This is a genomic window from Acidobacteriota bacterium, from assembly GCA_016716905.1.
In the GTDB taxonomy this organism is placed as follows: domain Bacteria; phylum Acidobacteriota; class Vicinamibacteria; order Vicinamibacterales; family SCN-69-37; genus SYFT01.
Window position 1 is genome coordinate 287,500 of sequence record JADJUS010000022.1, and the last position, 56,710, is coordinate 344,209.

A 56,710-nucleotide genomic window follows, 5' to 3' on the forward strand; every position below is an offset into this window, starting at 1 on the left:
CAGCCGCTCGCGCCACTCCGGCCTGATGGTGTAGACATGCAGCATGAACGGCGACGGGTGCTCCTGCTCGAACAGCTCTGATTGGCGCTCCTGCAGCACCGACGGGGCGAAGGGACGAAACGCTTCGCGATATTTGATGCGCGCGTTCAGAATGTCCTTCATATTCGGGAAGCCAGGATGCGCCAGGATTGAGCGATTTCCCAGGGCTCGCGGTCCCCATTCCATCCGGCCCTGGAACCAGCCGACCACGTTCCCGTTCTGGATCTCATCCGCCGTGGCGTCCAGGAGCTCCGCACGGTCCAACTGGCGGTATGGCACGTCATACCTCTCAAGTTCGCGCTTCACGACCGCGTCAGCGAATTCGTTGCCGAGCGCGGCGTTCTTCATCACCCAGCGCTTGCCCTCCTTCAGGATGGCGTTGCTGACATACAAGGCCGCCCCCAGCGCCAGGCCATCGTCACCGGCAGCGGGCTGGATACATGTTTCGCGAAACGGCGTTTCACGCAGGAGCTTTCCGTTCGCCACGCTGTTCAGCGTGCAGCCGCCGGCCATCGCCACCCTATCGGACGGGACCCGCTTGTGAAGGGCGCCGAGCAGATGCATGTAGTAACGCTCAAACACCCGCTGCAGGCCGTACGCCACGTCCATGTCCCGCTGAGAGATCGCCGCATTCATCTCGCGCGGGTCGCCCAGTTCCTTGACTAACCGATCCGAATAGAGGCGATGCACGACCATCTCCCCGGTCTCGTCTATTTCCACTCCCTGGTTCGCGCCAAAGGGCAAAAAATAGTCGGGATTCAACTCAAATCCGTCGCGCGTCGTCACCAGCATTCGCTCGAACACGTCGTGGTGCCGGTCCGTGCCGAGCGGCGCCAGTCCCATCACCTTTCCTTCGTCTCCGTATTTCGGATATCCGATGAACTGGCACACGGCGGTATAAAGCGTGCCTAGCGAGTGCGGCACAAAGACCTTGTGCAGCGGCCGGATCTCATGCCCGACACATTCCGACAGCAGGCATGACACAAAGTCGCCGGAACCGTCGATCGTAATGCCGGCACATCGGTCCCATTCGGACATGAAATACGCGCTGGCCGTGTGTGCCAGGTGATGCTCAACGTTGTAGGTGTGGAACCTCAGCGTCTTTGGATCGGCATCACATTCCGACGCGATCATCGACTTCATGTCGTCGAACGCCTTGCTCTTGCTCCGCATACGCGACAGGTTCAGGAGTTTCGTGGGATGCCGAAGCGCGAACTCGAGCTTCTTGTGCAGGTTGGCCGATGAGTCGCGCCCGACGGCCACCGCATCGATGTCGGCGAACGTCAGGCCTGCCATCTCCAGACACTTCGCGATGGAGAGGCTGGGAAATCCCGCGTAGTACTTGACGCGGTTCAGCCGCTCTTCAGCCAGTGCCGCGACCGGCACACCATCGATCACAATCGAGGCGGCCGATCCCGCGTGATTGGTATTGAGGCCCAGGATGACGCTCATCGGGCCGTCGTCTTCTGATTCACGGACGAGAGATAGACGCTGTCGGCCACCTTCGTCAGCGGTGTCACCACGTGGCTGAGCGTTCGCAGCAGCTCCGACGCCCGGACCACCATCCGATAGTGCACCGGGAGGAGGTCGGCATCGCTGGCCTGGATCCCAAGGCCAAAATAGCAGTCGGTTGTCATCGTCGTCCGACCGAAGGTTTTTTCGAAGGTGTCCATCAGTTCGGAAGGGGTCCAGTACCTGACTTCAAAACCTTCGCCTTCGGTGAAGCCACGCCGCCGATGTTGCTGGTATTGCCTGATGCCGTACTTGTTCGGCATCTGGATCAAGGCCGTCCCGTCCGGCCTCAGGACCCTGACGATTTCATCCAACGAGGTGCGCACGTTTGGCTTGCTGAAGTGCTGAAAGACGCCGTACGAGAACACGGTGTCAAAGGCATCGTCTGAAAACGGCAGGAACCGCGCGTCACCCACCACAAAGTCGGCCGCAACACCCAACTGCCGGGCCACTCGTCGCGCGGCCAGCACCGCATCAAGGCTGGGGTCGAGCCCGACGGGGCGGTATCCTTTGTTCGCAGCCGCGATCGACCATCGCCCCCAGTTGCACCCGATGTCCAGCAACCGTTCGCCGTGGCCCTGCGGAAGACGGGTCGACGGGATCGGGTATCGCGTCAATTTGTGTTGAACCGGGAAATAGAGATTTCCCGATGTGTACGGCACCTCGCTCTGGACAAATGCGTCGATGTGATCGCGGTTCGCCGCTCCGTCCTGTTCGGGCTCGTAGACCAGCCGGTGGCCGGCCACCTGTTCCAGGGTCCGGGGGATGTAGTGATGCGTCACGTCGCTGTCGGCCAGCAACATGACAGGCACACCATCGAACACCGGATAGCGATGGCCGTCAGGGCAGGTCAACTCCGTCGCAGTCGATTCGAGTGCCCGTTTGTCCCGCGGACAGACGAGGTGATTCGCGAGCCATTCATTCATGGGAGTGCTGTCGCGGACGCGCTATTTCTTCTGTTCAAAGATGTCTTTCCTGCTGAACCCACGCTTTTTGATGATGCGGGCGAGGGTTCGGAGGCGACTGTCCGCCTCAGTCCAGATGCGCTGAAATGTTTGCTCGGGCCGGGCCTTGAAGTACGTCACGTGTGTGGTTTCGTAGCCGTTCGGCGAATGGGGCGAGAAGTAGTAGTTGGAAACACAACAGCGTTTGGCGTCCCGCTTCACCGGATTGACCGAATGCCACGACTTGTCGTTGGTGGACATGAGGACCAGCCGGTTGAACAGACTCGGTATCTCGACGGCCTCGGTCACCGCCTCATTCCAAAGTTCAAAATTGCCCCCGTCTTCGGTTTTCCAGTCGGGTGAACAGTAATACAGCAGATTCAACACTCGATAGTGTTTCTGCTCAAAATCATGGGAATTGTCCAGGTGCGGATTCAGGAAGTGCCCCTGCGTCATGACGCTGATTCCGCCGGCATACAGTTTGGGATCGGCGTGCGGCTCCCTGATGCCCGTCAGGTCAGCCACGGCCTGAACGACTCGAGGATCCTGAAAGGCAAACGTAATGTCTGCGATTACCGGATCGTGCGTATCAAGGGCTTTGGAGGTGAACTTCTTCTCGCGAAAACTATCCAGCAGACGCATGCGGTCCACCGGCGGGAACGCGGCAAAGATCCTGTGGGCCAGGTCGTCGGGCAGCAGCCGGTCTACAATGGCGAAGCGGGTGCTGAGGACGCCCGGTGCGAAGAACTCCTGGCGAATCCTCTCAGCATCCTGATGGAGCCTTTCCACAATGGCAGTGACGATCGCTTCGCGCACGTTCATGCCTCCATTATGAAGTCTGTGCTGCTGACCGGGGCGTCCGGGTTTCTCGGGAGTCACCTGGCCCGGTCGTTCATTGAAGGCGGTTGGCGCGTTCGCGCGGCCAGCCGTCGCCCGGCCGACGGCCAGGCCACCAATCCAGACCTTGAGTGGGTCGGCGTTGGCGAGATCGGCCGCCACACCGAATGGGGGCCGCTGCTCGAAGGCGTGGATGTCGTGGTCCATGCCGCTGCGGTCGCGCACCGGATCTCAAAGAAAGACCAGGTGCCGGCGTCGGTGTATGACGAGGTGAATCACCGCGGCACCGAACGCCTGGCAGAGTGTGCCCGGCGGGCGGGTGTGGGACGGTTCGTGCTGATCAGCTCCATCGGGGCGGTGGCCGACGCCTGTGACGTGGTCATTGACGAATCGACCCCGTGTGCGCCGACGACGGCGTATGGGCGCAGCAAGCTCGCGGCCGAGATCGCGCTGGCCGACCGGCTGACCGGCAGCGCGTGCGAGTGGTGCGTGCTCCGTCCTCCCCTCCTCTATGGTCCCGGGCATTCGGGGAACATGGGACGTCTCTTGCGGTTGATCCAGCTGCCACTTCCCCTGCCTTTCGGGGCGATTCACAATCGGCGCAGTTTTATGTATGTCGGGAATCTGGTCAGCGCCGTTCAACTGGTAACGACTCACCCGGCGGCCGGTGGACAGGTATTCTGCGTGGCGGATGCGGAAACCCTGTCCACACGGCAGCTGATCGAGGCGCTGGGCCGCGCGTCGGGACGACGGATCTGGATGATTGACGCTTCGCTGCCGGCCCTGCAGCGCATCGGCAGGCTTGGGGATGCGATCGGCGCCTGGACGGGCCAGTCGCCCGGATTTGACTCGGAGTCGGTGCGCAAGCTCTGCGGCTCTCTCTCGCTCTCGTCGGCCCACATTCGCGAACGCTGCGGGTGGGAACCACCGGTCCGGCTCGCGGATGGCCTGTCGGCCACGATGGTCCGTCACGCGTGAAGCCTTGATATCCTCAAGCGTCATGAAAGTCCTCTTTCCAGTCGAGGTGTTTTATCCGTCGCAGGCCGGCGGCGCCGCGAATTCGGTGTACTGGATGGCGAAATACCTCGCGGCCCGCGGGTTTGAGCCGACGGTGATTGCGTCGAACAAGGGCCTTGGACCGGACGTCCCGCTGAACCGCTGGAACCAGAACGAAGCCGGCCGGGTGATGCACGTCAGGACAGCCTCTTTGACCGCTCCAATCGGGCAGACGCTCCGATCGCTGCTGCAGGTCTATCAGGCCGACGTTGTCCATCTCTCGTCCCTGTTCTACCCAGCCGCATTCGTCACCGCCTTCGCCGCGCGGGTGCTAAAAAAAAAACTGTCTGGTCGGTACGCGGCGAGCTTGATCCCTTCACGCTGACGAACCACTCGAACGGCCGCAAGTCCTGGGTGCTCTGGGCGATTAAGCGTGTCGTCGGCGCTCATCCGTTGTTTCATTCGACCTGCGAGGAAGAAACCGGCTACATCCGCGCCACCTTTGGCCCCGATGCCCGGATCGTTCAGATCCCAAACTTCATCGACGTGCCGGCGGTGGTCGAACGATTGCCGGAGAAGTACATCCTCTATCTCGGCCGCGTCCACCCCAAAAAGGGCATCGACAATCTCCTGACGGCACTTTCGCTGACGACCGACTTTTTGCAGTCAGGTTATGTGCTGAAGATCGCCGGGACAGGGGCGCCGGGTTACATGCAGGAGTTGCGCGGCATGGTGTCGGCGCTGAATCTGGAAAAGCATGTCGAGTTTGTTGGCCAGATCGAAGGCACAGAGAAGCAACAACTTCTTGCCAACGCGTTCTGGACGTTCATGCCGTCACACACCGAAAACTTCGGCCTCGTGGTGCTCGAATCACTCGCGCAACACACGCCGGTGGCCGCCTCCACCGGCTCGCCCTGGCAGGTGCTGGAACATGAGCGGCTTGGTGTGTGGTCGGGCAATTCTCCGCAGGAGTTGTCCATCGTGCTGAAAAGAGTCCTGTCGATGGAACCGCAGGAGTATGAAGCGATGCGCACGCGCGGCCGCGCGTTCGTCGAGGAGCACTTCGACATGCGCAGGAATATTGACCGGTGGATCGACACCTACCGGGCGATTTAAGCGTGGCCGGCCGTGAGGACAGCCCGATAGACGTCTTCGTACATCTTTGCCACGCGTCGAGGTTCGAATCGCCCGACATTGATCTGGCCGATGCGGACGATTTCACGCCGTAGTGCCTCATCTTCGATCACCCGCATGACGGCGGAACGGATGCTCGCCACGTCGTGCGGATTGACAAGGACCGCACCGCCGCCGGCGATCTCCCGCATCGGACTCAGGTCGCTCGTGATGAGCGGCTTGCGCATCGCCTGCGCTTCAATGATCGGAAGCCCAAATCCCTCGTATGTCGTGCAGAAGGTCACGAGGTCGCACGCCTCGTACTCAGCGGCCAGTTCACGATCGTCCAGATCCGCCTTCGCCTCAACATCGATGTGATGTCTGACGAGGAGGTCGGCGATCTCCTTGTCATACGGGCCGACGATCACGAGGCGGCAGCGCAGGCCGTCAAGGGCGCGTATCAGGTTCGGGATGTTCTTGTTCCCGGTCGTGCCAATCTGCAGAATTCTGGGGCAGTCACGGTCGAACGGATTCTCCCGGGTGAAGACAAACGCGTCTCTGAGTGGATTGGGGATCACGCGAATGTCGGCGAGAGCGCGGCCCGTGTGCTCCACGATCTCGTCTCGCGTCGCGTCGGAGATGGCAGTCACATACTTGACTCGCCGGATCGGGAGATCCAGAAACAGCTTCTTCAGAACATAGCGCCTGATTCCGCCGCGGTTGTGCAGGAAGTGCAGGTCGTGGATCGTGAGAACGGTGCGCGCCCGCGGCAGCAGGAGCGTGATGAAATTCACGTGGCCGGTGACGTGATACAGATCGGCTGGACGCTTTCGGAAGGTGATCAGGTTCTTCAACACGCCGGCCAGATCGCTGCCGTACGAAAGCGTGTGAAACTCGGGCTGGAATTCACCAGACAGATCACCGGCGATCTGCCGAAAGACCTTCTCGATACTGAACCATCGAGTGCGCCGCTCGACGTAAACCAACCTGTGCATCGGGTTACGCCCCTCGTTTCCTCAGTGTCGAGACAAGGAACGTCCCCATCCCGCACCGATTCGTCAGGAAGCGGCCCACGCGATGCGGGATAACGGTTTTCAGGGCCGACTTCACCCTTCCGCTCGGCAGAGGCAGCAGTTCCGTCTTGCTCCCGTAGATGGACACGGCTTCAACAGAAAACAGATCCGACACGAGCGCGCGCCATTCGGGGATCGTGTAGTAACGCGCCAGGGCGCCGTCGATCACGCCCTGCCGTGTTTTGTGGAGCGAGCGGGTCTTCCACAACGTGCCCTGGATGATGCCCCGGACGAGGCCGGCCACGACGTAGTAGTTCCAGAAGTTGCGATGGTAGACCATGGTGATCGCCACGCCGCCGGGTCTCAGCACGCGATGGATCTCTTCCAGGATCGTGCGGGTATTCGCGGAGTGATGGATCACGCCCCAGCTCCAGACCACGTCGAACGAGTGGTCAGCGAACTCCATCTTCTCGGCATCCATACGCAGGATGCGCACCTGCGAGCCTGCCCGGCCAAGAAGCGCCAGACGCCTTGTGGTGCTTGTGACGGCATAGTCGGTGAGATCGATTCCGGTGTAAGAACCGGCGGCCGCTGAAATGAGCTGCGCGTGACTTCCGTTGCCGACGCCGATTTCCAGCACATCCTTGTGGCCCAGCGCAGCGAAGTCAATCAGGGGATCAAACGGCACCTTGTTCCACGGCATGTAGGTCCACACGTCGGCAAAGAACCGTTCATCAATGTGCTCGTAGAACTCCTTGCTGAATTCGCTGACGCTCAGCGCTTCACTGAAGTCGTAACGCATGGGGTGGCGCTCCCACCACGAACGATTCGCCCGCTGCCAGGCATCGTGCTGCGTCGACGTGAGCGGCAGGGCCGTCGGACTATCGAAGCCTTCGGGAATGTCGTCTTTCAGATCTGAAGTGGACATTTAACGGCGCTCAGCGAGCGGCCCCAGGGGAGGGTCAGGCCATTCCGGCCAGGTGCCGATCCGCAACCCCCGCTGGGCGAGCCGCGCAACGTAAATGGCGCACATCACCAGTCCCTGCGTGCGACTGGGCGCCACGGCCCGAAGCATGCGCCATCGCCTGCCCACATTCAGTGCATGCGTTGTGTCCACGAACAGGGCCTTGAATGCGGCACGGACTGACCCGGCCGACAATGGCGGCGGATAGGTATTGGGCTCGCAGAACATCCGCGCCCTGGGCGCCACGAGGAGACGCCATCCCCCACGCCGCACCCGTACTGAAAACTCGACATCCGCCCACAGGTGCGGAAAGCGGACGTCGTCGAGAAGCCCGAATAGCCGCAGTGCCTCTGCAGGGATGAGGATGCAGTTTCCCGCCAGCACCTCGACCTCCCATGGCTCCTGCGGCACGGTGAACGCCGTCAAGTGCTGCGGAATGCGCCATCCGCCGTACCACATATCCCAGGCCTGACCGACCTGGAAGACCTTGTGTGGCGTGTCCCACAACAACAACAGGGCCCCCACCACCGATTGGGGAAACTGCCGGGCGCATTTGACCAGCTCAACGAACACCTGCCGATTGAAGATGGCATCGTCGTTGGCAATCACAGCGTAGTCAACTCCTGCCGCCAGCAAACGCCGCAGACCGGCATTCGTGCCGCCGCCGAAGAATAAAGTTCCGTCGCCCGCCACGATCTCCACAGCGGGGTAGGCGCGGCGAATCGCCTCCGAGGTCCCGTCGGTGGATCCGTCGTCCACCACCACGACGTGAAGAGTCATCCCTGTCGTGTCGGCCTCGTACACGGTTCTGAGAGCCCGCAGCGTGGTGTCGCGTCGGTTGTGGACGGCCATCACGAGACCGACCCTGGTCGTACCGGTCGTCATGTCCGCACCAGCGGGTCGCCCGTGCGGCATTCCGCGATGACGCCGTCAGCGAGCTGAGGCGATAAACGGGTCAGCACGGCGTTGGTCCACCGTACCGGCCACGTCGTGTAAGGAAGATGTTCGGTGCCGAGGTCGTAAAACCACTGGCCCGTGACGACGAAGCCGGCAGTGGTGAGCAGGCGCGCCAGCGTGGCCTGCGAGTAGTACGCCACGTGATCGGGATGAACAGGCTCGGCATGGCCTCCTCGTCCGCGAAGGGCATACTGCGCGAGCCGGAATCCGCAGTAGGCATTCACCGTGCTGACAAGGAGACGTGTCTCGGGGGTCATGACCTTCTGCACGTTTCTCAGAAACGTGCCCGGGTCCGTGAGGTGCTCCACGATTTCTCCGGCAATCACGATGTCGAACGGACCGGCTGCCGCCAGCTCTGCGGCGAGATCACCGACATCGCCCGTGTGCAGATGTGGGACACCACGCGAGGCCAGCACGTCGATGCCGGCCCGGTCGATATCGACGCCGTGGAGTTCACCGGCCACCTCACCCAATCGCAGATGGAGCAGGGAGCCATCAGCCAGGCTCTGCGCGGTATACGGTGCGTTGGTGCAGCCAAGATGCAGGACGCGTTGACCTTTCGCTCGCGCAAGGAGGTATTCCACCCTCTGCACGAGGGGAATGGACGCACCGCTCACAGACATGCGACGACATGGTACCACCGCGTCCAGACCCGCCCCTTCGGGTATTCTGTGGCCCATGGCCGATGACCACGCCGCGATGGCAGACGACGTGTTTTCGGCGCGCGTGAATCGTCTGGACACCACACTCTTCGACGCGATCCCTTCCGAGTCAACGCCCTGGGATCGCCGATCGCTGCTCGCGTGTCAGAGCGCGGTGCGCATGCGTTGGTCACCGTACGTCTACCTTGAGATCGGGTCTCACCTGGGCGGCAGTCTGCAGCCGCATGTGTTGGATCCCAGGTGCGCCACCGCACACTCGATCGATCCTCGGCCTTCAGTGCAGCCCGACGCACGGGGCCAGCGATTCGGGTACCCGGGGAATTCGACGGCCCGAATGCTGGCGAACCTCGCGGCGGCAGGCGGTGACGCACACCGCGTCGTCTGCCACGAGGAAACGGCCGCAGGCCTGAATCCCGACGCCTTCGTGCCGAAGCCACACCTCTGTTTCGTCGATGGCGAACACACCGATGCTGCCGTTCTTGCAGACTTTGCCTTCTGCCAGCGTGTGGTCGCACCCGGTGGGCTGATCCTGTTTCACGACGCGCACGTCATCTACAACGCACTCGACACGATCGTGGCGTCACTCGATCGCGCCGGCACCGGGTATCGGGCCTGTCATCTGCCTGATTCGCTGTTTGCGATCGAGTTGGGTGACGGCGCGCTGCTTGAGGGGCCCGCGCTCGCGCCCGTGCGCCGCGAGAGCCATCGGGGATATGTGGCGTCGCTCCAGCAGACGGACGACTATCGCCGCTTTTCAAACCGATGGTTGTTCCGGGCGCTCCGAAAGATCCGCGCTGTGGCATCCCGGGCCATCGGGAAGCCCTGATCAGGACGCCGACAGGGCAGATCGCACACAGGACTCGTACACCGCGAGCGTCACGGCGGCCATCTCGTCCGCGTCAAATATTCGTGCGTGGGCCTTGCCGGCGGCGGCCAGCCGCACTGCCAACTCGGGGTCTTGACGGAGCCGCAGGATTGCAGCCGCCAGGCCACCCGCGTCGCCGGGTGGTACCAGGAGTCCGGTCACACCGTGTTCCACCGCTTCCGGAATGGCGTTGACGGGCGTCGACACCACCGGCACGCCGAGCGCCATGGCTTCCACCAACGCAAGCGGCAGCCCCTCCTCGAGACTGGGCAGCACGAACGCGTCGGCCGCCGCCACAACCTCCAGGTACGAACGTCGCCCGTCCGCCAATTCCGCCTGAGGCAGGTATCGGACCACTCCCCCGAGCGCGCGCAGTTCGTCGAGCGCGCGCCCTGTGACCGGCGCGGGGCCGATCCAGACAAAGTCCACGTCGTCCGCCTGCGCGCGCACGCGACGAGCGGCGTCGAGCCAGACCCAGCACCCCTTGCGCTCAATGAACTGGGCGCCGGTCACGACCAAAAAACGGTGGCCGGCGATCCCCAGGTGCCGGCGTGTCTCAGCGCGTGATGTCCCTGCGCTCGCAGCCACAACTTCCGCGCGTTCCACCGGTGAGTACGCCAGCGGCACCTTCGCGATGTCGTCCGCAGACAGGAACGGCCGCAGGCTCTCTCTCACGTGGCGATTCGCCGCCACGAGGCGAAAGCCCGGCCGGCGCGTCAGCGATCGCATCCGGCGCCGCCATGAGTGCGCTCGCATCCCGCTGATGGGCGGCAGCGATGTGTGGAGTGTCACCACCACGCCATGGCGGCCGGCCAGCGCCCACAAGGCGCCGGTGAACAACGTCAGCGAGACGTCGCAATGAAACACCGTGCCGGGGCCGGCGATACGCCTGCAGGCCCGCCACAACTCGAAGTGCGCGTGCCAGGCACGCACGTGCGCGCCAACGCGGTGTGCAATCGTCGTCTGCGGCGTCACGTCCAGGCGGCCGCGCATTCGCTCGACCGTCACACCAAGGGCTTCAAGTTCGGCGACCAGATCGGCAGCCGATTCGACGGGAATGATCGCGGTCACACGCGTCTGTGCAACGACGCGGCGCATGAGCGCCATGAAGTACCGTTGGGCGCCGCCCCACTCGACATAGGGCCACACGTACACGACGCGAGTCACGCCCGTCTCGTGCTCCCGTGTATCGTTGACACCCTGCATTGTGGGTGACCATAATATCCTCCACATGACGGCGCCGCTTCTCGTCCTGGGCGGCAAAGGCATGCTGGGCCACAAAGTGGCACAAGTCGCGGCCCGGCAACTTGAGGTGTACGCCACTGTACGCAATGAGCGGCCTGGGCTCGCGCCACTGCTCGGCATCGACACCGGCCATCTCCTCGTGCACGCTGACGTGACCGTGGGCATAGACGCCCTGCTCGACCGGGTGCGCCCCGGCGTCATCGTCAACTGCATCGGCGCGCTCCCGGCGGTGAACGGGACGCTCGATCCTGTGGACGCGATTGGCGTCAATGCGCTCGCGCCACATCGCATCGCAGCCGCGGCCCGGGTTCGCGGCATCCGGCTGATCCATGTGAGTACCGACTCTGTGTTCGACGGAAGGCGTGGCAGCTACACCGAAGATGATGCCCCCGACGCGACGGACCTGTACGGGCGCTCGAAAGCGTTGGGAGAGGTGGCCGATGCGGGCCACCTCACGATACGGACATCGCTCGTGGGGCGACAGCTCCGCGGATCGCGCGGACTCCTCGAGTGGTTCCTGTCACATCGGGGGCAAACGGTGCAGGGCTATCGCGCCATGCGTTTCTCCGGCCTGTCAACGCTGGCGCTGAGTCGTACCATCGTGAATCTGGTCACAGAGCATCCGACGTTGACCGGCCGGTTCCACGTGGGTGGCGATGCAATCAGTAAGTACGATCTGCTGCACCTGATGAACGACGCGTTCAGCGCCGGTATCACCATTGTCCCCACCGATGGCCTCCGAATCGATCGTTCGCTCGACTCCACGCGGTTCGCGGCCGTGGTCGGCTCGCCCCCGTCATGGCGGCGCATGCTCGAAGAACTCGCACAGGATGACACCCCGTACGATGAATGGAGGCAGCGTGCCCCATGACTCCGGAACCTTCGGGTCCACGCGATAACGCCGGGCTGCTGAACCACGCCGCGCAGGGGGTGCTGGGTTGGGCCGTGCCGGTCATGGTCACCTTCGTCACCACGCCGCTGATTGTCCATGGGCTGGGCCCGGACGGCTTTGCGGTGTACGCGTGGGCGGCGGCGTTTACCGCGGGCATCGCTACGGCCGGCCCTGCACGCGGTGTGCTGCACCTGGTGTCGCGGAGCGCTGTGGCCCGACTGCGACAGGAAGCGGTCGCCGCTGGTCTCTGGTCAGCTGTAGCCCTGGGCGTGGTGGCGGCGGCGGTACTCTGGGTGCTGGCGCCTGCGGCCGCGTCGGCGGCGCAGTTGCCGGCGTGGCCGGCGCTGTCGGCCCTCCGAATCGCGGTGCTTGGGGCCATACCGGCGGCCGTCATCGCCGTCTGCATCGGCGCCTTTCAGGGGCTGAGGCGATTCGGGATCGCCTCGGCGCTGACCAGCGTCGCGGCGATCGTGACCGCGACCGGCGCAGCCTGGATCGCGACCCACGGGTCGGGCGTCGTCGCCATGGTGTCGTGGCAGGCGGCCGCATCATTGGCCATCAGTGTGGTGAGCCTCCTGATGCTCCGGCGTGTCGTCGGACCGGTGTGGAACGCCCCGACCAGAACCGCCGCCTCGCGCGTCGCCGGGTTTGGCCTCGCCACGTTTTGCACGCAGTTGGCCTTCGCGGCCTGGGTCATCATCGAGCGCACACTCGTGGGCCGATACCTGGGTGCGGAGGTACTGACGGCTCTGGTCATCGGCCTGCTTCTGTGGATGCACGCCACAGCCGCGCTGGGCAGCGCCGTGCAAGTAGTGGCCTCGCTCGCCCCTGCCGCCGGCAGCGTTGATGACCGACTGGTACGAGCCTATCCCAGCGCGACAATCATGACCGCCGTCGCGGCGATCGCATCTGCAGCACTCATTGCCGGACTCGGTGTGCCGGCGTTGACCTTGTGGATTGGCGCCGACATTGCCACGGTGGCCGAGCCACTCCTGCTGCCGCTGGCTGTGGGTGTGGGCCTCAACGGCCTGGGGACCGCCGCCTGGTTTGCCAATGAGGCGGAGGGGCGTCCGGCCAGGAATGCGATTTGGGCCGCAACGGGCCTCGTCCTCACGTCGGTCACTCTGTTGTATCTGGCGCCGCAGGGGCTCATCGCCTCCGGCGGTATCGCTCGGCTTGTCGCCGTGGCGCCCGGCCCGCTATTCATCGTCTGGACTGAGTGGGCTTCAGGCGGACGCCTTCGCGCACCCTGGCTCCGGATTCTCGCGTGTGTCCTGCCCTGCGGCGTGCTGTTGTTCGCGGGGCTGCGCACGGTCGCCGTTGCGGCCGCCTCGTCGTGGCTGGTGCTCATCTCCGCTGCAGCGGTGGGCATGGCGCTTTACGCGGCGGCGGTGTGGTTCCTTCCGGTGCTGACACATCGCGACCGCCAGGCCCTGCGCACCTGGCTCAAGAGCCGGGTCTGAAGACCCGGCCTCCGACCGGAATGGCGCCGGGGCTGCAGGCTCTTCCTCCATCCGAAAGGAGGCCGGGTCTTTAGACCCGGCAACGCGTGTCAGCGGCGGGTGACCGCGTCCAGCGCGGTTTCGTATTGCGGCACCACGCAGTCCTTGGAGAAGGTGTCATCAAACCGCGCACGGCCCCGCGCGCCCATGGCGGCGCGGGTGCCCTCGTCGAGTCGAGCAAGCGCGTCGAGAGCAGCCGCTAATCGCGCCGGGTCGCCCGGGTCCACCACCACGCCAGTGCCAGTGCTCTGCACGAGGTCGGCGGCGGCTCCCCGTACCGCCATCACGATGGGGCGGCCGGCCGCCAGGTAGGCCACCGTCTTTGTGGGCACCACGGCTTCGAAGACGGTGGAGTCAACGAGATGCACCAGCAGCGCGTCGGCGGCGGCCATCAGCGATGGCATCTCCTGATGCTCGCGCCAGCCAAGAAACACGGTGCGGTCCGCAACACTGGTCTCTCGCGCCAGTGTTTCCAGATCACGCCGGGCCGTACCTTCACCCGCAAACACCAGTAACACCCGAGGGTCGGTCAGCAGCGCGGCGGCCTTCACCACGGTCGCAAGATCCTGGGCAATGCCAAGGTTGCCGGCAAACAGCACCACAAATCGATCCTTCCAGCCCTGCGCCTCGCGCGTGACATGGCGCTCGGCCACTGTGCCTTGCCGGGCCAGGTCGCCTTCCACCCAGTGATGAGTGACCGACAGACGCTCGGGCAACGCGCCCTTGGCGATGAGTACGTCGCGAGCACGCTCATTCGGTACGAGGATTTTATCTGCGCGGCGATAGATGAACCGCTCCAGCGCTTCGAGCGCACGGATCGCGCGAGGGTTGCTGATGAGTCCGGCGGCCACAATGACATCCGGCCAGATGTCCTGGACGTCGTATACAAACGGCACTCGCATGATGCGCGCCAGGAGCCAGCCCGCGACGCCTATCGACAGCGGTGGATGCCACACGTAGATGACCTGAGGCCGCTTTAGCAGCGGCCGTGCCAGCACTGCGGCCAGCGCGAATGCGCCGAAGTTCGCGCAGCGGCGCAGAACCGACCGCCCGTGATACGCGTAACCCGCCATACGAAGGACGGGCACGGCGCCCAGCGTGTCACGTTGCCACGGCCGCAACGAGTAGCCCGGATATCGCGCCCCGTTGGGATACTGAGGCAAACCCGTCAACACGGTCACGTCATGGCCGCGCTCGTGCAGCGCCTGAGCAAGGTCTCCGGGTTTGGTGATGGGTTCGGGCGTGAAGTACTGCGCGAGCACCAGGACGCGCAGAGGTAGAACCTGGGAGAGGGGCGCGGGCGGCCTCATGGCTGTGGAACTACCGCTCACGCCCGGAACGGCGCGATTAGCGCGCCGTTCCGGACACAAAAGAAAGAGTCAGACGCGGCCCGTCATTTAGTACGCCAGCTGTTCACCGGGTAGTCGCCGTTTGTGCCCCATGACACGACAGCGAGGCCGGCTGTGGACCGATTGAGCCAGAACTGCCCTGGGCGCCAGATGGCCACGTCGGTCTTGCCGTCCCCGTCCCAGTCCCCCTGTGTCAGAAAGTCGGTCGCCGACGCCCCGAAGATGCTCAGGGAGATAGCGCCGTTTGAAGTCGCTCGGGTCCACCACTGTATCTGGCCGGCGGAACCTCGGCCGACCGTCAGGTCCTCGGTCGCGTCAGCGTCGTAGTTGCCGGGGACCAGGGCGTCGGTTGGGGTGCCAAATCTGAACAGCGTAGTGGCGCCGTTCGACGACTGCCGAACCCAGATGGCGGCCTGTCCACCGCCGCCGTTCCGCTGCACCATCGGGTCGTGCTTCCCGTCGCCATCGTAATCAAACGGCGCGCTGAAATCGCCGTTCAGTCCCCACGGCACGTAGGCCACAGAACCACCCTGTGTCGTGCGGTAGTAGAGGAAGGACTGATCCCCCGAGATTGCGCCCGCCCGATATACCGCGAAGTCATCACGGCCGTCGCCGTTGTAATCGCCCACCACCTCCGCATCGTCCCCGGTCTGCCCGAAGGGCTCAAAAAATGCTGTGCCGTTGGACGAGCGCAGCACCCAAAAACCCGCAGCGCCGGCAGCCCCTGATCTCCAGACCGTCACGTCCGACTTGCCGTCGAGGTCGTAGTCGCCGCAGAGGCTGGTATCGCCGATGATTCCCCAACTGGTGAACTGCACGCCACCGGCTGACTTCAGAATCCACCAATTCAACTGACCGCCCACGTTCCTGACAACGACGGGGTCGGTCTTGCCGTCGCCATCGAAGTCGCAGGTATTGGGGATCTGGGCCTGGGCCAGCGCCGGCAGCCCTGTCAGCATCAATACGCACAAGGCTGCTTTCCTGAGGTGGTTCGTCATCGCGCAGTTCTCCTTCGTGGCTTTCGTTACGGTTGCGGGGTGAGTCGAATCTTCTGGTCCAGGCGTCGCCGCATCTCAAGGACCGTTTGTTTCGCGTTGGCGATCTCGCCATCGAGCTGGGAGATCTGGCTCTCAAGCTGGAGCTTGGCGTTCGCCTTCTGCTCAAGCTGTTCAGCCGTCCTCGCCTTTTCCTGCTCCATCATGGCCTGCGCCTTGCCGGTGGGGTCTCCTGCCGCCATCTGGGTGTAGACGTCCACCGAACCGCGCATCTGCGCCATCTCCTTGTCGATGGCGGCACGGCTCTGCTCGAGTCCATCCAGTCTGACCTGCATCTGGGTAATGCGGCGCTCGTCCATGTCGATCACTTGCGCCATGACCAGGGATGAGTCGCGGTCGGCCGACTGCTGCGCCACCAGCTTGATGACCTCAACGAGTTGATCGACCGACTTGCGCAACGCGGTGAGCTCGGCCAACACGGCCGTGTCGGTGGTCTGCACTGACGCCGGAGGATTCTGGGCGACAGCGAGACTCGCCACGAGAAAAGCCGATAACGTCAGGGTGATCATGGGCAGGCCCGATTATCTGGCTGGCTGCAGAGACAAGTCAATCCTCGGGAGTCGCCCCCTAGAACTCGATCTCCGCATCCTCAACGGGTCGACCGAGCGTCCCCAACTGCTCGCGCCACAGCGACGCATCGCCCACCACCACGACGATGGAATCGTCGGGTCGGATGTGGCGCCTGGCGGCGGCCGACACGGCCTCGGTCGTCACGGCCTCTACCTCCGGCACGAACCTGTCGAATGTGTCGGCCGGCAGCTCAAACGTCGCCAGTCGCGCGGCGGCGTGGGCCAGCTGCTCGGACGTTTCGAACTGACGGACAAAGCCGCGTGTAATCGAGGACTTGGCGCGTTCGAGTTCGTCCGTCTCCGCCGGGCGGCTGCCGCCCACGGCCTCGAACTCCTTGAGAATCTCGGACACCACCAGCGGCGTGGCGTCGCCCTGCACATTCGTCTCACAGGAGAAGGTGCCCGACCGCACGCGGAAATCAAAGGCGGTGCGTGCGCCATACGTCAGCCCGCGGGCCTCGCGGAGGTTCAGGTTGATCCGGCTGGCAAACTGGCCGCCGAGCAACGCATTCAGCGTCACCAGCGCGTGGTATTCGTCCACATTGCGCGCCGGCCCCAGGTGGCCCACGTTCACTTCCGTCTGTGGCGCGCCGGGTCGGTCCACCACAATGACCCGCGCGGGCCCCGACGCCATCGCCGGCGGCACCGGTGCAAGGAGTGATGGGGCGGCGCTCGCCTGCCAGCCACCCAGCTGACGCTCGGCCGCTTCCAGCGCCTCCGCGGATCCCATCGCGCCCGCAATGATGAGCGTGGCGCCCAATGGGCGCATGGCCGCCGCGTGGAACGCCCGAACCTCGTCGATCGTCACGCGTGACAACGCGGCCGAGGTGCCGAGCGTGCCGTGCCCGTAGGGGTGCGCCCCGAACGCGGCCGACAGGAACGCGCGATCCGCAACAGCGGACGCCGAACTCCTGACCTGGCGCAACCGGTTGAGCCGCATCTCACGCACCCGTTCCAGATCGCTCTCGTGCAGGCGTGGACGCGTCATCACGTCGCCCAGCAACGCCAGCGCGCGCTCCATGAACCGCGGCAGTGTCGTGAGCGTGAATGTCGTGGTGTCCGGGCCGACATCGATGGACAGCTCACTGCCGAGGCTCGCAAACGCTTGCGCGAGGCCGATCGCATCAAACCGTTCCGTCCCTTCATCGAGCAGGTCGGCCATCACGCCGGCGAGTCCAGGCGCCGTCGAGGGATCAAAGGCTGACCCGACCGGCACCACCAGCACGATGGTCACGACCGGAATCGTGTCGTGGCGAATGGTCCACACTCGCGCGCCGTTCGACAGCGTCGCCCGGACCACAGGCGGGAACGTCACGAGCGCGGGTGCGCCAGCACCGGGCATCACAAAACGCGTATGGTTCGTCACGTGGTCACCACCGCCGGCTCGGAAAGTTCCAGGGCCCATTGCCGCTGGCCCTGCGGCACCACCGACAACGCCACCGCCTGCCCGGCTGAGAGGAGCGTTCGCACGGCTCGTTGAACATCCGCAGTTGTCACGCGCAGATACCGATCGAGGTCCTGCTTAAAATACGAAGGGGACCCCTTGTAAACGTTGTAGGCGTTCAGTTGGTCCGCCTTGCCGCCGAAGCCGCCGAGCGTCTGCAGCCGGTAGAGGAACGAGGCTTCGGCCTGCACGCGTGCGCGCTCGAGTTCGGCCTCGGACGGCCCGGCCGTGGCCAACCGCTCCAACTCTTCCATCACCGCGACGCGCAACTCTTCGAGCATCACGCCCGGCGCGGCGGTGGCCACCACCTGGAACAGGCTGCCCAGTTCACGTGATCCCTGACCGGCGCCAAGCCCCGCCGCGCGCCGCCGGTCGTGCAACAGCGTGCGATAGAGCCGCGACGTCCGGCCGTTCGCCACCAGATCGGCGGTCACGTCGAGCACGGCATCGTCGTCGTCAAACAGCGCCGGACTGGGGAACATCAGATAGAGCCGCGGCAACTCCACGCGATCTTCGAGCAGCAGGCGCCGCGGCGACACGGGCACCGCGGGTGTTTTCGGCGCCACCAGCGCCGGTCCGGCGGGGATGTCACCAAACAGCCGCTCCACAAGGGTCATCACGGCATCAGTGCGCACATCCCCGGCGATGGCGAGCGACGCGTTGGCCGGGTGGTAGTACTGCTGAAAAAACGCTCGCGCATCATCAACCGTGGCCGCGCGCAGGTCTGACGGATATCCGATCGTGGGCCAGTGATAGGGATGGTCTCGCGGATAGATCGCTTCCGACAACGCAAAGTGCGCGAGGCCATACGGCCGATTTTCGTAACTCTGGCGGCGCTCGTTGAGCACCACTTCGCGCTCGGTCTCAAAGCGCTCGACCGACAGGGCCGGCATCAGCCACCCCATGCGATCGGCTTCCATCCAGAGTGCCAGTTCTGTGGCGCCCGCGGGAACCACCGACCAGTAGTTGGTGCGGTCGGCACTGGTGGAACCGTTCAGCGACCCGCCCGCTTCCTGCAGCGGCTCAAAAAAGCCGCGCGGCTGATGCGCAGCGCCTTTGAACATCAGGTGTTCGAACAGGTGCGCCAGCCCGCTGCGGCCGGGCGCCTCATTGGCGGAACCGACGTGATACCAGACGTTGACGGCCACGAGCGGCAGGTGGTGATCCTCATGGACCACCACCTGAAGGCCGTTCGCGAGCGTGTGCTTGGTGAACGGAATCAATTGATCGGCGTCAGCGGAATAGCTTTCCGCGCATAAGAGGCAATCGACACCTGCTGGGCCACTCGGGCCGCCGCGCCCGCGAGTGCCACAGCCGCCGGCGAATCCGGCGCGGACAAAACAATCGGTTTGCCCGCATCGCCACCTGCCCGCACGGGCTCAGACAGCGGCACACCGCCCAGGAACGGCACACCCAGTTCAAGGGCGAGGGCCTCGCCGCCGCCCTTGCCGAAGATATCGGCCTCGGTCCCGCAGCCGCCGCACACGAAATAACTCATATTCTCGATGATGCCGATCACCGGGATGTTGAGCTTCTGATACATCTTGACCGCGCGCCGGGTGTCGGCAATCGACACCGTCTGCGGCGTCGTCACCACCACGGCGCCGGCCACCGGCACCGTCTGGCTCAGGCTCAACGCCACGTCACCCGTGCCGGGCGGCATGTCCACGATCAAATAATCCACTTCGGCCCATTTGACGTCGCGAAAGAACTGCGTGATCGCGCCATGCAACATCGGTCCGCGCCAAATCACCGGCGCGTCGTCGGCCGTGAGAAACCCCATCGAGACGGCCTGCACACCGTAGCGCTCGGCCGGAAGAATCTTGTCTTCTTCCTGCTCAAGCCGCAGGCCTTTTTCAAACCCCAGCATGATGGGCACGTTCGGCCCGTACATGTCGGCATCAAGCAGCGCCACGCGGCTCCCGGCCCTCGCAAGCGCCACGGCAAGATTCACCGCCACGGTCGTTTTGCCGACGCCGCCTTTGCCAGCGCCGACAGCGATGATGTTTTTCACTCCCTCAACCGGGGCGCGTCCTGCTTCCGGGCGGCCTGCGGCTCGCACCTGGGCGGTCATCTCCACGGCCACACTTGTCACGCCGGGCAGCGCGCTCACGACAGACTTCGCCTGATCGCGCAGGAGATCTTTCACCGGACAAGCGGGAGTGGTGAGTTCAACAGTGAACGCGACATGCCCGCCGGTGATATTGACGTGCTTGACGAAACCCAGACTCACAATATCGCGATGCAGATCGGGGTCCTGCACCACGCGCAGGGCATCCAGGACAACAGATTCAGACAGTGCCATTTTTGGAATTGTACGAGAAGCTGGCGGCAATGTCGCCAAGGTACGGCAGCCGGTACGACTCCCCCTTCAGGGCTTTCATCATCAGGACCACCCAGAGCGCCACCACGCTCAGGCGGAACACAACGCTCACCGCGCGCCAGTCGCCAACGACCGGCAACGTCGGCAGGAGCAGCGAGACGATCGCCGCCACGGAAAACGCCAGCACCGATTGCCACGCGTGGAACCGCACGTAGCCGTCCCTCTTTTCCATGGAGAGGACGATGATGCCGCTGATGAGGCCGAGTGCGTAGGACAGGGCCGCCCAGCGATTCGGATCGCGATTCATCACTCGCTCATTGCAACAGGTGGCACCACCACACGAGGCGGCCTGCCAAACACCCGGCGGGCGTCGTCATTCAGGAGCACCCAGAATGTATACACCCCGAGCGCGGTGCCGAAGGGCACCACCACGAGATTGGGCACGGCCATCATGAGTGCGATCAGCCGGCCACGGGCCTGGCGCCGTTTGAGAGCTCGCCCGGTCCAGGCCGATAACACACCGCCGACGATCAGGAAGACGCCGACCGCGGCCAGCAACGCCACAGCCGCACGTTCACCGAGGCCAAACGCCTCGCCCGCGAGCGAGGCGCGTGTGCCGGCCGCCAGAATCGAAAGGGACAGGCCAGTCATGACGCCGAATGCACCCCAGACCAGATGCAACGTGCCAAGGACATCGATGTGCAGGCGCAATTCCCCAGCTCCTCAGTTCCCCACTTCCCCAGTTACCTACGCGGGGGACTCGCCGGCTCGCTGATCTCAGCGTGCGCCCAGCGTCACCATCAATTCGCGCCGCTCGTCGTCATTAAAGCCTTCGAGGTCGAGCGTCGCATCACACTCGTCGCACAGCAGTTCGAACAGTGCCGGTCGCCCCTCTTCCATCGGAGGTTGGACTTGCCCGTCCGCGACGCGCACGAGGTGCATCTGGAGGGTTTTGGCGAGAAAGTTTTCGGCGTTGCCGCAATTCGGACACGTCAGAGACATCGTAAAGAGTGTATCTCACTCTCCTGGGCCGGGATACACGAGTTCTCCACTTACGGCAGCTTCCTTGAACGCATGCCGGACGGCGGCCAGATACGTGCCCAGTTGCGCCCGGTGTTCGGGCCTGGGCGCGCCCGTCTTGAACTCCAGTACCAGGAGCGACCCATCCGGCCGGGCCACCAAACAGTCAATGCTCCCCCGGATAATGGCCGCCGGCCTCTCGGGCGACACGAACGAGAACGGCACCTCATAGTGGGCGCGGCCGCCGGCGAGCCAGGCCCGGACGTCCGATCGGTCCGCCACCCGCAAATACGCCTCGGCGACCGTCCCAAAAAAGCCGTTTCGATCGGCCACGTCCACCAGTTCCTCCGGGCGAGCCAGGCGCCCAGCGTGGAGGGCCACGGCCTCGGCCGTGGAAGGGCCGGCCAGCCCATGCTGGAACAGCCGGTGAACAAGCGTGCCGGCCAACCGGTCCAACGCGCGATCCTGGCCCCTGTCACCTGCCGGGACGACCATTGCCGGTGCGTCCGAAATCGTGGTGGCGCTGAGAATGACCGGCGCCTCGCTCGTCAGCGGCTCACGGTCAACATCGGCCGGCGCCACTGGTGCCGGCGGGGTCACCGGGCGCCCCCCCGAAGGGGCCGGCGGTTTGCACACGCGCACGGCAAACTGGTGCCCTGCGGCATCCCACATCACCTCATCGTCATCGGCTAATGCCGCGCGCGTGAACACCGTCCGCAAGGTCACCGGCAACAGACTCGCCAGGCTGCGTTTCGGCGCCTTCAGCACGGTGTCTTTGTCCACTTCACCCGCAAGGTAGAGGACGTCGCGCGCACGGGTCACGGCGACGTAGAGCAACCGACGCAGTTCCTCCACCTCGCGACGGTCCTCAAGCCTGGTGCCGTCGGTGGAACGGAAGGCCACCTCAGGTTCACCATCCACGCTGCGGTCGATGACCGTCACGCCCGCAGAGCCGCCCCGGCCTGGCGCATGCAGATTCACGACAAACACCGCCGGGAATTCCAGGCCCTTGGCCGCGTGAATCGTCATCAGGCTCACGCAGCCCCGCGCCTCGATGACGGCATTGGATTCATCGCCCGCACGCAGGGTTTCAAAGTACTCGGCCAGCCGCCCGATCGTGGTGTAGCCCCGATTCTCAATCCGCCGGACGAGCGCGCGCACCTTCTTCACGTTCTCCCGAGCCTGGTTAGAGCGAAGGCCCGTCATCTCCACCGCGTACATCGACTCGCGCATGACGCGGTCCACGAGCTCGCCGGCGGGCACTCGATCGGTCAGCGCCAGCCACCGGCGCGCGCCGGCGCGGACGCAATCGAGCAACTGCCGATCAACGTCCGCGAGCGCTGCCGCGGGCTCAGCGTCACCGATGATCGCGGCCGACAGGCCGGGGGCCAACGCCGCCAGCGCGGCGTCCGACAGCCGGACAAACCGCGAGCGCAGGAGCTCCGCGGCCCGGAGATTCGATTCGGGTTGCGCGAGAAACCTGAGCAGCGCCTGCAGGTCCTGCACTTCGGGCGCGTCGAAGAAACCCAGGCCCTTGTACACGTACGTGCGGATCCCGAGTTGCTCCAGGGCTTCTTCGTACACCTGGTGTCCGGCCCGCGCGCGGAACAGTATCGCCACGTCATCAGGCCGTGCCGCTCTTGGTGGCCCCTGACGGTCGCGCACCGTGGCTTCGGCCAGGAACCGCGCAATCTCGGCGGCCACCGCATCAGCCGACGCCTGAAGGGACGCGCCGGCGACCACGCCAAGCACGGGCCGCCCGTCGCGCCGGGCGCCCTGCGCGATCGCATCCACCGGGAAGTGGTCGCGCTCCTCATACGCGAACCGTTCCTCAAGATCCGGGTCGCCTTCCAGACCCGATGCCAGCACATTCACGAAGGCCAGCAGTTCGGCCACCGCCCGGAAATTCTTGGTGATGGCCTGTTTGACCTGGCGGCCGGGACGCAACGCCGAGATCCGGCGCGCGGCTTCGTCAAGCAGCGCGACCTCAGCATGCCGGAAGCGATAGATCGACTGCTTGCGGTCGCCGACGATGAAGATCGAGTTTTGTCCGTCGGCCACACCTTCGCCTTCGCCCCAGGCCGCGATCAGCAAATCCACCAAGCGCCACTGCTGGCGGCTCGTGTCCTGGAACTCGTCTACCAGCAGATGGTGATAACGCGCCTGCAGCTTCAAACGGCTCCGCGCGAACTCCTCCTGGCGCTCGAGAAGCGCCACGGCGCGGTCGAGCATGCCGGAAAAATCGAGCACCGCATGCTCATCGAGCAACCGCTGGTACTGATGCACGGCAATGGTCAGCACCGTGAGCAACCCACGCGCCAGCAACCCATCGACGTCGCGTTCCAGCGCATCGATCGACGCCTCGATGCCGGGAGCCATCGCGAGGAACGCCGCTTCGTGCCGCTTGCGGGCGGCGGCATTCGAATGGTCGCGCGCGTTCCCGGGCAACTTCTTGCGGGCCTCGAGCTTCTTGGTGAGGAAGTACCGTTCGAGCCGCCGCCGCAACTGAGGAACGTCGCTGACGGGAATGTCTTCGCCAGTCGCAAGCCGGGCCGCCTCTGCGGCCACCCACTGGAACTCGGCCAGGGATGGCGGACCGTCCGCCACAAAGGCCTCGTGTCCGTTGAACACGGCGCGGACGCGCGCGACAAACGCCCGCGATACCTCGTCGGGGCCTTGCACGCGTACTTTTTGCCTGACAAACGTCGCCACCGCAGGCAGTGCGACCTGGCGCCGATCCAACAACGTCGCCAGCACGCCCTGCAGCACCGTGGCCTTGATGCGTGTGAACAACAGCCGCACATTTTCATCACGCACCACCACGCCGCGCACGATCCGCATCGTCACATCGAGTGCTTCGGTGGTAAACCGCGCCATCTCGGTCTCGTCGGCAATTTCGAAGCCCGGGTCGACGCCCGCCTCGAGCGGGAACTCGCGCAGCAGGCCGAAACAGAACGCGTCGATCGTGGCGACCTGAATCTCGGCCAGCAGCGCGTGAGAAGCCTCGGCGCGCAGTTGCTCGAGGATGCGCTCGCGCATCTCGGCCGCCGCTTTCCTCGTGAACGTGATCGCGAGGATATGCCGAGGCGACACGCCCAGGCGAATGAGCCGGACATACCGATCCACAAGCACACGGGTCTTGCCGGTGCCGGCCGAGGCCTCAAGCACCACGTGCTGCGCCGGGTCGGACGCAAAATCGCGCGCCGCCTGGTCTGGCAACACCGCCGGCGCCGGCTTGTCGTCATCGGGCAGATCAAACAGGCTCGTCTGCATCGTCCTCCAGCTTGTATTCCTTGCGACAGACGCCGGCGTACTTGCACCAGCCGCACTCACTTGTGGAGATAGGCCGGGCGGGAAACTCCCCGGCTTCGATCTCGCCGATGACACCGGCAAACTCCGTGGCCCTGGCCTGGACGGCGACCGACGAGTCGGTGCGAGAGCCCAGGCGCCCTTCGAGCCGTTGTTCATCACCAAACGCGAGGTACATCGCCGCCGCCACGGGGTGTGGGGTGTGATCGCGCGCTTCGAGCTTTTGCTGGGCCGCCCACGCGTAGGCGGCGATCTGGATCGACGTTTTCAAATCCGGCATGCGCCCAAGCTTGTAGTCCACCACGCGCAGGCTGCCATCACTGAAGACGTCCACGCGATCGGCCTTGCCGTTGATCTCGATGGTGACCTCGTCCAGTCCACCGAGCACAGGGAACCTGAACGGGCCCTTCAGCACTTCTTCAAGATGGCGAGCGACCACATCGCCGCCATCTTCGGCTTCCAGTTCGAACACGCGCTCGGCGACGCCGCGAGCGACGAGTGAACCCAACAGGCGCGTCTCTTCCAGCACGCGGTCGGCATCAGGAAGCGCGCTGCAGGTCTCTCGCGCCATTGCCGTGAACATCGCAACCGCTTCGGGCAGTCGCTCGGCCGTGATGGTGCCATGGCCGGCGGCATTCCACGCCCGATAGAACCGCTCGAACAAGTCGTGCATCAGGGTGCCGCGCTCCATCGGAGTGAGGCCGACGGCCTCCTCATTCTCCTGCTGCAGGTGGAGCACGGATTCCGCGAAGTACTGGAAGGGACACGTGACGTATCGATCGACCTTGCTGACTCGATACGCCTGAGGCGCTTGTGGCAGGCCGACGCCGCGGTACCGTTCGTCGTCGAGGGGCGGACGCTGCCTGCGCGCGTCGAGCCAGGCGGCCGCATCCTCCGGCAGTTGGGCATCGTCTTGGCTCGCGCCTGAGAGCACTTCGTCGCTGAAAATCTGGACCGGCGGCAACACGTCACTCAACACGGCAGGCAGGCCCCGCGCCACCTCCACCATCGGCGACAAGCCGACCATGGCATCACCTTCCAGATGGAACGCGTGCAGGTGCAGGCTTCGTGACGGCAAGCCGGTGAGATCGCGAAAGCCGGCCAACTGGGCTGCCGCGTGATCGGCATCTTGCGGCCAGCCCAGCACCTTCAGGAGTCCGCTCGTATAAAAGATGCTGCGACGCTGTCGCTCGGGCCAGTCGGTTTCCACCAGGCCCACCAGATGCACGTGATCAAATTCGCCGAACCGCGCGGCCACCGCATCCACGAGGTGGACGCCGGCTTGATTGCGCGCGGGCGAAAAGGTCTGGCGCTCCACCTGGTGTCGAATGGCAGCCACCAGTTCGTCGGCTTCCCGATGGCGATCATCGTGGCGCTCGTACGCATCCGCCAACGCGTCGAGCGAGCCGAGCACGGCCGCGCGGGCGCGCAGATACGCCTGGCGCCACTCATCACCTTCACCGGGCCCGAGTTGGCGTGCACGCAGAAATGCGGCCACGCATCGGACCTGATTCGACGCGGTCGCCTCCTGCTGGAACGGCGCCAGCTCACGGGCTGCGTCGGACGCCGCCTGCGCCGCCCTGGGCGCGCCGCTCGCACGCGCGCGATCGTGGCGATGGGCGCCAGCGAGGAAGCGGGTGACGGCGTCGGGATAACGATCGGCCCCGCCGGTGACTCGAAACCCGACGAGCACGGTGTCGAGCGCCGCAACATCTTCAAGTGAGACGCGCTCTCCCTCAACTTCGAAGTTCAGCAAGGGCGAGCGCAACAACGCGAGGCTCGACTCGCGAGTGCCGCCGGTGCGAGCGACCACCAGAATCAGGTCGAGCAGCGCGGCATATGGCTCGCCGGCCAGCGGCAACGCGTCCAGCGCCTGGATCGGCACACCGGCGTCCTCGCACAGCTGACGGGTCAGGTACAGATACGGCAGGGGCCGCTGAAAAACGATGGCCGTCGGCGCGAGCCGGCCGGGCACGGCGTCCTGACGGGCGCGCGCGCGGATGTGCCGAATCACGTCGCGCACTTCCTCTTCGCGATCGCGGCCCACATGACACCACTCCCCGTCTTTGGCATCCGGTGGGCGGACGACCACGGGCGACCATGGCGCCGGCGGCTCGCGACGTTCTTCGATCTCGGGCAGTTCACGTTCGAGGCGTTCGCGAAAACCGGCGTCGTGCGTTTCGTCGGTCATGACCACGTCCACGCGCAGGCCAGGCCAGCGACCCAGCAGATCGAAGTCTGCGGGCCAGAGGCCGCGCGGATCGGTCGGATGGTCGGCCACGGCGACCACCACGTGATCGACCGCCCACTGCGGCCGTTCGGCCAGCAGTAACGCGCGCAACATGTGTTCGTCGATGGCACCAGCAGCCACCACCGCGCGTTCGTACGCGAGGAACGAGAGGCCGAGGAAGGCCGTTTGATGAATGAGGCTTTCGCTGCCCCGGTCGCTGCCGCGCTCGACCTTCAGTTCGTCGAACAGTGCACGACGAAAACGGGTGACCGACCGCTGGCGGCGGCGAAGCTCGTCGTAGAAGTCCAGCATCACGGCCACGAGCGCCGGGCGCAGGGCGAACGGCGCGCCACCCATGCGCGGGCGCCGTGCGGTGCGATCGGCGGCGGCCGCCATGAGCACTTCGCGTTCGACTCGCGCGAGCAGGCGCGGGGCACCCGGCAAGGTCAGATGAAGCCGGGTCATCCATTCGTCACGCGTCAGGAGGTCGGGCCAGATCACCGTGGCGATGCCCGTACGCGATGCGTGCCGCTCCAGGGTTTGCCGCAGCAGGGTGACCGACGCGCGCGTGGGCACAATGACCACCCGCCGGCGTGCATCCAGAGGAGCGCCTTCAAGCGCCAGCGCCGCCACCGCTCTGCGGAAGCCGGCGAGATCGGACGTACGAATGAGGCGACGGGTACTCATCGCACCCTGCGCGGCTGGAGTGCGGCCGCGAGACTCTTGACGCCCGCGCTGTGGAGCAGGTCCGCGCCCGTCATGGCCGAGGAGGCGTTGCTCGAGAGTTCCGCGTTGGGAGCCACCGCCAGGCGCTGTCCCAGGAGCAGGCCGTGCTGCACGAGCTGCACGGCACTCCGGAAGATGCCGTTGGACTCCACAAGTTCGTCGGGCGGCCGCAATGAGACGAGCACGCGGTCGAGTTCACTGAAATCCCGCGCGGCGGCGTCGAGTTTGCCGGGGCTGGCCGGCTCACCTTTCTTGATCGCCGATAGCGTGGACGCGTGTCTGGTCCACGCGCGATGCGCCGATCGAACGCGAGCCTCGTACGCCCGAAGCTGATCCTTCACGAGCGCCCACCGCTCAAACGCCAGTTGCTGATCCACCGCCAGACCAGACTCGCTCCACAATTTTCGGAGGGTCGCCGCCACGTCTCGGGGCCGCCGGTGGCCCAGCGTCGCGTCGCGGGACTCGACGTCCAGGATCAGCCGCCGGATGACCACGGGCTTGCCCTGGCGCACCGCAGCGTCCGCGCGGGTCAGGGCCTCGCGCAGCAGCAAGCGATACGCCGCGTCCGCTGCGATTTCTTCGGCGAGCAGTCGGGCGACTTCCGACCGGAGGCCTGCGTCTGCATCGGGCAGCGTTTCAGCCACTCGGTTCGCGGAGCGAAGCAGCGCGAGTTTCTCCACGCCGACATCGGTCGTGGTCGCCGCGATCAGGGCCATCTTGACGGTCTCGACCGGCGTGGGCGCTGTCATCAACGGCACCGGCGGTGGTGGGGTCACCGAGGCCACGAGGTCGATCGAAAATTGCGACGTGCCGGTGGCCGCCTGCAGATCGAGGATCACGTCATCGATGATCGACACAATCTGGCGGAGTTCGGCTGCACGATAGCCGAAATGGTCTGCGGACCACGCGAGCAGGCGCCGGCGCGCCACAATGGCAATGCCCAAACGACGGTCTTTGTCGTCGCTCTCTTTCAGTGCGGTGACGGCGCGGGTGATATCCGCGATGAGCGCCTGGTATTCGCGCTCTCCGCGCAGCGCGGCGTAGTCGGCCATTCGCAGGGCGCTGGCATACGCCGTCGTCCGTTCCATGTCGACAACGGCGACGGGGACGGTAATGAGATCGTGCGTCTGTACGCCGCCCTTCTCGCCCTGCGCCACCACAAACACGAGGTCGGCATCGACCTGGGCGAACTCGCCATAGCTGGACAGCACACGGCCATCGCGCAGAAAGATCCGGAAGACGTCCAGCGCAGGCGAACCCGAGGGCGCGGCCTGACCGGCGGCTGTCGCGGCGGCTGTCAGGACGACCAACACGGCCCACACGGTCGATCGCAACACGGCGCGCACTGCGTCATTGTGACCCAGCTCGGCACCGCTGTGGAAAACCTGTGCACACATCGTGGAAGGCCTGTGGACGTTCAACGCGCGAAAAGAAAAACCTGGGAGTTTGCTGAGCGAAAAGAGATGAGACACACACAAGGTGCAGATTCGTACGGCGCTTCGCTTGCGCGCATCTCTGCCGTCCGCGACAATCGTCGCGCGGCCGTGACACAAGTAACTTCCTCCTCCACTCTCGTGCGCTTTAAGGAAACGATCAACGGCCGGGCCTATGTGATCGAGGCATCTGCGGTCGCCCGCGACCGGTGGCGGGCCCAGATCGTGCGGCTTCCGGGCGGCCGGGCGGCCCTGATGCCCTTTTATGGTGCAACTCCCGACGAAGCGGCCGGCCAGCTCAGCGCCTGGCTGACGAGGGCTTCTCGGACCCAATAGTGTCGCGGTAGAGTAACGACCATGAATCGTTACGCCCTCGGTGCTGCGTCCGCGATCGCTTTGTACCTGACCGGCTCCGCGCTGGTCGCCTCAGAGCCCACCCAATCCACTGCAACCGCCGGGCAAGCCCAGACCGCACAATCGCCGGCCGCCGCACCGGCCGTTGTGCTGCCAAAGGTCTACCTGTTCGCAACGGGGGGCACCATTTCAAACAAGGTCGGTGGACGCCTGACCGTGCAGGAACTGATTGCGTCCATTCCCGGTCTCGATCGCCGGGTGCGGGCCGAAGGCGAGCAATTTGCCAACACGTCGAGTTCCGCCCTCACGCTTGAGCAGTGGGTGGATCTGGCCAAGCGCATCAACGCGCGGTACAAGAGCGATCCCGAACTGGCGGGTGTGGTGGTCACGAGCGGCACCGACACCCTCGAGGAGCTCGCGTACTTCCTGCATCTGACCGTGCGCGACGAGCGTCCGGTGGTGGTGGTGGGATCGATGCGCAACCCGAGCACGCTTGGATACGAGGGCGCCGCCAATCTCGAAGACGCGTTCCTGACCGCGGCCCATCCGCAGTCGCGTGGAATGGGCGCGGTCGTGGTGCTCAACGACGAAATCAACTCGGCGCGCGAAGTGACAAAGACCGACGCGCTCAGTTTGGATACATTCCAGTCGGGCCGTTACGGCGTGCTGGGTGTGGTGGATGCGTCCGGAGTGGCGTACTACCGGAAGACCGCGCGCCGCCACTCGGCGCAAAGTGAGTTCGACGTGACGAACCTCACCACGCTGCCCCGCGTCGACATTGCATGGGTCTATCAGGGCGCCACGGGTGACGTCATCAACGCCCTGGTCGATGCGGGCGCAAAGGGTGTGATCATCGCCGGCGCCGGTGCGGGGGCCACGAGCGGCACGCAGGGTCAGGGCATCACGTACGCCATCGGCAAACAGGTGTTTGTGGTAACAACCACTCGTGCGGGTGCCGGGCGCATCAGCGTACGGCCCCCGCGCCCAGGCACAACGCCGGTCTACAGCATCAGTGGTGACGACCTCACGCCCATCAAAGCGCGAATCCTCCTCATGCTCGCGATTGCGACAACAAACGACGGCCGCGTGATTCAGCGGATGTTCTCCGAGTACTAAGCGGCCCGCCCCATGCGGAAGTGGCTGCTCCACGCGTCTGCACTGTTTACCGTCTCCACGGCACTGGCGTCTTGCGCGCCGGCGGCGGCCCCTGAACAGGACGCCGCACTCGCCGGGCAGGTGGATGCCCTCTTTCTTGCCCAGATCCGGCCCGACACACCTGGCTGCGCCGTTGGCGTCTATCGGAAGGGCGAAATCGTCCTCGCACGAGGGTATGGCGTTGCGAGCCTCGAAGACGGACGCCCGATCACTCCGCGCTCGGCCTTCAACCTGGGTTCCGCCTCGAAACCGTTCACAACACTCGCGGTGTTTCTGCTTGAACAGAGCGGCCGGCTCTCGATGGATGACGACGTACGCAAGTGGATGCCGGAGCTGCCGGACTACGGCAGTCCCATCCGCGTGCGCGACCTGCTGCAACACACCACCGGTCTCCGCGACTTCGAAACCCTGCAAGTGCTTTCCGCCCGGCCGGTGGCCAACGGTGCGGAGTTTCTCGGTTTGATGGCGGCGCAGCGCGCGCTGAATTTCGACCCCTCCACCACACACGAATACAGTCACTCCGACTACGGCCTACTAGGACTCATCGTCGAACGCGCGGCCGGCGTCCCGTTCGGCGAACACATGCAGCGCACGGTGTTCGGCCCGCTGGGGATGGCGGGGACGTTTGTTGATGATGGCGGCGCGGGTGCGCGCAAGGACCGTGCGGTGGGCCATAGCACAACGCCGCGGGGCCTGGCCGTGCACTTTCCGTCCTCGCAGACGTTTGGAGGCGACAACGTCTACACGTCGATCGATGATCTGGCACGGTGGGATCGGAACTTCAGTTCGCCGACTGTTGGAACGGCCGCGATGATGGCTCGCATGGCGAGTCGCCCAACCCTGGCCAATGGCGACACCATTCCGTACGCGTTCGGCCTTCGCGTGGATACCTACCGCGGACTGCGCACCGTTCTTCGCGGTGGGCACCCAGCGGGCATGCAGGCGTGGTTCATGCGTTTTCCCGATCAGGAGTTCACGGTTGCGACCCTCTGCAACTCCGATAATTTGGAAGCATTCAGATTCTCGGAAGGAGTGGCGGATCTCTATCTCGCGTCGGTGTTGACCCCGGTCTCCGCGCGGCCTCCGGCGCCAGCGGCCGTGACGATGACGACGCAGGAACTTCAGCGGTATTCGGGCATCTACCGGTCGGTCGATGATCCATGGGATCTGCTCCCCATCGAGGTCAGGAATGGTGGCCTGGGTGAAGTGCTGTTTGATGACGCCGCCGATGAGACGTTTTTCCCCATGACACCGGCAGGAGACGGCCGCTTCTTTGAGATCGGGACCACGGGCAACGTGGGCATCTTCGTCTTTCGAGCGCCGGCTGTTGGCACTCCGTTACGGCTGGACGTCTCCTGGAACGGACGTTCGGTTGAGGTGATGGAGCGAGTCCCCGACGCCGAAGTCTGGCGTCCATCAACGGCCGCGCTGCTCGAATACTCCGGCGCCTGGTTCAACCCGGATCTTGGTGCGGCATGGCAGTTCGAGGCGAGAGGCGACCGGCTCGTGTGGCGGCGGCGTGGACAGCCGGACCTGACCGTGCGTCCTGTCACGCGCGACCGTTTCCTGCGCGGCCTTGGGGTGGACAGCGCGGTGTCAGTGCGGATGCACTTCACTCGCGACAGTGCGGGCCGGCTGACGGAACTGGTGGTATCAACGCCGCCGGGCGAAGACTCAGTGCAGAATCTGCGGTTTGTGAGGCTTCCGAAGTAATGGCGACCCAGGCTTCCCCCGCGCTGCTCCACAAGTTCCTCGGCATTGGTCTCGGCGCGGTCGCCGTGGTCTTTCTCGTGCTGCGGTCGCGTGGCATACCGGAAGTCCTGCCCCCGGGCCAGGCCACGACGACGCTCGCGTACGGCATGTGCGCCATTGGCGTCGTGATGGCTGCGGTCGCGCTCCTCTTCATGCGCCGCCGGGTCCCCGTTCGCCGGCCCGGGCAGTCGGAGGAGCAGTACTGGATGCGACCGGAAGTCGTGACGGCCGTGTTACCCGTCTGGTTACTGCTCGAAGGCGCCTGCATCCTCGCGGCTGTGGGCTACCTCATGACAGCGGAGCCGGTGACTGCCATCACGGCTGGAATCCTGATCGGGCTGTACTGGCTGAACGGGCCCTCGTCATTCACGAAGGTTTCTTAGACATGCTGCGAGTCACTACTCTCGCTGTCCGAAATGACGCCGCCGCGCAGCGTCCGCCAGTAGAATTGTGCACGTTGTAAGTGGCGCCCCTGCATCGGGGCGACCAGGAAGGCGTATGTCTCACGGTATGACTTATCGGCGCATGGTTCAGCGGGGTGCAGCGGCGGTGGCTGCTGTTCTGGTGATGATGGTGGGTTCGGCCGGGGAAGCGTCGGCGCAATCGAGCCTGAAGGTTTTTCTGGACTGTTCCCAATGTGACTTCAACAACCTGCGCCAAGACATCACCTACGTCAGTTATGTGAACGCGCAGCAGGATGCCGACGTGCACGTGCTCGTCTCGACCCAGAACACCGCGTCTGGCGGGCGCGAATACACGTACGATTTCATCGGCCAGGGAACGTTCGCAGACCTTCGGCAGAAGCTGACGTTTACGAGCAGTGGATCGGACACCGAGGACGAACGCCGGCGCGGGGTCTCGCGGACGTTTGCCCTCGGGCTCACGCAGTTTCTCCTGCGGACGTCCGAGGGGCCCCGCTTCTCGCTTCAGTATTCGCGTCCAGCCGGGCAAGCGGCCGTGTCGGCCACTGCCGGCAACGACCCGTGGAACTCATGGATCTTCCGGCTGGGGTCCAGCCTGGAACTCAACGGCGAATCGCGCCAGAACAGCAAGCGCCTGCGCGGCAACTTCTCAGGCAACCGGACGACGCCGGCCTGGAAGTTCTCGTTCAGCGGAAATCTGGATTTTAATAACAGCGAGTTCACGCTCAGTGACGGCCGCGTGGTCAAGAGCGAGTCCGACTCCTGGAACTTCGGCGGCTCGGCGGTCAAGAGCATTGGACTGGCGCATTGGGCGGCTCTGGCGCGTTTCGAAGTGCGGTCGAGCACGCAGTCCAACGAAAAGCTTGAGACGCGCCACGCTGTGGGCCTCGAGTGGGACTACTTCCCGTATGCAGACTCCACACGCCGATCGATGGTCCTGCAGTACTCGGTTGGCGTCTCCCGCGTGAACTACTACGAGACGACGCTGTTGGGGAAGGACGAGGAAACGCTGTTCGATCATCGGCTGGCGGCCATTCTGGCCTTGCGACAGCAGTGGGGCACCTGGCGCGCCTCGGCCGCGTACTCATCGTTCCTCCACGACGCGTCGAAACATAATCTCGACTTCTTCGTCGATGCGGACGTGCGACTCTTCCGTGGGTTGAGCCTGAACATTGAAGGCAGTTATGCCCGTGTGCGCGACCAGATCTATCTGGCGGCGGGCGGGGCCACCGACGAAGAAGTGCTGCTGCGCCTGCGCCGCCTGGAGACGGGCTATCGCTACCGCACTCTTGTGGGATTCAGCTACCAGTTCGGGTCCATCTTCAACAACGTCGTGAATCCCCGCTGGAGCGCCACGACCGGGCGGGGGTTCTGAGCGCCGCGCACCATCCAGCGCGCGTCACTTCTTGTGGCGCTCACCGTCGAGCCAGCAGCCGAAGTGCTGTTCGAACATGCCAAGCGGAATCGGTCCGGCGTCGAGCAGGTAGTCGTGGAATTTCCGGATGTCGAACGCCGCGCCCTGCGCCTTCGTCACACGCTCGCGCGCGTCCCTGATCGCCAGCGCACCCAGCTTGTACGCCAGCGCCTGACCCGGCATGTCCGTGGAATACCGCAGAGTCTCGGTGTCGATCTGCGCGTCAGACTCAAACGTGTTGTCTTTCATGAACTGCATCGCCCGCTCGCGCGACCAGCCCAGCGCGTTCATGCCCGTGTCCACCACCAGCCGCGATGACGTGAACAGGTCCATGCCAAGCCGGCCGGCCTTCGCGTACACATCGGGATACGCGCCCATCTCCCAGGCCACGTCCGAGGCATATTCACCCCACCCTTCCGTGTAGGCCGTATATCGCGCGGTCTTTCGTGCACCGGTCAGCGCCGCGTTTTCCGCAAGCCGCGTCATCTGGTAGTGATGCCCCGGCAGCAGCTCATGAAACACAATCGCGGTCACCATCGTCAGCGACCGCGTCTCCGGATTGAGCCCGTTGAAGTGATACAGCCCCATCGGCTCGCGCGCGTCCGGCAGACTGTAGAAACCGTACGTCATGGAAGGCTCCAACTCGGGAGCCAGTCGCCGCACGCCGTACGGCGCCTTCGGCATCATCGAAAAGAACTGGAGCATTTTCGGTTCGATGATCCGGATGGCGGCCATCATGCGTTCACCGAGTTCTTCGCTCCGCGTGGGATAGAAGCGCCGATCGGTGCGCAGGAACGTCTTGAAGTCCTCGAGCGACCCCGAGAAGCCAGCCTCGGCGCGCAGGCCATCAAGCGCCGCGTTGATGCGCGTGACCTCGGCCAGGCCGCGGTCGTGAATCTGTTGCGGCGTCAGGTCAAGCCCGGTGTGCATGCGAATCAGGTAGCGGTAATAGGCGGGACCGTTGGGGTACTGCGACAGCCCAACCAGCTTCACGGTCCGCTTGCGGTACGGGCCATCGATGTAGGCCGCCAACCGCTCCACGGCCGGATTCACTTGCGCGGCCACCACGTCGTCCACGCGCTTCTGGAACGCGGCCTGGTCGGCCTGCTCGGCCTGTCCCTCGGTGGGCACGACGGACAAGCGCGCCGTCGTCACGGAAAACGGGCTTTTCGGCGGCGGCGCCGCGAACGAGCGGATGAACGCAGTCACCAACCGCAGTTCTTCTGTCGGTAGCGCCACGCCGTGTTCGGTCTGCTGTTCCAGCCGCACTTCGTACGCCTTCATGGTGGCGGGTAACTGGTGCAGTGCCGCGATGTAGGCATCACGCTGAGCCGCAGTGGCCAGTGGCGCGGCGGCAAACGTGGTCGTCAGCGTGCGCAGGGGCGAAAGGTAGGGCGTGACAACGCTTTGCAGCCAGAAAAATTCGGGTGAATTGTCCGCGTCGATGCGTGCCTGTGCTTCGGCAATCCCATACAGCAGCCACTGCTCGTGCGTCAGTTGTGACGTGTCAATCGCTCTCAGCCGCGTCAGGAATCCCGCGGCCTGATCGGCCAGGGACCGAGCCTGTTCGAGCGTCATGACCGGACCGCGGTCAACGGCGAGTGCCCCCGGACTGCGCGGCACGGGATTGCTGATTGCCCTGCGCTCCTCCGGGTACGAAGCCGCGAGCGCTTCAAGCTTCTGGAACTCCGTCTTTGGGACATCCTGCGCCGCAGGCGCCCAGGACAATACCAGCACCAGCCCGGCGGCACACCACATCAGTCGATTAGGACGCATGCGCCGTAGCATAGCCGCGACGGCCGCCAGCGGCGAGGTCACGTTTTGGGTAGTCTGGGAAGCTCGCCGTGGGCGAGCGAAGGTTGAGCTTGCCAACCGGAGCCGCGAGCGTAGCGAGCGATTGGCGAAGGTTGAGCCTGCCAGCCGAAGCCGCGAGCGTAGCGAGCGATTGGCGAAGGTTGGTGGACCTGACCGGGATCGAACCGGTGACCTCCTGAATGCCATCCAGGCGCGCTCCCAGCTGCGCCACAGGCCCACACTTGAGTTCTCCATTATAGGGGGGACAGACACAATGAGGCAATTGGCCAATGCGGCAATGAGCCAAAATTGCGCGCATTTCGTAGCGCGGCGTGGGTCTCAACGCCGCGATGCTCGGCGGCCTTGATACCCAGGCCGCCCTACGAAGAGGGCATTGCCCAAACGGCCCATTGCCCCATTGGCTCATTGACTAATGGCCAATCCCATGCCTAGACTGAACCCGATTCACTTCACGAAAGCTTGTTGGGGGTGTTTTCGGGCACCCCTCGGAGGAACAGTCATGCCGAATGGCACGATTGCACGTTTGTTGATCGACAAGGGTTTTGGTTTCATTCGGGACGAAGCGGGCGTGGAGCACTTCTTCCACCGGTCCGCCATCCGTGGCGCGGTGTTTGAGCTGCTGCGCGAAGGTCAACGGGTGGAATTCACCATCGAGGATTCACCCAAGGGACCGCGCGCGGGCGAAGTCCGTCTGCTCGACGAATAACATCTGCGGCTCCGGGCCTGGGCTCGGAGCCGGTACGTCCCTTGGCCGTTGATGGAGAACCCCGGGGGAAGCTCCCGGGGCCCGGTGGCCCTCCCGGTCTTCAAAACCGGCCGCTCCCCGCCTCCGGCGGGAAGGGTGGGTTCGACTCCCACGAGCTTCCGCCAACTCCACCGCTCTAGCCGATCAGTGCCTCGACCGTCAGGGCCTCGAGCGTGTGCAGGGTGTGCGCGGGTCTGGTCGCAGCCAACTCCTCATACGAAAAGATCCCGGTCGCGACGGCCACGGCTCTCGCGCCGTAGGCGTGGGCACAGTCCACATCGAGCGGAGTGTCTCCAATCACCACGATGTCGGCCGCCTCGAAACGTGGATGCCCTGCGGCCACCGCAGCCTCCACGGCCAACGGCACGAGGGCGCGACGCTCCGCGTGGTGATCGCCAAACGCGCCGAACCTGAAACGCCGCCACAAATCGAAGTGCCCCAGCTTGAGCGCCGCGCCGCGCGCGAAGTTCCCCGTCAGCAACCCCACGGCCACCTCGTCGCGCGCGGCGAGTGAGTCAAGCGCGTCGAGCAGCGGCACGACGCCCGGCAGGATCGCGCCGGAATGCGCCTGCGGGTCCGCGAGCGCTGCCTGCAGATCCTCGCAATAGGCATCCCGTAACCGGAGGACCGCGGCGTCTCCCGCCGGTTGCCCCGCGCGCGCCAGCGCCTCGGTCACGATCGCACGGTCGGTGCGGCCGGCCACGGGCACGGCATCGAGTGCGCCTGTGACACCAAAGAGCCGCTCGAACGATCGGTTCATGCCTCGCACGCCGGCGCGGCCGGATGAAATGAGCGTGCCGTCAATATCAAACAAGACGAGCGTCACCAGAACCTCCCCCACCGCCGGGTGGTGGGCACTCGGACGTCGCCGGATGCGGCCACGAGCTGGCCCAGCCGGCCGCCGGCGGCCGCGACAAACGCCTCATCCTCGGTGAGCGCGAGCCACGCGATGTTCCGGCGTTCACCGATCGAGGCTAACAGTCGGCCAAAGGCCGTGGCCTCCTCGGGCGCCAGCCTTGCCGTCGGATGCTCAAGCAGCAACATGCGCGGGTCCGTCGCGAGCGCCCGCGCCAGATGCACTCGAACGCGCGCGGCTTCAGACAGCGTGTTGACGTGCGCTGACAATGCGGCGTCGAGCTCCACTTCCTGAGCCAGCGCCGCGACAGTCGCGCGGACCTCGCTCGACACCGGGTCGATCGACAGCGTCATCGGCAACGCCAGGTTGGACTCCAGTGTGAGGCTGTCGAGCAACACGGCGCGGGCGGTGACCATGCCGAACACATCCAGCGACGTGAGCCATTGGGTGTCAGTCGTGATCTCGCGCGTGTCACGTCCTGCGATGCGCACCGTTCCATCATCGGGTAGCGACGCGCCGGTGACGAGAAGTACGAGCATCTCGGCGGCCTGGGCGTCGAGCCCCCGCAACGTAACGCGTTCACTCGGCGCCACCGACAGCGCATTGATGCGCAGCGGCCGCAGCCCTCCGTACTGTTTTCGAAGGCCGGCAATTTCAACGAGAGGCGTGGCGGCCGGCGGTTGCGCCATCAGGAGGGAATGGGCCAGCCTGTGCGTTCGGCCAGCCGTGCAAAATCCGCCGCCGGCAGGTGGAACTGCCCAAGCCCCTGGGAGCGCCCGCTCCCTACACCGTGGTAGTCGGACCCTCCGGTTGCCAACAGATTGAAGGTATCGGCCATCTGACGGTATCGGGCGGTCTCGGCCGTATCGTGTTCCGGGTGATACACCTCGATCGCCGGGAGTCCCGCCTCGATGAGCGCCGGGATGAGATGGTCTTTCTGCGTCTTGCCGGGATGCGCAAGCGACGCCACACCGCCGGCGCGCGCGATCAGCGCCACGACGTCAGCCGGATTGGCCCCCTGGCGTTCGATGAAGGCCGGACAGCCCTCGCCCAGGTACCGATCAAAGGCCTCCTTGATACTTGCCACGTGCCCGGCCTTGACAAGGGCGATCGCGGCCATCGGGCGCCCCACCGCCCGCCCCGCGCTGCGAGCCGCTTCAGCCATCGCATTCTCGAGATCAACCGGCACACCGAGGCGCTCGAGCCGATCACCGATCTCGCGCAACCGGCGCTTGCGGTCTTCACGTTGGGTCGAGAGGAACGTCACGAGTTCGGGATAGTTCCGGTCGAAAGAATAGCCGAGCATGTGAACGTCTTTCCCGTGATCGACGGCCGTGATCTCAATCCCGGGCAGGCAGGCCACGCCAGTGGCCGCAGCAGCCCCACTCACCTCATCCCAGGCGGCAGTGGTGTCGTGGTCCACCACGGCCATGGTCGTGATTCCCATGGCCACCACTTCTTCCACAAGCTGCGACGGCGTGGATCGCCCGTCGGAGGCAGTCGTGTGCATATGCAAATCGATCATCCGGACCGGCCTCACCGGCGTTTCCTGGAGACGCGGGCCTTTGGCGCGACCTTGCCGGCAGCTTTCTGCCGTTCCACCAGGTTGCGGTACTCGCGAATGAGCAGGTCGAGATGCTCACGTTCCTCGTCGGCGAACTCCAGGAAGATGCGCTTGCCTTCCGACTCCTCGAAGCGATCGCCGTAGCGTTTGAAAAACTGGTGCGAGCCGCGTTCGCACTTGATCCCCACAAGCAGCGCCTGCCGGTCGTCGGCGCCCTGCCGCAGCTCGGCCGTGCCCGCCGCGAACAGGCCATGGGCTGCGCCTTTGAAGAACAGGAACGTCGGGTGCGCCTCGAGCGTAGGGTCCTCGGCGAGCAACTCGCGGTAACGCGCTTCGAGTTTGCCCAGGTGTTCCTTCTCTTCGTCCGCCAAGCGGCGAAACACCCGGCGCCCCCGCGCGTCACCGGTCAACGCGGCTGCCCGCGCATAAAACTCCAGGCCGCTCCGCTCGGTGGCGATGGCAATGCGCAGGGCGTCGCGCGCAAACAGCGCCTCCGTGGGGGCGGTCACGCGCTCGGGCTGCCGCCCGCTCTGACAGTTCACGCACGTGCCATAAATCTGCAGCACGCTCTGGCGCGCGGCGAAGTTGCGCGCTTCGGCCACTTCCTCCACCAGCGCTTCGATGTCGGAACTGAGGAACTCGTAGGATTGATTGCAGGTCTTGCAGATGAGATGGAAATGCCGGGGATGGCGATACGAATGTTCGAACCGGTAGCGCCCCTCGCCAAAGTCCACTTTGCGCGCGATGCCGGCGTCCACCATCCACTGGAGCGTGCGGTAGATCGTGGCGCGGCTGATGCGCGCGTCTTCGGCACGTATGAGATCGACGAGTTCGTCGGCCGCGAGGTGGCCTTCCTGCCGCAGGAAGACCTGCACGATGAAGTCGCGTTTGCCCGAGCGCCGGCCACCGGCAGGCCGCCGCTGCTCGATGAACTCGGAGGCCGACTGCATACGCGCGGACCCGCCGCTCAGGCGCTGAATGACGAACCGCAGCCGCAGGTGGACTTGGCGTTCGGATTCTTGATGGTGAATCCGCCACCCATGTTGTTGTCGACGAAGTCCACTTCGGCGCCGCTCAGGTACCGCAGGCTGATCGGATCAACGAGCAACTTCACACCGTTGACCTCGAACACCTGGTCCGCATCGGCGTTGCCATCGCCCTCATCGATCATCAGGCCGTACTGGAACCCTGAACACCCGCCGCCCTGCACAAACACCCGCAGCCCGGCCCCCAGCCGGCCTTCCTCGACGAGCAGTTCCGCGATCTTGGTGGCGGCCGTTTCCGTGACGTTGATCATCCCTTGATTATAGCGGCAAGGGGAGGGCGGTTCACTTCAGCAGTTTGAGCTGCCGCCCAGAGTCTTCCTCCACCACCTGGTGCAGGCTGTTGCCGTTTGCGTCCATGGTCACAATCGCCGGGAATTCGTGGGTCTGGAGGTGCCACATCGCCTCTGGCGTGCCCAGCTCCAACCACGACACATCGTCTACGCCGGTGATGCAGCGGGCGTAGAACTGCGCGGCGCCGCCAATCGCGTTGAGGTACACGGCGCCATGTTCCTTGAGCCCGGCCAGGGTTTTGGCGCCCATCCCGCCCTTGCCCATCACGGCGCGCACGCCGTAGCGGCCGATGATGTCGGCTTGATACGGCTCTTCGCGCATGCTCGTGGTTGGTCCGGCGGCGGTCACGGTCCAGGTGTCGCCGTCTTTCTTCACCACAGGCCCGCAGTGATAGAGCACGCCTCCGCGCAAGTCCGCCGGGGGGGCCTCTTTCATCAGACGCGAATGCACCGCATCGCGACCGGTGTAGACGCGACCCGACACCAGCACCACGTCGCCCACTTTCAGGCTGCGGATCGTCGCCTCATCAATCGGTGCCTTCAACACCACTTCGCGGCCCGTCCGTGGAAATCCACCGGCCGTTCCCGCAGGCAGCATCGGCGCACCGGCCACAGACGGATCGCGATAGAGCCATCGCGTGATGTCGCCGGTGGTCGCATCCACGTGGACGCCGAGACGGCGGAACGCCCAGCAGTCGTACGCCACTGACACGAAGAAACTCGCGGGCAGTCGATTGATTGCGCCGATCTTGCATCCAATGAGCGACACCGCTCCGCCAAAGCCCATCGTGCCCACGCCGATGCTGTTGACCGTGGCCATCACCTGCGCCTCAATGTCGGCCAGCCGCGCATCGGGATTCACGTCATCAAGCGTCCTGAAGAGTTGCTCTTTCGCATGCTGGTAGCCGGCGGTGCGATCGCCGCCCACGCACACGCCGACCGCGCCAGGGCTGCAGCCCTTGCCCTGGGCCTTCCAGATGGCGTGCAGGATGCACTTGCGCACGCCTTCAAGCGACCGGTCGGCGCGGCCCAGATGATCGAGTTCAACCGGGAGCGCGTATTGGGCGTTGACGTTTTCGCAACCGCCCCCCTTGAGGAGCAGCCTGACTTCGATATCGTCGCGTTCCCACTGGTCGAAGTGGATTACGGGAGTGCCCGGCCCGAGATTGTCGCCGCTGTTCTCACCCGTGATCGAGTCCACGGAGTTCGAGCGCAGCTTGCCGCGCCTGGTCGCCTCGGCGACCGCGTCACGAATCTGCGCGCGCACCCACATCTGATTGACGCCCACCGGGGTATGCACCTCGAAGGTGGCCCATCCGGTGTCCTGGCAGATGGGGCCCTCGCACGCGGCCGCCTGATCGATATTTTCGGCAATCACCGCCAGCGCCTGGGCGCCCCGTGTGCCTTCAGGCTCCTGGCCCATCGCGTGGCGCATGGCCTGACGTACATCGGGCGGCAGGTCCGTGGCTGTCCGCGTGATCAACTCCACCATGCTCTCAAAGAACTTCGACGCCATTCCCTGAGTATAAACCTGCCGCTGGAGCGGTATAGGATTGACGCATGCTGGCCGGGGTTCGCGGTGGAGTGACGATGGTTGTTGTGGCCGGCGCGTTGTGTGCGTGGGCCTCCGCCACGTCTGCCCAGCAGCAGCGAGCACCCCACGGCCGCCTCTTTCCACCGGAAAAACTGGGTGAGCTTGAGGGGCCCGATCGCGATGAGTGGCAGGAGCCCGATCGCATCATGGATGAACTCGGCATCGCTGATGGCGCCCGTGTCGCGGATGTGGGCGCCGGCGGCGGTTGGTTCACCGTGCGGCTGGCCCGCAGGGTCGGACCAAACGGGCGTGTCTTTGCCGAAGACATCCAGCGGCAGATGATCGACTCCATCAATCGGCGCGTGGAGCGCGAGGGGTTGCGCAACGTCGAGACGGTGCAGGGCACTGCGGTTGATCCAAGGTTGCCCGACAACCTTGATGCGGTGCTGATCGTTGATACGTATCCCCAGATTGAGACCCCCGTTTCGATGCTGAAGCACCTCGCGAAGTCCCTGGCGCCAAACGGGCGGCTCGGCATCGTGGATTTCCGGAAAGATGTGTACGGCCCAGGGCCTGACATGGAGGAACGGCTGGAGCCAGAGATCATCATTCGAGACGCCAAGTTGGCCGGCCTGCGCCTGCACGCACACCATACGTTCCTGCGCTACCAGTACCTGCTGGTGTTCACACGCTGACGTGCCGATGCACTCGCTGCCAGCATTCTTCACGGAATCACAGGACACCATCGCGCGAGCCCTTGATCTCATGGTGCCGGCGCCAGGGACGCAGGCGGCGTCTGCCTCCCAGGTCACCGACGCCATGCGCTACACGCTACTCGCGCCTTCCAAGCGCGTGCGCGCCGTGGTCGTGCTGCTGGCGGCGGACTTGTGCGGTCACCCTTCGCGCGCCCTCCCGGCGGCCTGCGCGATCGAAGCCATTCACGCGTCGTCTCTCATCCTCGATGATCTGCCGTGTATGGATGACGCGCCGCTACGGCGCGGCCGTCCGACGGTGCACACCGTGTACGGCGAAGCTGTCGCCGTGCTTGCGGCCTTCGGCCTGTTGAACGAGGCCTATCGGCACCTGGCTCGCAGTTATGACGCGCCGCTGGCGGCACGCCTGATCTCCTTGTGCGCCGATGCGGTTGGCCTGGATGGGCTCGTGGCAGGACAGGCCGAGGACGTCCTGGCTACGGACGCCACTCTGAACTTCGAGACCCTCGAACGCATTCACCGACGCAAGACCGGTGTGTTGTTCAGTGCGGCCGCCACCGCAGGCGCCCTGACCGCAGGAGGTTCAGCCGCCGATGTCGCGGCGTTGACCGCCTACGCCAAGAACCTCGGCCTCGCGTTTCAAGTGGTGGACGACCTGCTCGACGTGATCGGCACGCCGGAGGAAACCGGCAAGGCCGTGCGGCACGATGCGCGCAAAACCACGTTCGTTTCTTTCAGTGGCGTCGAGGGCGCGCGTGAACTGGCGCATGAGCTCTGCCGCACCGCCACCATGGCACTGGCGCCGTTTGGCCAGCGGGCCGCACGGCTCGGTGAACTCGCCGACTTCGTCGCCGCGCGGAGGTTGTAGTGGAAGGCGGCGAGAAACCACCAGCCCGCGTCGACGACCTCCGCGAGCAGTTGCGCGCGCTCGGGTATCTGGACGCACGCGTGGACCGGTTTGTGCTGGGCCGGGCCGCCACTCGCGGCCGCGGATGGTCGCTGGCGCTCGGGGCCAGCTTGCGCATCGGCGCATTGGCCGGCGTCCTTCTGGGGCCGGCGGCGGCCGTCGGGCTGTCTGCCCGTCTGCCGGGCCTGGTCACCAACGTCACCGACGCGGTGGTGCTGGCCGGGTATCTCGCGGTGCTGTTCGGCGCGGGCTCCGCGGTGCTCGCGTTCGCCGCGACCCTGGCCGGCGTGGCGCTCGCCCGCGGCGCCGCGTCAGACGCGAACTTTGCGCCACGCGCTCGCCGCGCAGCCACATTGGCCGGCCTGGCCGTGGCCGCCGCGTGCCTGGTGTATCTCACGCTGTGGTGGCGCACCACCTCCGCGCCGATGGGGCCGCTGGCCAGCGTGCCCGCGCAGGTCCTGGTGATGGCGATTGCCGTCGCGATCAGTGTGCTTGTCGGCCATGCCGTCACCGTGACGGTGCTCGCCACGCTCGTCCGCTTCGGCCTCGCGCGGTCTCTGGAACATGGATCGCCGCTGTCGTCGTGGCGCGTGCTCCTGCCGGTCGGCGTCGTCGCACTGGTCGGCGCGCTCGCCCTTCTCGCGGTGTCTGCGCAGACCGCGCCCGAGGCCGTAGCTCCCCCGCTGGCTGTGGTGCCCACAGGGGCGCGGGTGGTGGTGATCGCGATCGACGGCGTGGACATTCCCACTCTCACCCGCCTCACAGCCAGCGGGGCCCTTCCCACACTCGGGGCGCTGACTGCGCAGGCACGGGCCACCCTTCTCAACGACACCAACCGCGACCCGGCTCGTGTGTGGACGACGATCGCGACGGCGCAGACGCCTGAACGGCATGGCATCCACGCGTTGCAGGCGCGGCAGCTGGCGGGCGTGGATGGACGGCTGCGGCCGGAATCACCCGGGCTCTCCATGCTGACCGCGGCGACGGACTTGCTGCGACTCACAAGCCCGACGATCGCGTCAGGCGATGAGCGTGTGCTCCCGGCGTTCTGGGAAGTGGCGGCAACCGCCGGGCTGAGAACGGCTGTTGTGCACTGGTGGGCGACGTGGCCGGCCGGAGCCGGTCAGGGGATCGTGCTCTCGGATCGCGCCATTCTGCGCCTGGAACAAGGCGGCGCTCCCGCCGGCGAAATCGCGCCCGAGCCCCTCCACGCAACCCTCGTCGGCGGCATGGAGGCGCGGCGCGCGCGAGTGACGGCCGCGAGCGTGCACACCTGGCCAGACGGACAACCCGATCAGATCACAGGCGTGTTGAAGCGATCAGCCGAACTGGACGCCACGGTGCTCGACCTCGGCGCCGATGCCGCCCTTGGCCCCCTCGATTTGCTGACCGTGTATCTGCCGGGACTGGACATCGCGCAACACGCCCTCCTGCAGGGCGCGGACAACTCACCAATGGCCACGTCGGCAACCGCCGACCGTGTGCGCGGCCTCGAGGCCTACTACTCGTTTCTTGATGTTGCGCTCGCGCGCTGGCTCGCACGGATTCCAGACGCTGACCGGCAAGTGGTGCTCATCCTTCAGCCTGGACGAGTGCAACACGCTGCGGCAGGCCTGTTGGCGATCAGCGGATCGCTTGCATCACAAGCCGCGCTCACAGAACTCGCCCCAACCGCAGTGGCGCCAACGGTGCTGACCCTGCTCGGTGTGCCGAGCGCGTCCGATCTGGCGGGCACCGCCGCGAGGGAGCTCTTCACGCAGGACTTCACCGGCCGTTACCCGGCCCGCGTGGTCTCGACCTATGGCAAGCGCCGCGCACCCGCGCAGGTGCGCACGGGACAACCGCTCAATCAGGAAATGATCGAGCGGATGCGGAGTTTGGGGTACGTCAGATAGGTCCAGGGTCCAGAGTCCAGGGTCCTGGGGTCCTGGGGTCCCGCTAGACCTTGTCTGAGGACAAGAAGCGCCAGGCTTGCGGGAGCAACAGCGCGGCCATCACTGCCTTCACAACGTCCGCGAGGACAAACGGCAGCACGCCCTGCGTGAACGCCGCCTGGAATGATCCCGTGTACGCCATCATCCAGGTGAGGCCACCGGCGTAGATCACGACAAGCCCGGCCAGCATTGCGGTCACTGACGAGGGGAACGTGCGATCCCAGCCACGCTCGGCCAACCGGCCGACCACAAACGCCGCGAGCGGATACGCGAGCAGGTAGCCCCCGGTGGGACCAAGCAGCCGGGCGGCGCCCGGCGGGAGAATAACCGATGGTGCAAACACCTGAAGGCCCGCAAGACCGGCCGCCAGATACGCCACCTGGGAGGCGGCGCCCAGGCGCGAGCCCAGCGCGGCACCCACCAGCATGACCACCAGCGGCGTGAACGTGAACGGCACCGCCGTAAACGGCACGACCACCGTAAACTGGGCAGCAAGCGCGGTCAGCGCCACGGCAAAGACCACAGCGGCTGCGCGGGCCATCGGCACAAACGAAGCCGACGCGGAGGCGCCGAGCGACACATCGAGAAGGGACCCGCGGACAATGTTCACAGACATGCACCTGGATTCTAACGAATGCGCACCGCACTGACAATCGCCGGCAGCGACTCCGGCGGCGGCGCCGGCATCCAGGCCGACCTCAAGACGTTTGCCGCATTCGGCGTGTACGGCCTGTCGGCCATCACCGCGATCACGGCCCAGAACACGCGTGGGGTGACCGCTGTGCACGCACTGGATCCCGCGCTCGTCGTCGCCCAAATCGAGGCCGTGTGGTCGGACCTGGCTCCGGCCGCTACGAAAATCGGCATGCTGGCGAACACCGCAATCATCGAAGCGGTGACTGACGCGCTCACGCGACTCAGCCTGCCGCTCGTGGTGCTCGACCCGGTCATGGTGGCCAAAGGTGGCGACCACCTGCTCGAATCATCTGCCGTGGACGCCCTGCGCACCCGGCTGATACCCCTGGCCACCGTGCTCACCCCTAACGTTCCCGAGGCGGAAGTGTTGACGGGCCTGACCATCACCAGCATCGCGGACCAGCGTGAAGCCGCGGCGCGTCTCGTCGGCCTGGGTGCCCGCGTTGCCATAGTCAAGGGCGGGCACATGACGGGCCGCGCGGTGGACGTCTGGCACGACGGTTCGCGCGTGATCGAACTGGACGCCGAACGCATCGACACGCCGCATACCCACGGCACCGGGTGCACGTTTTCATCAGCCGTGGCCGCGTGCCTGGCGCTTGGCGCTGACCCTGAAGAAGCGGCGCGCCGCGCGAAGGCGTACGTGACCGGCGCCATCCGGAACGCGCCGGGCCTGGGCCACGGACACGGACCGCTCAATCACTTCTGGAATCTGGGACAATAGCCGCATGTTCACGCCCGACACCTATCGCGCCCGCCGCAACCGCCTGAAAAAAGACGTCGGCTCCGGTCTCCTGCTCTTCCTCGGCAACGAGGAAGTCGGGATGAACTACACCGCCAACATCTACCCCTTCCGCCAGGACAGCACGTTCCTCTACTTCTGGGCGGTCGACCAGCCCGGCCTGGCCGCTCTCATCGACATCGATCAGGACACCGAGACGCTGTTTGGCGACGACCAGACAGTGGCCGACGTTGTGTGGTCAGGACCGCTGCCGACGCTGGCGGATCGGTGCGCACCCGCCGGCATCGCCGCACACGCGTCGTCGAGCGCGCTTGCGGATCGCCTTTCGGAAGCCATTCGCCAGGGCCGCAAGGTGCACTTTCTTGCGCCGTATCGCGCCGAGCACACCGAAAAACTCTCCGCACTGCTAGGTTTGCACGGCACGATGGCGCGCGCCTATCGGTCGGAGGTTTTCCATAAGGCGATCGTCGCGCAGCGCAGCTACAAGACGGCCGAGGAAGTGGCGGACCTTGATGCGGCCGTCAACGTCTCAAAAGAGATGTACGCAGCCGCCATGCGTGCCGCGCGTCCCGGCAAGTATGAGTACGAGGTCGTCGCCGAGATTGCACGCGTCGCGCTCGCCCACGGCGGCCGGTTCTCGTTTCCGCCGATTTGTTCGGTGCACGGCGAAACGCTGCACAATCCGTTCTACCGCAACCAGATGCAGGCCGGCGACGTGATGATTCTCGATTCAGGCGCCGAGACCTCGCACTACAACGCCAGCGACATCACACGCACCATCCCTGTTGGCGGCACATTCACCGCGCAACAGAAACTCGTCTACGAAATGGTGCTGCGTGCGCAATTGGCTGCCATTGATGCTGTCAAGCCGGGCGTGCGTTATCTGGACGTGCACCTGCTGGCCGCCCGGTCGTTTGCCACAGACCTCAAGGCGGCAGGCCTCATGAAAGGTGACGTGGACGAGGCCGTCGCGGCCGGCGCACATGCGATGTTTTTCCCCCACGGGCTCGGTCACATGCTGGGCATGGACGTGCACGACATGGAGAACCTCGAAGAGCGCCTCGTCGGTTACCGGCCCGGCCTCGATCGCAGCACCCAGTTTGGCCTGGGCTATCTCCGGCTAGCCCGCGAAGTGGAGCCCGGATTTGTGCTCACCGTGGAGCCCGGCCTCTATTTCATTCCTGCGCTGATCGATCAGTGGAAGGCCGACGGCACACACACCGCGTTCATCAACTTCGCGGAAGTCGAGAAATTCCGCGACGCCCGGGGATACCGCATCGAAGACGATGTGCTCGTGACCGAGGGCGGCCATCGCGTGCTCGGTCAGCCCATACCGAAGACCGTGGCCGACGTCGAAGCCGCGTGCCGGGGCTGAAGCGGTGTCGACATCGGTGTAGCCGGGTCTTCAGACCCGGCTACACGCATGTCGAAGCCGCCCTGGAACGCTGACACGTATACTGGTTTGATGCTGGCGGTGACCCGCGCCCCGTTGTCTGTTGACGCCCTCACCGCGGAGGTGGAGGCGTCCGTCCGCACGCGTGGCGAAGGGTGCGGCGCCCTCGCGTCGTTCCTGGGCGTGGTGCGCGCCACCCATCAGGGCCGCGCGGTCAGGTATCTCGAGTACGAGGCCTTCGACGCGCTTGCCCTCAAAGTCTTCGCGCAGATTCAAGCTGAGGCCGCGGACCGTTGGCCTGGCGCCGCGCTCGGCATCGCGCATCGCGTGGGCCGCCTCTCCATCGGCGAGGCCAGCGTCGTCATCGTCGCGGCCACGGCCCACCGTGCAGAATCGTTTCAGGTATGCCGGTACGCCATCGAACGGATCAAACAGATCGCGCCGGTGTGGAAGCATGAATTTTTTGAGGACGGCGAGGCCTGGGTCGAAGGCGCAGTCGTGAATCCCGATGATGAGGCCGCGCGGGCGCGGGCGCTGGAGATCGCATGCGCGTAACCGTGCGCCTCTTCGCACGGCTGCGCGAGCTGGCCGGGGCAGAAAGCCTGATGGTGGAGGTGCCCACTCCGGCAACGGCCGCGACGGTGTGGCGTGCCTTGTGTGTCACGGCGCCGGCGCTGGCCCCGTTCGAGCGCGCGGTGTCGTGCGCGATCAATACCAACTTTTCGCGAATGTCCCAGCCGGTGGCCGACGGTGACGATGTCGCATTTCTTCCGCCGGTGTCCGGCGGGTGATGGAAACGTATGACTCCGCAAGTCAGTGAAAAACTCAAGTCGATGGAGGCGCGGTACGAAGAGCTGATGCGCATGGTCAGCGATCCGGCCATCCAGGCGGACCAGACCACGTACCGCACGCATACCAAGGCGCTGGTGGAACTTCAGCCCGTGGTTGAGGGCTACCAGCTCTGGCGCTCGCTCGATCGTCAGCTGGCGGAAAACCGCGAACTGGCCGACAGTGACGATGCGGAGATGGTGGCGTTGGCCAAGGAAGAAATTCCCGGGCTCGAGGCGCGCATCGAGGCGCTCGAGGGCAAACTCAAGCTGCTGTTGGTGCCGAGGGACCCCAATGACGACCGCAACGTTGTGCTCGAGTTGCGAGCCGGCACGGGCGGCGACGAGGCCGCGCTGTTTGCCGGCGATCTGTATCGCATGTATTCGCGTTACGCCGAACGACAGGGCTGGAAGATCGATGTCCACTCGATGAGTGAAAACGGCATCGGCGGCCTGAAGGAAGTGGTGGCATCGGTGGAAGGACGCGGCGTCTACGGCATGCTCAAACATGAGAGCGGCGTCCACCGGGTGCAGCGCGTGCCCACGACCGAAGCCAGCGGGCGCATTCATACGTCAACAGCCACAGTCGCCGTGTTGCCTGAAGCCGAGGAAGTGGACGTCCAGATCGAAGCGAAAGACCTCCGCATCGACACGTTCTGTTCCAGCGGCCCCGGCGGCCAGAGCGTCAACACCACGTACTCCGCGGTGCGCATCACGCACCTGCCCACCGGCGTGGTGGTTTCGCAGCAGGATGAGAAGTCGCAGATCAAGAACCGGCAGAAGGCCATGAAGGTGCTTCGCTCCCGGCTGTACGAGATGGAGTTGCGCAAGCAACAGGATGCCATCGCCAAGGAACGTCGCGGCCAGGTCGGCACGGGCGAACGGTCGGAGAAAATCCGCACCTACAACTTCAAGGAAAACCGCATCACCGACCACCGCATCAACTTCACGATGCATCAGTTGCAGTACGCGCTTGACGGCGATCTCAACGAATTGATCGAGCAGATGAACGCGCACGTGCAGGCGGAGAAACTCAAGCAGGCCACCGAGGAACCGGGATCGATGCAATGACCCTGGTCGCATCGGTCGTGGACGCGGCGGTGGCGCGCCTGTGCGCAGCCGGCTTCTCGCGCGACGACGCGAGGCGCGATGTTGGGGTGCTCGCACGATCGATTCTGCAGTGGAGCCTGGCGGATTGGCTGGCGCAGTCGTCCACTGAAGCACCGGCGGATTTCGCGCCCACACTCGACGCCCTGATCGCGCGCCGGGCGCGCCATGAGCCCGTGGCGTACCTGCTTGGGGAAAAGGAATTTTACGGGCGCCCTTACCGGGTTACCCGCCACACCCTGATTCCGCGACCTGAGACCGAGGGGCTGGTGGATGCCACCCTCGCGTGGTTGCGCGAGCGTGCGGAAGGCGCCCTGCGACCTCCGCGCATTATTGACGTTGGCACCGGCAGCGGCTGCATCGCCATCACACTGGCGCTTGAGGGCGCGTCGTTAGGCGCGAAAATCAGCGCGACTGATATTTCACCTGACGCGCTGGCCACCGCGCGCGAGAATGCGCACAGGCTCGGCGCCGCCACCGTGCACTTTCATCAGGGCGACCTGCTGGCCGACGTCGCACTTCCCGTTGACGCGATCGTCTCCAACCCGCCCTACGTGCCGTCGCACGGCAGACAATCGATGCAGCCGGACGTGGCCGACTACGAACCCTCGACTGCCCTTTTCGCAGGAGACGATGGGCTCGACGTGATCCGGCAGTTGATTCCCGAGGCACGCCGCGGGCTGGCTCCTGGTGGAGTCTTGATCATGGAGGTGGGCATCGGTCAGGCGGACGCCATCACCGCGCTGCTGGAGGCCGCGGGCTTTGCCGGCGTTGAACGTCACGCCGACCTGCAGGGAATCGCCCGAGTCATCGTGGCGCACGTGCCAGGGCCGCCTGGGGGCCCGGGCCTATAATTTCCACCATGTCCTGTTTGTTCTGCCGAATCATCGCCGGCGAGATCCCCGCATCGCGCGTGTACGAAGACGAGACCCTGATCGCCTTCGACGACATCCATCCGCAGGCGCCGATGCACGTGCTTATCGTGCCCCGTCTGCACGTGCCGACGCTCAACGCGCTCGACCCGTCACACGATGCGCTCGTCGGGTCCATGATCCGCCGGGCCGCCGCCATCGCCAAAGACCGTGGGTTCGATGAAGGCGGTTACCGTACGGTGTTCAACTGCAACGCCCAGGCTGGCCAAACGGTGTTCCACATACATCTTCATGTGTTGGGCGGGCGGACGCTCGCGTGGCCTCCTGGATAATGAGCCAATTGGCCAATGGGGCAGTGAGGCAATGGGACCCTGGACCCTGGACTCTGGACCCTGGACGGCGCTCAGAGCACGTTCGATAGTTCTGCGAGGGAGCGAATCACCGTGATGGTCGGGTCGTCGAGCGTGACCCGCTGCCCGCGGTCGAGCAGGACCGCGCGCATGCCGGCCTGGCGCGCGCCGTGGACGTCGTGGGCCAGGCTGTCGCCCACCATCACCGCGCGCGACGCTGAAACCTCCATCCGCTCCAGCGCTTCCTGAAAAATGCGGGGGTCGGGTTTCATGTAGCCGAATTCCGCCGATGACACGGTGACTGACATCAGCCCTTCGATGGCGAAATGGGCCTGGAACGATGTCAGGCAGCGATGGGAATTTGAAATCAGTCCCAGCTTCACGCCGCGGCCATGCAAGGCCGTCAGCGCCGCCGGCACGTCGTCGTACATCTCGAAGTGGTGGTGCTGGGCCCAGTCGTCGTAGATCTCGCGGGCGGCGGTCTCCACCCCGGGGCCACTGCCGCCCATCAGCTCGATGATTCGGGCGGTGTACCGCGTGAAGAGCAGGTCATGGTAGAGCTGGTCGGCTGAGTCCAGCATGGCGGCGGCGCCCGCCACGGCGGTCTCAAACGTCGCGGGATCCACCTCGACACCGTAGCGCACGCACGTGCCTGCATACCCTGCGCCGAGGAACCTGGGACCGGGCCGGATCAGCGTAAAGTCAACGTCGAAAAAGACGGCATCGGTCTCGGCCACTGAACTGATTATAGAATAAGGGTTTACACCACCCAATGCGCGACTGGAAAGACACGCTCAACCTCCCCCGGACCGACTTCCCGATGAAGGCGAACCTGCCGACCGCCGAGCCGGCCACGCTGGCACGTTGGGCCGGGATGAATCTGTACGAGGCCATCCGTAGCCGCCGCGCGGGCGCGCCGAAATTTGTGCTGCACGACGGCCCGCCGTACGCCAATGGCCAGATTCACATCGGCCACGCGCTCAACAAGATCCTGAAAGACTTCATTGTGAAGTCGCAGACGATGGCCGGGCGGGACGCGCCGTATGTGCCCGGGTGGGACTGCCACGGCCTGCCGATCGAACTCAATGTCGAGAAGGAGCGGGGTCCCGCGTCGAAGAGCGGTTCTGTCGGCGATTTCCGGCGTGCGTGTCGCGAATACGCGGCGACGTTTGTCGCGTCGCAGCGCGCGGACTTCGAGCGATTGGGTATTTTCGGTGACTGGGATTCGCCGTATCTCACGATGAACTTTGGTTACCAGGCCGCGATTGTGCGGGCGCTGGGGAAGTTCGTCGCGCGAGGCCTCGTCTACAAGGGCAAGAAACCCGTGCATTGGTGCCTTCGCGACCGTACGGCGCTTGCCGAAGCAGAAGTCGAGTACGAGACGCACCGCTCGCCGTCTATCTACGTGGAGTTTCCGCTGTCGAGCGCGGATACGACACTGGCGTCGCGTGTACCGGCGCTTGCGGGCCGATCCGTCTCGGTGCTGATCTGGACCACCACGCCGTGGACGATTCCGGCGAACCTGGCGGTGGCGTTCCACCCTTCGCTTGAGTACGGGGCCTTTGAGTACGAGGGGCGGGCGGTCATCGTGGCGCGCGGTCTGGCAGAGCGCGTCAGTGCGGCCACCGGCCGGCAGTTGGGCGCGCCCCTCGCGACATTCCCGGGCACGGCGCTTGAGGGTGTGGCCTTTCGACATCCCCTGTACGACCGCGATTCTCAGGGCGTCCTTGGTGATTACGTCACGCTCGAACAGGGCACGGGTGCGGTTCACACGGCCCCGGGCCACGGCGTGGACGACTTCAACACGGGCGCGCGCTACGGCCTGCCGATCACCACACCAGTCGGCACTCACGGCCGGTTCGAAGAAGGCACGCCGGTTGTTGGTGGGCTGAAGGTCTTTGAAGCGAATCCCGTGGTGGAAGCTGCGCTGCAGGAGCGCGGACGCCTCTGGTTCAGGACCGACTTCGAACATTCGTATCCCCACTGCTGGCGTTGCCACCAGCCGGTGATCTTCCTGGCCACGCCGCAGTGGTTCATCCGGATGGACGACCTGCGCGCGGACGCCACCGCGGCATCGGACCATACGAAGTGGATTCCGTCGTGGGGCCGCGAGCGGATGACCGGAATGTTTGCGTCGCGCCCCGACTGGTGCATCTCGCGGCAGCGCGCGTGGGGCGTCCCGATCCCGGCCGTGACCTGTGTGGGCTGCGGCCGGTCGCACCTGACGCCCGCGCTCGTGGAACGCGCGGCCACCGTGTTTGCGCGTGACAACGCCGACGCGTGGTACGACCAGCCCATCGAGGCGTTCCTGCCTGATGGATTTGCATGTGACGCGTGCGGCGGCCAGACGTTTGAGCGCGAGCACGACATCCTGGATGTCTGGTTCGACTCGGGCTCCAGTCACGAGGCCGTGCTGGCGCAGCGATCTGACCTGACCTGGCCGGCCGACATGTACCTGGAAGGCACCGACCAATACCGCGGCTGGTTCCAGTCGTCGTTGCTCGTCGGTGTCGGCACGCGCGGCCGCGCCCCTTACGAATCCGTGCTGACGCATGGTTTTGTCGTGGACGACCACGGCCGCAAGATGTCGAAGTCTCTCGGCAACGTCATCGCACCGCAGCAGATCATGAAGGACACGGGCGCCGATGTCCTGCGCCTGTGGGTGGCGCTGGTCAACGTGCGCGATGAAATCCGCCTGGGCAAGGAAGTGCTGGCCCGCACGGTTGAGGCCTACCGCAAGATCCGCAACACGTTCCGGTATCTGCTGTCGAACCTGTACGACTTCGATCCGGCCACCGACCGCGTGGACCTCGACCAGCTGGATGAAGTGGACCGGCACATCCTCTCGCGGTACGCGCAGCTTGAGACACTCGCCCGTGCGGCGTACGACGAGTACGACTTCCAGGCGTTGTCCCATGCCGTGACGGAGTTCGTCACGGTGGATCTGAGCGCGCTGTACCTGGATGTCTCGAAGGATCGGCTCTACACGTTCCGCGCCAATTCACGGGAACGCCGGTCCGCCCAGACCGCGGTGTACGCAATTGCCGATGGCCTCACTCGCCTGCTGGCGCCCCTGATGCCGATGACGGCCGATGAGATCTGGGCGCGGCTGCCGGGCTCGCGCGAAGCATCGGTGCATCTGGCCGACTTCCCCAGCAGCCCACCAACGTGGATCAACGACGCGCTGGACCTGCGGTGGGAAACCCTCGCCAAGGTTCGGCGGGACGTGAACGAGAAGCTGGAACTCGCGCGAGGCCAGAAAGTCATCGGCGCGCCGCTGACGGCGCACGTCACGCTGACCGTGGGGGACGCGGATTTGTACCAAACGCTCAAGGCCGAAGAAGCGGGCCTGCCGATGTTGTTCATCGTGTCGGCCGTGACATTGAAGCGTGCGCCTGCCGATCAGGCCACTGCCGTCGAGGTCAAGGTGGCGCACGCCGCTGGAGACAAGTGCCCGCGGTGCTGGCGTTTTGTGCCTGCGTTGATCCCCGTCGGTGATGGCGACGCGTTGTGCCCCAGGTGTGAGGAGGCCGTGCGTGTTGCCTGAAGCCGCTGACGCCCAGCCGGGCAGCCCGACACCGGTGCCGTTCGTTGTCACACCAGCGGCCGGGCGCGTCCGCCACTTCTGGTGGTTGACCATTGGCCTCATCGTGGCCGATCAGGTCACCAAAGCCCTCGTCAACAGCGCGCTGGGGCTTTATGACAGCACGACCGTGATCCCGGGCTTTCTCGACCTGGTGCATGTGCGAAACGAAGGCGTGGCCTTCGGCCTGCTCAACAGCACCAACCTGCCCTACAAGGCGGCGATTACGACCGCGCTCGCCCTTGCGGCGCTGGGCGGCATCGCCCTGTACGCGCGACAGTTGCAGCCGCGTGAATGGGTGGCGCGCCTGGGCCTGGCGTGTATCCTTGGCGGCGCGGTGGGCAACCTCATCGACCGGGTGCGTCAGGGCTACGTGCTCGACTTCGTGGACGTGTACTGGAACACGTGGCATTTCTGGGCCTTCAACGTGGCCGATGCGTCGATCACAATTGGCGCGATTCTCGTGTTTGTTGATCTGCTACTGGTGAAACATCATGCATCCGATCCTGTTTAGTGTTGGCGACTGGCCCGTCTACTCCTACGGCGTGCTGCTGGCTGCGGCGTACCTCGTCGGACTGCAGCTGGGTGTGGTGCGTGCGCGACGCGCGGGCGTGGACCCGGCCAAGGTCATGGACCTGGGCATCTACCTCATCATCGCCGCGCTCGTGGGCGCCAAGCTCATGCTCATCGCCGTGGACTGGGAGTACTTCCGGTCGCAGCCACGCGAACTGCTGTCACTCGTCCGCGCCGGCGGCGTGTTCTACGGCGGGCTGATCCTCTCCGTCACTGTGGGCTTGTTGTTGATCCGACGATACAAGTTGCCCGTGTGGACCACCGCCGATCTCATGGCGCCAGGCATTGCGCTGGGGCACGTGATCGGGCGCTTCGGTTGCCTCCTGGCCGGCTGCTGCTACGGCCGCCCCACCGACGTCCCCTGGGCCATCACCTTCACGAATCCACTCGCCGCCACCAACGTCGGTACACCGCTGCAGATCCCGCTCCATCCCACGCAGTTGTACGATGCCGGCGCCGAACTCCTCATTCTGGGAATCTTGCTGCTGACTGAGCGGAAGGGAAAACCGTTCGCGGGCCGCACCTTCTGGGCCTACCTGATGCTCTACGGCATTTCGCGGTTCGTCATCGAGTTCTACCGCGGTGACGCAGGCCGCGGCACCGTGATGGCCGGGCTCTCCACGTCGCAGTTCGTGTCTCTGCTGCTGGTGCCGCTCAGCCTTGGCATGCTCGCCTGGCTGCGGCGTCGTGGACAGGCCGCAAAGGCCTGATCGCCACACCATGGCCGCACGCACCCGACTGGAGGTCGGCGCGGCCGACGCCGGCGCGCGGCTCGATCAATTTCTGGCCGCCCACCTCGAGGGCGTATCGCGCTCGCAGATTCAGCGGCTGATTCGCGACGGACACGTCTCGGTATCGGCCGGAGACGCCAAGGCCAGCCTCGCCGTGACGGCAGACCTCGTGGTCGAAGTGGAAGTGCCACCGCCCATGCCGGCCACACCTGGCGCGGAAGATCTGCCGCTCACCATCCTCCACAACGACGCCGACATCGTCGTCATCGACAAACCTGCCGGGATGGTGGTGCATCCGGCCGCCGGACATGCCACCGGCACGCTCGTGAATGCGCT

Annotated in this window: 55 protein-coding genes and 2 tRNA genes (2 of these 57 running past the window's edge); 27 read left to right on the forward strand and 30 right to left on the reverse strand. The window is 65.2% G+C overall.

The genetic code is table 11. The annotated features are described in order from the left end of the window. The 3 genes in view from IPL75_17425 to IPL75_17435 are tightly spaced (at most 21 nt apart) and all read right to left on the reverse strand, a layout consistent with a single transcriptional unit that may run on beyond the window. On the reverse strand, positions 1–1,491 hold the 5' portion of the coding sequence (locus IPL75_17425) for a carbamoyltransferase (GenBank protein MBK9241979.1). Its footprint begins 258 nt before the window's first position; only the first 1,491 of its 1,749 coding nucleotides appear in the window; its start codon is at positions 1,489–1,491; its stop codon lies beyond the left edge, outside the window. Then, complete coding sequence (locus IPL75_17430; protein ID MBK9241980.1) at positions 1,488–2,477, reverse strand: methyltransferase domain-containing protein; 990 nt, start codon at positions 2,475–2,477, stop codon at positions 1,488–1,490. Before IPL75_17430 ends, IPL75_17425 begins: the two co-directional genes overlap by 4 nt. A gap of 21 nt (positions 2,478–2,498) precedes the next feature. Then, positions 2,499–3,317: a 2OG-Fe(II) oxygenase gene (locus IPL75_17435; protein MBK9241981.1), complete on the reverse strand. Its 819-nt coding sequence runs from the start codon at positions 3,315–3,317 to the stop codon at positions 2,499–2,501. A 9-nt stretch (positions 3,318–3,326) separates the two neighbouring features. Between IPL75_17435 and IPL75_17440 the strand changes: the two genes are divergently transcribed. Genes IPL75_17440 through IPL75_17450 form a run of 3 tightly spaced genes read left to right on the forward strand, consistent with a single transcriptional unit; the run spans position 3,327 to position 5,444 of the window. Next, positions 3,327–4,310: an NAD-dependent epimerase/dehydratase family protein gene (locus tag IPL75_17440; protein ID MBK9241982.1), complete on the forward strand. Its 984-nt coding sequence runs from the start codon at positions 3,327–3,329 to the stop codon at positions 4,308–4,310. Between the two features lie 22 nt (positions 4,311–4,332). Next, positions 4,333–4,713, forward strand: coding sequence for a glycosyltransferase (locus tag IPL75_17445; GenBank protein MBK9241983.1), 381 nt, complete (start codon positions 4,333–4,335; stop codon positions 4,711–4,713). Positions 4,714–4,742: 29 nt separating this feature from the next. Then, the gene (locus tag IPL75_17450; protein MBK9241984.1) at positions 4,743–5,444 is read left to right on the forward strand and encodes a glycosyltransferase; all 702 of its coding nucleotides are present in this window, start codon (positions 4,743–4,745) and stop codon (positions 5,442–5,444) included. On the opposite strand, the gene IPL75_17455 is transcribed toward IPL75_17450, so the two are convergent. The 4 genes from IPL75_17455 to IPL75_17470 are packed head-to-tail and all read right to left on the reverse strand — an operon-like array spanning position 5,441 to position 8,998. Continuing rightward, positions 5,441–6,436, reverse strand: coding sequence for a glycosyltransferase family 4 protein (locus IPL75_17455; GenBank protein ID MBK9241985.1), 996 nt, complete (start codon positions 6,434–6,436; stop codon positions 5,441–5,443). The genes IPL75_17450 and IPL75_17455 overlap by 4 nt on opposite strands. Before the next feature lie 4 nt (positions 6,437–6,440). Beyond that, positions 6,441–7,382, reverse strand: a complete 942-nt coding sequence (locus IPL75_17460; protein MBK9241986.1) for a methyltransferase domain-containing protein — start codon at positions 7,380–7,382, stop codon at positions 6,441–6,443. Continuing rightward, a complete protein-coding gene (locus tag IPL75_17465) occupies positions 7,383–8,303 on the reverse strand; it encodes a glycosyltransferase family 2 protein (GenBank protein MBK9241987.1) in 921 nt (306 codons plus the stop codon). Further along, complete coding sequence (locus IPL75_17470; GenBank protein ID MBK9241988.1) at positions 8,300–8,998, reverse strand: methyltransferase domain-containing protein; 699 nt, start codon at positions 8,996–8,998, stop codon at positions 8,300–8,302. The genes IPL75_17465 and IPL75_17470 overlap by 4 nt, the downstream gene beginning before the upstream one ends. Positions 8,999–9,053: 55 nt before the next feature. Here IPL75_17470 and IPL75_17475 point away from each other — a divergent pair, with 55 nt between their 5' ends. After that, on the forward strand, positions 9,054–9,863 hold the full coding sequence (locus IPL75_17475; GenBank protein MBK9241989.1) for a class I SAM-dependent methyltransferase: 810 nt from the start codon (positions 9,054–9,056) through the stop codon (positions 9,861–9,863). On the opposite strand, the gene IPL75_17480 is transcribed toward IPL75_17475, so the two are convergent. Further along, complete coding sequence (locus IPL75_17480) at positions 9,864–11,069, reverse strand: glycosyltransferase family 4 protein (protein MBK9241990.1); 1,206 nt, start codon at positions 11,067–11,069, stop codon at positions 9,864–9,866. A 64-nt stretch (positions 11,070–11,133) separates the two neighbouring features. Between IPL75_17480 and IPL75_17485 the strand changes: the two genes are divergently transcribed. Both IPL75_17485 and IPL75_17490 read left to right on the forward strand, forming a co-directional pair. Then, positions 11,134–12,018, forward strand: coding sequence for an SDR family oxidoreductase (locus IPL75_17485; GenBank protein MBK9241991.1), 885 nt, complete (start codon positions 11,134–11,136; stop codon positions 12,016–12,018). Continuing rightward, positions 12,015–13,502, forward strand: coding sequence for an oligosaccharide flippase family protein (locus IPL75_17490; protein MBK9241992.1), 1,488 nt, complete (start codon positions 12,015–12,017; stop codon positions 13,500–13,502). Before IPL75_17485 ends, IPL75_17490 begins: the two co-directional genes overlap by 4 nt. Positions 13,503–13,591: 89 nt before the next feature. Here IPL75_17490 and IPL75_17495 read toward each other — a convergent pair whose 3' ends face one another. The 12 genes from IPL75_17495 to IPL75_17550 form a co-directional block, all read right to left on the reverse strand. Continuing rightward, positions 13,592–14,851: a glycosyltransferase family 4 protein gene (locus tag IPL75_17495; protein MBK9241993.1), complete on the reverse strand. Its 1,260-nt coding sequence runs from the start codon at positions 14,849–14,851 to the stop codon at positions 13,592–13,594. Positions 14,852–14,934: 83 nt separating this feature from the next. After that, a complete protein-coding gene (locus tag IPL75_17500; GenBank protein MBK9241994.1) occupies positions 14,935–15,888 on the reverse strand; it encodes a VCBS repeat-containing protein in 954 nt (317 codons plus the stop codon). A 26-nt stretch (positions 15,889–15,914) separates the two neighbouring features. Continuing rightward, positions 15,915–16,454, reverse strand: coding sequence for a hypothetical protein (locus IPL75_17505; GenBank protein MBK9241995.1), 540 nt, complete (start codon positions 16,452–16,454; stop codon positions 15,915–15,917). Positions 16,455–16,512: 58 nt separating this feature from the next. Further along, positions 16,513–17,880, reverse strand: coding sequence for an insulinase family protein (locus tag IPL75_17510; protein ID MBK9241996.1), 1,368 nt, complete (start codon positions 17,878–17,880; stop codon positions 16,513–16,515). Continuing rightward, positions 17,877–19,181, reverse strand: a complete 1,305-nt coding sequence (locus IPL75_17515; GenBank protein ID MBK9241997.1) for an insulinase family protein — start codon at positions 19,179–19,181, stop codon at positions 17,877–17,879. The genes IPL75_17510 and IPL75_17515 overlap by 4 nt, the downstream gene beginning before the upstream one ends. Next, complete coding sequence (locus IPL75_17520) at positions 19,178–20,263, reverse strand: Mrp/NBP35 family ATP-binding protein (GenBank protein ID MBK9241998.1); 1,086 nt, start codon at positions 20,261–20,263, stop codon at positions 19,178–19,180. Before IPL75_17520 ends, IPL75_17515 begins: the two co-directional genes overlap by 4 nt. Then, positions 20,250–20,588 carry a hypothetical protein gene (locus IPL75_17525; protein ID MBK9241999.1) on the reverse strand — a complete coding sequence of 113 codons (339 nt, stop codon included), beginning with the start codon at positions 20,586–20,588 and terminating at the stop codon, positions 20,250–20,252. Before IPL75_17525 ends, IPL75_17520 begins: the two co-directional genes overlap by 14 nt. After that, entirely contained in the window at positions 20,588–20,992 is a 405-nt protein-coding gene (locus IPL75_17530; protein ID MBK9242000.1) for a hypothetical protein, read from the reverse strand. Before IPL75_17530 ends, IPL75_17525 begins: the two co-directional genes overlap by 1 nt. Before the next feature lie 66 nt (positions 20,993–21,058). Beyond that, on the reverse strand, positions 21,059–21,283 hold the full coding sequence (locus IPL75_17535; protein ID MBK9242001.1) for a hypothetical protein: 225 nt from the start codon (positions 21,281–21,283) through the stop codon (positions 21,059–21,061). 15 nt (positions 21,284–21,298) lie between these two features. Further along, a complete protein-coding gene (locus IPL75_17540) occupies positions 21,299–24,574 on the reverse strand; it encodes a UvrD-helicase domain-containing protein (protein MBK9242002.1) in 3,276 nt (1,091 codons plus the stop codon). Then, positions 24,555–27,527, reverse strand: a complete 2,973-nt coding sequence (locus IPL75_17545; GenBank protein MBK9242003.1) for a PD-(D/E)XK nuclease family protein — start codon at positions 27,525–27,527, stop codon at positions 24,555–24,557. Before IPL75_17545 ends, IPL75_17540 begins: the two co-directional genes overlap by 20 nt. Then, positions 27,524–28,912 carry a hypothetical protein gene (locus tag IPL75_17550; GenBank protein MBK9242004.1) on the reverse strand — a complete coding sequence of 463 codons (1,389 nt, stop codon included), beginning with the start codon at positions 28,910–28,912 and terminating at the stop codon, positions 27,524–27,526. The genes IPL75_17545 and IPL75_17550 overlap by 4 nt, the downstream gene beginning before the upstream one ends. A 117-nt stretch (positions 28,913–29,029) precedes the next feature. Here IPL75_17550 and IPL75_17555 point away from each other — a divergent pair, with 117 nt between their 5' ends. The 5 genes from IPL75_17555 to IPL75_17575 all read left to right on the forward strand — a co-directional run bounded on the left by IPL75_17555 (position 29,030) and on the right by IPL75_17575 (position 34,057). After that, the gene (locus IPL75_17555; GenBank protein MBK9242005.1) at positions 29,030–29,335 is read left to right on the forward strand and encodes a hypothetical protein; all 306 of its coding nucleotides are present in this window, start codon (positions 29,030–29,032) and stop codon (positions 29,333–29,335) included. A 21-nt stretch (positions 29,336–29,356) separates the two neighbouring features. Beyond that, entirely contained in the window at positions 29,357–30,469 is a 1,113-nt protein-coding gene (locus IPL75_17560) for an asparaginase (GenBank protein ID MBK9242006.1), read from the forward strand. Between the two features lie 12 nt (positions 30,470–30,481). Next, the gene (locus IPL75_17565; GenBank protein MBK9242007.1) at positions 30,482–32,221 is read left to right on the forward strand and encodes a beta-lactamase family protein; all 1,740 of its coding nucleotides are present in this window, start codon (positions 30,482–30,484) and stop codon (positions 32,219–32,221) included. Then, positions 32,221–32,643, forward strand: a complete 423-nt coding sequence (locus tag IPL75_17570) for a hypothetical protein (protein ID MBK9242008.1) — start codon at positions 32,221–32,223, stop codon at positions 32,641–32,643. The genes IPL75_17565 and IPL75_17570 overlap by 1 nt, the downstream gene beginning before the upstream one ends. Before the next feature lie 142 nt (positions 32,644–32,785). Next, positions 32,786–34,057, forward strand: coding sequence for a hypothetical protein (locus tag IPL75_17575; protein MBK9242009.1), 1,272 nt, complete (start codon positions 32,786–32,788; stop codon positions 34,055–34,057). A 24-nt stretch (positions 34,058–34,081) separates the two neighbouring features. Here IPL75_17575 and IPL75_17580 read toward each other — a convergent pair whose 3' ends face one another. Together IPL75_17580 and IPL75_17585 are read right to left on the reverse strand one after the other, a co-directional pair. Continuing rightward, positions 34,082–35,872: a DUF885 domain-containing protein gene (locus IPL75_17580; protein ID MBK9242010.1), complete on the reverse strand. Its 1,791-nt coding sequence runs from the start codon at positions 35,870–35,872 to the stop codon at positions 34,082–34,084. A gap of 180 nt (positions 35,873–36,052) precedes the next feature. After that, positions 36,053–36,128, reverse strand: a tRNA-Ala gene (locus IPL75_17585). A 282-nt stretch (positions 36,129–36,410) separates the two neighbouring features. Here IPL75_17585 and IPL75_17590 point away from each other — a divergent pair. Both IPL75_17590 and IPL75_17595 read left to right on the forward strand, forming a co-directional pair. Beyond that, complete coding sequence (locus IPL75_17590) at positions 36,411–36,617, forward strand: cold shock domain-containing protein (protein MBK9242011.1); 207 nt, start codon at positions 36,411–36,413, stop codon at positions 36,615–36,617. Positions 36,618–36,683: 66 nt separating this feature from the next. Continuing rightward, positions 36,684–36,781: transfer RNA gene (locus tag IPL75_17595), tRNA-Sec, on the forward strand. A gap of 11 nt (positions 36,782–36,792) precedes the next feature. Here the strand turns inward: IPL75_17595 and IPL75_17600 are convergent. Genes IPL75_17600 through IPL75_17625 form a run of 6 tightly spaced genes read right to left on the reverse strand, consistent with a single transcriptional unit; the run spans position 36,793 to position 41,928 of the window. Continuing rightward, complete coding sequence (locus IPL75_17600; protein ID MBK9242012.1) at positions 36,793–37,482, reverse strand: haloacid dehalogenase-like hydrolase; 690 nt, start codon at positions 37,480–37,482, stop codon at positions 36,793–36,795. Next, positions 37,479–38,201 (reverse strand): ATP-binding cassette domain-containing protein, encoded by a 723-nt coding sequence (locus IPL75_17605; GenBank protein MBK9242013.1) that lies wholly within the window; start codon positions 38,199–38,201, stop codon positions 37,479–37,481. The genes IPL75_17600 and IPL75_17605 overlap by 4 nt, the downstream gene beginning before the upstream one ends. After that, positions 38,201–39,022 (reverse strand): PHP domain-containing protein, encoded by an 822-nt coding sequence (locus IPL75_17610; GenBank protein ID MBK9242014.1) that lies wholly within the window; start codon positions 39,020–39,022, stop codon positions 38,201–38,203. Before IPL75_17610 ends, IPL75_17605 begins: the two co-directional genes overlap by 1 nt. A gap of 26 nt (positions 39,023–39,048) precedes the next feature. After that, positions 39,049–40,026, reverse strand: a complete 978-nt coding sequence (locus IPL75_17615; GenBank protein ID MBK9242015.1) for a transcriptional repressor — start codon at positions 40,024–40,026, stop codon at positions 39,049–39,051. A gap of 17 nt (positions 40,027–40,043) precedes the next feature. Further along, positions 40,044–40,373, reverse strand: a complete 330-nt coding sequence (erpA, locus tag IPL75_17620) for an iron-sulfur cluster insertion protein ErpA (GenBank protein MBK9242016.1) — start codon at positions 40,371–40,373, stop codon at positions 40,044–40,046. Between the two features lie 31 nt (positions 40,374–40,404). Continuing rightward, positions 40,405–41,928, reverse strand: a complete 1,524-nt coding sequence (locus tag IPL75_17625; GenBank protein MBK9242017.1) for a fumarate hydratase — start codon at positions 41,926–41,928, stop codon at positions 40,405–40,407. A 44-nt stretch (positions 41,929–41,972) separates the two neighbouring features. On the opposite strand from IPL75_17625, the gene IPL75_17630 reads away from it, so the two are divergent. Genes IPL75_17630 through IPL75_17640 form a run of 3 tightly spaced genes read left to right on the forward strand, consistent with a single transcriptional unit; the run spans position 41,973 to position 45,461 of the window. Beyond that, complete coding sequence (locus IPL75_17630) at positions 41,973–42,641, forward strand: methyltransferase domain-containing protein (GenBank protein MBK9242018.1); 669 nt, start codon at positions 41,973–41,975, stop codon at positions 42,639–42,641. Positions 42,642–42,648: 7 nt separating this feature from the next. Then, positions 42,649–43,527, forward strand: coding sequence for a polyprenyl synthetase family protein (locus tag IPL75_17635; protein MBK9242019.1), 879 nt, complete (start codon positions 42,649–42,651; stop codon positions 43,525–43,527). Next, complete coding sequence (locus tag IPL75_17640) at positions 43,527–45,461, forward strand: alkaline phosphatase family protein (GenBank protein MBK9242020.1); 1,935 nt, start codon at positions 43,527–43,529, stop codon at positions 45,459–45,461. Before IPL75_17635 ends, IPL75_17640 begins: the two co-directional genes overlap by 1 nt. A gap of 43 nt (positions 45,462–45,504) precedes the next feature. Here the strand turns inward: IPL75_17640 and IPL75_17645 are convergent, their stop codons facing one another. Beyond that, positions 45,505–46,041 carry a biotin transporter BioY gene (locus IPL75_17645; GenBank protein ID MBK9242021.1) on the reverse strand — a complete coding sequence of 179 codons (537 nt, stop codon included), beginning with the start codon at positions 46,039–46,041 and terminating at the stop codon, positions 45,505–45,507. Positions 46,042–46,134: 93 nt separating this feature from the next. On the opposite strand from IPL75_17645, the gene thiD reads away from it, so the two are divergent. The 7 genes from thiD (at position 46,135) to IPL75_17680 (ending at position 51,469) form a co-directional block, all read left to right on the forward strand. After that, on the forward strand, positions 46,135–46,920 hold the full coding sequence (thiD, locus tag IPL75_17650; GenBank protein MBK9242022.1) for a bifunctional hydroxymethylpyrimidine kinase/phosphomethylpyrimidine kinase: 786 nt from the start codon (positions 46,135–46,137) through the stop codon (positions 46,918–46,920). A 4-nt stretch (positions 46,921–46,924) separates the two neighbouring features. Further along, positions 46,925–48,313: an aminopeptidase P family protein gene (locus IPL75_17655; GenBank protein MBK9242023.1), complete on the forward strand. Its 1,389-nt coding sequence runs from the start codon at positions 46,925–46,927 to the stop codon at positions 48,311–48,313. 90 nt (positions 48,314–48,403) lie between these two features. Further along, on the forward strand, positions 48,404–48,886 hold the full coding sequence (locus IPL75_17660) for a molybdenum cofactor biosynthesis protein MoaE (GenBank protein MBK9242024.1): 483 nt from the start codon (positions 48,404–48,406) through the stop codon (positions 48,884–48,886). Then, positions 48,877–49,122 carry a MoaD/ThiS family protein gene (locus tag IPL75_17665; protein MBK9242025.1) on the forward strand — a complete coding sequence of 82 codons (246 nt, stop codon included), beginning with the start codon at positions 48,877–48,879 and terminating at the stop codon, positions 49,120–49,122. Before IPL75_17660 ends, IPL75_17665 begins: the two co-directional genes overlap by 10 nt. Before the next feature lie 9 nt (positions 49,123–49,131). Beyond that, on the forward strand, positions 49,132–50,229 hold the full coding sequence (prfA, locus tag IPL75_17670; GenBank protein ID MBK9242026.1) for a peptide chain release factor 1: 1,098 nt from the start codon (positions 49,132–49,134) through the stop codon (positions 50,227–50,229). Continuing rightward, entirely contained in the window at positions 50,226–51,119 is an 894-nt protein-coding gene (gene prmC, locus IPL75_17675) for a peptide chain release factor N(5)-glutamine methyltransferase (GenBank protein MBK9242027.1), read from the forward strand. The genes prfA and prmC overlap by 4 nt, the downstream gene beginning before the upstream one ends. An 8-nt stretch (positions 51,120–51,127) precedes the next feature. Beyond that, complete coding sequence (locus IPL75_17680) at positions 51,128–51,469, forward strand: histidine triad nucleotide-binding protein (GenBank protein ID MBK9242028.1); 342 nt, start codon at positions 51,128–51,130, stop codon at positions 51,467–51,469. 71 nt (positions 51,470–51,540) lie between these two features. Here the strand turns inward: IPL75_17680 and IPL75_17685 are convergent, their stop codons facing one another. Beyond that, complete coding sequence (locus IPL75_17685; GenBank protein MBK9242029.1) at positions 51,541–52,224, reverse strand: HAD family hydrolase; 684 nt, start codon at positions 52,222–52,224, stop codon at positions 51,541–51,543. A 35-nt stretch (positions 52,225–52,259) separates the two neighbouring features. Between IPL75_17685 and ileS the strand changes: the two genes are divergently transcribed. The 4 genes in view from ileS to IPL75_17705 are tightly spaced (at most 10 nt apart) and all read left to right on the forward strand, a layout consistent with a single transcriptional unit that may run on beyond the window. Next, positions 52,260–55,034 carry an isoleucine--tRNA ligase gene (gene ileS, locus IPL75_17690; GenBank protein MBK9242030.1) on the forward strand — a complete coding sequence of 925 codons (2,775 nt, stop codon included), beginning with the start codon at positions 52,260–52,262 and terminating at the stop codon, positions 55,032–55,034. Beyond that, entirely contained in the window at positions 54,985–55,584 is a 600-nt protein-coding gene (gene lspA / locus IPL75_17695) for a signal peptidase II (GenBank protein MBK9242031.1), read from the forward strand. The genes ileS and lspA overlap by 50 nt, the downstream gene beginning before the upstream one ends. Further along, positions 55,565–56,353, forward strand: coding sequence for a prolipoprotein diacylglyceryl transferase (lgt, locus tag IPL75_17700; GenBank protein ID MBK9242032.1), 789 nt, complete (start codon positions 55,565–55,567; stop codon positions 56,351–56,353). The genes lspA and lgt overlap by 20 nt, the downstream gene beginning before the upstream one ends. 10 nt (positions 56,354–56,363) lie before the next feature. Next, positions 56,364–56,710: the beginning of an RluA family pseudouridine synthase gene (locus IPL75_17705; protein ID MBK9242033.1), read on the forward strand. It continues 604 nt past the right edge of the window; only the first 347 of its 951 coding nucleotides appear in the window; its start codon is at positions 56,364–56,366; its stop codon lies beyond the right edge, outside the window.

Coding starts and splice junctions, on each gene's coding strand:
- IPL75_17430 (MBK9241980.1), bottom strand. CDS start 2,477: ATGAATGAATGGCTCGCGAATCACCTCGTCTGTCCGCGGGACAAACGG.
- IPL75_17435 (MBK9241981.1), bottom strand. CDS start 3,317: ATGAACGTGCGCGAAGCGATCGTCACTGCCATTGTGGAAAGGCTCCAT.
- IPL75_17440 (MBK9241982.1), top strand. CDS start 3,327: ATGAAGTCTGTGCTGCTGACCGGGGCGTCCGGGTTTCTCGGGAGTCAC.
- IPL75_17445 (MBK9241983.1), top strand. CDS start 4,333: ATGAAAGTCCTCTTTCCAGTCGAGGTGTTTTATCCGTCGCAGGCCGGC.
- IPL75_17455 (MBK9241985.1), bottom strand. CDS start 6,436: ATGCACAGGTTGGTTTACGTCGAGCGGCGCACTCGATGGTTCAGTATC.
- IPL75_17460 (MBK9241986.1), bottom strand. CDS start 7,382: ATGTCCACTTCAGATCTGAAAGACGACATTCCCGAAGGCTTCGATAGT.
- IPL75_17465 (MBK9241987.1), bottom strand. CDS start 8,303: ATGACGACCGGTACGACCAGGGTCGGTCTCGTGATGGCCGTCCACAAC.
- IPL75_17470 (MBK9241988.1), bottom strand. CDS start 8,998: ATGTCTGTGAGCGGTGCGTCCATTCCCCTCGTGCAGAGGGTGGAATAC.
- IPL75_17475 (MBK9241989.1), top strand. CDS start 9,054: ATGGCCGATGACCACGCCGCGATGGCAGACGACGTGTTTTCGGCGCGC.
- IPL75_17485 (MBK9241991.1), top strand. CDS start 11,134: ATGACGGCGCCGCTTCTCGTCCTGGGCGGCAAAGGCATGCTGGGCCAC.
- IPL75_17490 (MBK9241992.1), top strand. CDS start 12,015: ATGACTCCGGAACCTTCGGGTCCACGCGATAACGCCGGGCTGCTGAAC.
- IPL75_17495 (MBK9241993.1), bottom strand. CDS start 14,851: ATGAGGCCGCCCGCGCCCCTCTCCCAGGTTCTACCTCTGCGCGTCCTG.
- IPL75_17500 (MBK9241994.1), bottom strand. CDS start 15,888: ATGACGAACCACCTCAGGAAAGCAGCCTTGTGCGTATTGATGCTGACA.
- IPL75_17505 (MBK9241995.1), bottom strand. CDS start 16,454: ATGATCACCCTGACGTTATCGGCTTTTCTCGTGGCGAGTCTCGCTGTC.
- IPL75_17520 (MBK9241998.1), bottom strand. CDS start 20,263: ATGGCACTGTCTGAATCTGTTGTCCTGGATGCCCTGCGCGTGGTGCAG.
- IPL75_17525 (MBK9241999.1), bottom strand. CDS start 20,588: ATGAATCGCGATCCGAATCGCTGGGCGGCCCTGTCCTACGCACTCGGC.
- IPL75_17535 (MBK9242001.1), bottom strand. CDS start 21,283: ATGTCTCTGACGTGTCCGAATTGCGGCAACGCCGAAAACTTTCTCGCC.
- IPL75_17540 (MBK9242002.1), bottom strand. CDS start 24,574: ATGCAGACGAGCCTGTTTGATCTGCCCGATGACGACAAGCCGGCGCCG.
- IPL75_17545 (MBK9242003.1), bottom strand. CDS start 27,527: ATGAGTACCCGTCGCCTCATTCGTACGTCCGATCTCGCCGGCTTCCGC.
- IPL75_17555 (MBK9242005.1), top strand. CDS start 29,030: ATGAGACACACACAAGGTGCAGATTCGTACGGCGCTTCGCTTGCGCGC.
- IPL75_17560 (MBK9242006.1), top strand. CDS start 29,357: ATGAATCGTTACGCCCTCGGTGCTGCGTCCGCGATCGCTTTGTACCTG.
- IPL75_17565 (MBK9242007.1), top strand. CDS start 30,482: ATGCGGAAGTGGCTGCTCCACGCGTCTGCACTGTTTACCGTCTCCACG.
- IPL75_17570 (MBK9242008.1), top strand. CDS start 32,221: ATGGCGACCCAGGCTTCCCCCGCGCTGCTCCACAAGTTCCTCGGCATT.
- IPL75_17575 (MBK9242009.1), top strand. CDS start 32,786: ATGGTTCAGCGGGGTGCAGCGGCGGTGGCTGCTGTTCTGGTGATGATG.
- IPL75_17580 (MBK9242010.1), bottom strand. CDS start 35,872: ATGCGTCCTAATCGACTGATGTGGTGTGCCGCCGGGCTGGTGCTGGTA.
- IPL75_17590 (MBK9242011.1), top strand. CDS start 36,411: ATGCCGAATGGCACGATTGCACGTTTGTTGATCGACAAGGGTTTTGGT.
- IPL75_17605 (MBK9242013.1), bottom strand. CDS start 38,201: ATGGCGCAACCGCCGGCCGCCACGCCTCTCGTTGAAATTGCCGGCCTT.
- IPL75_17610 (MBK9242014.1), bottom strand. CDS start 39,022: ATGCACACGACTGCCTCCGACGGGCGATCCACGCCGTCGCAGCTTGTG.
- IPL75_17615 (MBK9242015.1), bottom strand. CDS start 40,026: ATGCAGTCGGCCTCCGAGTTCATCGAGCAGCGGCGGCCTGCCGGTGGC.
- erpA (MBK9242016.1), bottom strand. CDS start 40,373: ATGATCAACGTCACGGAAACGGCCGCCACCAAGATCGCGGAACTGCTC.
- IPL75_17625 (MBK9242017.1), bottom strand. CDS start 41,928: ATGGCGTCGAAGTTCTTTGAGAGCATGGTGGAGTTGATCACGCGGACA.
- IPL75_17630 (MBK9242018.1), top strand. CDS start 41,973: ATGCTGGCCGGGGTTCGCGGTGGAGTGACGATGGTTGTTGTGGCCGGC.
- IPL75_17635 (MBK9242019.1), top strand. CDS start 42,649: ATGCACTCGCTGCCAGCATTCTTCACGGAATCACAGGACACCATCGCG.
- IPL75_17645 (MBK9242021.1), bottom strand. CDS start 46,041: ATGGCCCGCGCAGCCGCTGTGGTCTTTGCCGTGGCGCTGACCGCGCTT.
- thiD (MBK9242022.1), top strand. CDS start 46,135: ATGCGCACCGCACTGACAATCGCCGGCAGCGACTCCGGCGGCGGCGCC.
- IPL75_17655 (MBK9242023.1), top strand. CDS start 46,925: ATGTTCACGCCCGACACCTATCGCGCCCGCCGCAACCGCCTGAAAAAA.
- IPL75_17660 (MBK9242024.1), top strand. CDS start 48,404: ATGCTGGCGGTGACCCGCGCCCCGTTGTCTGTTGACGCCCTCACCGCG.
- IPL75_17665 (MBK9242025.1), top strand. CDS start 48,877: ATGCGCGTAACCGTGCGCCTCTTCGCACGGCTGCGCGAGCTGGCCGGG.
- prfA (MBK9242026.1), top strand. CDS start 49,132: ATGACTCCGCAAGTCAGTGAAAAACTCAAGTCGATGGAGGCGCGGTAC.
- prmC (MBK9242027.1), top strand. CDS start 50,226: ATGACCCTGGTCGCATCGGTCGTGGACGCGGCGGTGGCGCGCCTGTGC.
- IPL75_17680 (MBK9242028.1), top strand. CDS start 51,128: ATGTCCTGTTTGTTCTGCCGAATCATCGCCGGCGAGATCCCCGCATCG.
- ileS (MBK9242030.1), top strand. CDS start 52,260: ATGCGCGACTGGAAAGACACGCTCAACCTCCCCCGGACCGACTTCCCG.
- lspA (MBK9242031.1), top strand. CDS start 54,985: ATGGCGACGCGTTGTGCCCCAGGTGTGAGGAGGCCGTGCGTGTTGCCT.
- lgt (MBK9242032.1), top strand. CDS start 55,565: ATGCATCCGATCCTGTTTAGTGTTGGCGACTGGCCCGTCTACTCCTAC.